A 57,671-nucleotide genomic window follows, 5' to 3' on the forward strand; every position below is an offset into this window, starting at 1 on the left:
TCCTGCCGATCCTGGCCAAACGTCTGCATATGACCCATCTGCTGCTTGGTCTCTTGATGGCGATGGTATGCGGCAAGGTGGCAGGGTCATTGTTCGACTGGTTTGTCTATCAACAGTAAAGGGGGCTAGGGAGTGAAGTATATTCACAGCGGTGATCGGGTAGAGACGGATAAAAAGAAAGACCGGTCTGCGCAGCAGAAATCGCCGGAGAAAAAGGCGCCGGAGCAAGCAGAGCAACCGGCTGCGTCCCAGAGCGGCAAGGGTCAGGAGCTGGAGGCGTCGGCGGAGCTGGGGGCGGTGACGGGGCAGAAGCCGCCGGAGCAGGAAGAGCAACCGGCTGCATCCCAGTGCGACAGAGGACAGGAGCTGGAGGCGTCAGCGGAGCTGGGCGCGGTGAAGCGCCCGATTGAAGGCGGGCAGGAGAGCCCGTCGGGCCTGGATGCTCCGCCAGATAGTGGCGGAGACGGGAATGAAGCGGCCCGGGCGGCGAGTCATGGAGAAGCTGGCGGCGGTCAGAGTGCTGCGGCTGGAGAAGGTGAGGATAGCAGCGGTAAGAACGCTGCATCTGGAGATGGCGGGGCTGTCGGTGGGAAAGATGCTGCGGCTACAGATGATGAGGCCAGTCCCGGGGATGATCCCGCATCCGAGAACGGAGACAGTCAGGAATCGTCCGGCGGAGGAATCAAAGGGTTTTTCAGCAGTCTGTTCGGCGACGATGCCGGGCCGGAGGAATCATCTGCGGAATCCGGTACGAGAGACCAGGCAGCAGACGATTCGCAGCAGGGAACACAATGTGCAGAAGAATCTGCCTCCGCCGGTTTTGCAGGCCCGGAATCAGCAGATTCCGAAGGTGCGGGTACACCCGGGCTGACCGGAGCTGCGCAGGCAGGGACAGATCATTCAGGAACGGATCATTCAGCTGCGGATTCCGGAGCGGGACAGGGAACCCATGAAGACGGCAGAGGCCAGTCACAGGATATGGAAACCTCGGACGAGTTGGGGGCTCAGACGCAGGATAAGAGCCATAAAGGCTTTTTTGCCAGATTATTTGGAGATGATGAAGAGCCTGAGGATCAGGAGGACGGTCAGGAAGCTGGTCAGCCCCAGCAGCCGAAGCAGTCTGCCCCCAAGCAGTCCGCCCCTAAGAAGTCCAAAGCCGGTCAGGGAGCGGATTCTGCAAGCAAGTCCAATGACCCTCTGCAGCAAAAACGTGACAATGAACGCTCTGACTCTCTGGAGCAGTCGATTACGTATTGGCAAGGCAACGACAAGATCCCGCAATCCCTGGCGGATGCGAAGAATACACTGACCGAGGTACTTGGGCTGGGCTCCTCCTTCGATATTGTGTTCAGGGAAATGTCCTTCGGCGGGAAAAGTGCGGCGCTGCTCTGCATCAGCGGCTTCGCCAAGGATACGATTATCGATGAAATTCTGAAGCGCCTGACGTATCTGACCCCCGAAAATGTATCGACAGATGTCCTCGCCAGCTTCATGAGTGAATATATTCCCCATGTTCAGGTGGAGAAAGGCGAGCTGTTCAGCGAGAGCATCAACAAAGTGTTAGCCGGCATGAGCGCGTTCTTCATTGAAGGGGAATCGCAGGTTATCATCATGGATACCCGTTCGTATCCTTCCCGCAGCCCGGATGAGCCGTCGATTGAGCGGGTGGTCCGCGGATCGCGGGACGGCTTCACAGAGACGCTGCTAAGCAACGTGGCTCTGGTTAGAAGACGTATCCGCGACCCTGGGCTGAAGCTGGAGATGCATCAGATTGGACGGCGGACCCGGACAGATGTCTGCTTAGCTTACATCGATGATATCGTGGATAAGACCCAGGTGCAGGCCGTTACGGACAAGCTGAAAAGCGTCAATCTCGACGGCATTCCCCTGGCGGACAAGCAGCTGGAGGAAGCGATTGTCGGCGGCGGCTGGAACCCCTATCCGCTGGTCCGTTATTCGGAACGGCCGGATATTGTCGCTTCCCATCTGCTGGAGGGCCGGGTGGTTGTGTTTGTCGATACTTCCCCGAGTGTCATGGTGCTGCCGACGACGTTTTTTGATCTGTGCCAGCATGCGGAAGAGAACCGCCAGACGCCTTTTATGGGAACCTATCTCCGCTGGGTCCGCTTCATCGGGATCTTTGCATCGATGTTCCTGCTTCCGCTGTGGATGCTGATGGTTCTCCATCCGGAGCTGAAGCCCGGCATGCTTGATTTCATCGGTCCACAAAAATCAGCCAATCTCCCGCTCATTGCCCAGTTCCTGATCGTTGAGCTGGGGGTAGACCTGCTGCGGATGGCTGCGGTGCATACACCGACGCCGCTCGGCTCCGCGATGGGGCTGATCGCTGCCATTCTGGTGGGTGATATCGCCGTACAGACCGGGCTGTTTGTCAATGAAGTGGTGCTCTATATGGCGGTGGCCTCTATCGGGATGTTTGCAACGCCGAGCTACGAGCTGGGACTGGCCAACCGGATTGTCCGGCTTGCGCTGCTGCTGGCGGTGGCTGCTTACGGCATCCCCGGCTTCATGATCGGGACGACGCTGCTGGTGGTGCTGCTGACCACGCACCGTTCGTATAACTCTCCTTACATGTGGCCGTTTATACCATTTAATGCAAAAGCCATGGCGGAGATCCTCCTGCGTCAGCCGGTGCTCAGCTCCAAAACAAGGCCATCCTTCAACAAAACAAGAGATAGCACCCGGATGCCTGAGCATAAGGATGCCCCGCGCAAGTCGTAGGAAAATACAAATCAACTGCAAAAAAGTCCATTCAATGGTGTTCCCTCTGTCTGTTATACTGAATATACTGAACAGCCCCGCAATAAGCCGTATCTGTATTCTGAGCATCTGTTTCAGGAACGCATCGGGGCCCCAAATCATATACTAGACAGGGTGGAACGGATAATTCCACAGAAATTGGAGGACTGCGCAATGTTTTTACACGGGACGAGCCGAATCAATGATGCAGGGCATTTGGAGATCGGCGGATGTGATGTAACCGAATTGAAGGCGGAGTATGGGACACCGCTATATATAGTGGACGAGCAATTGGTCCGCCGCCGCTGCCGCGAGTATATGGAGGCGTTCACAGCTTCCGGCCTCGGGTTCCAGGTGGCTTATGCCAGCAAGGCATTCTCGACAATGGCGATGTGCCGGCTTGCGGATGAGGAAGGTCTGTCGCTGGATGTGGTCTCCGATGGAGAGCTGTATACTGCGCTGCAAGCCGGTTTCCCGGCGGAACGCATTCATTTCCACGGCAATAATAAGACACCGGATGAGATTGAGATGGCGATCGATGCAGGGATTGGCTGCTTTGTCGCCGATAATCTGGTGGAGCTCCGTCTGCTTCAGTCCATTGCCGCCCGCAGAGAAGTGACGGTTAATATTCTGCTGCGCGTTACGCCTGGAGTGGAAGCCCATGCCCATCATGCCTACGCATCGACAGGACAGACCGACTCCAAATTCGGCTTTGATATCGGCAACGGCTCGGCCCGTGAAGCGGTCAGTCTGGCTGACAGCCTGGCTAATCTGAACCTGCTCGGCGTGCATTCGCATATCGGGTCGCAGATTTTTGAGACCGAGGGCTTCCAGCTTGCCGTTGAACGTATTGCCGATTTCACCCGTACCGTCAAGGAAGAGCTGGGAATCTCCTTCCCTGTAGTCAACCTGGGTGGAGGCTTTGGAATCCGTTATGTGGACGGCGATACGCCGCTGCAGGTGTCCGAATATGTCGCAGCCATCACAGATGCAGTGAAGACCCACTTCGCCGGCATTAACGATTCGCTGCCGCAGATCTGGGTAGAGCCGGGCCGCAGTATCGTAGGGGATGCCGGAACGACTCTGTACACGGTTGGAACCAGCAAGGAAATTCCGGGAGTGCGCAAATATGTAGCTGTTGACGGCGGCATGACAGATAATCCGCGTCCGGCTCTGTATGAATCCAAGTACGAAGCGCTGCTGGCAAGCCGTGCGACTGAGCCTAACGTGGAGAAGGTATCCATCGCCGGCAAATGCTGCGAGAGCGGCGATATGCTGATCTGGGACGTTGAGCTGCCTAAGGTGGAGAGCGGTGATTTGCTGGCTGTGGCCTGCACAGGTGCCTACAATTACTCCATGGCCAGCAACTACAACCGTATCCGCCGTCCGGCGGTGGTGTTCGTGTATAACGGGCAGAGCGATCTGGTTGTACGCCGCGAGTCCCATCAGGACATTGTTGCCAATGATATTGTGCCTGCACGGATTGCCAAACAAGCCGTTACGAAATAAGAAGACTATAGGGTTGTGCTATAGCGGCAGGCGGGAAGACTTCCCGCTTGCTTTGCTTTGTGCTCCGTTTCATAGTAAACTAATAAACGTGTTCTACATCTGTCATTTCGAAAGGGGTCATTTACATATGGCTAAGCAAGCGAAAATTACACTCGAAAACGGCGGCGTCGTGCTGATCGACTTGTTCGATCAGGATGCGCCTAATACAGTAGCAAACTTTGAGAAGCTGGCAAAAGACGGCTTCTACAACGGACTGTTGTTCCACCGCGTGATTCCAGGCTTCGTAGCACAAGGCGGCTGCCCGAACGGAACAGGCACCGGCGGTCCTGGCTACACCATCAACTGCGAGATCAACCCGAACAAGCACGAGCGCGGCTCCCTGGCTATGGCCCATGCCGGCAAGAACACAGGCGGAAGCCAGTTCTATATCGCTTACGCTCCACAGCCGCACCTTGACGGAGTACACACAGTATTCGGTAAAGTGGTTGAAGGCATGGATCTGGTTGACGCTTTCAAAGGCCGCGACAAGATGACGACCGTTGAAATTGTAGAAGCTTAATACAAGTACTCCATTGACGCTATAGGGGGAGGTTCTCCTCTTCCTAAGGCATCGCCGAAGCACCCGGCTGGGTATCCAGCCGGGTGCTTTTTGCCGTACGGAGAATTGTACGAATAGCAGTTGGATTTCCTCCACTTGCTCAGGAGCTGAGGAAGGCTTGTCAGGAAACAGTTGGAAAAATAGCACTTAAAATGCTGCAAATCGAACAGAGTGGAGTGAATACACAAAATTAAATAACGTTTATCCAATTAATTTCCTCGAAAGCTCCAAATCATCCGAAACAAGATACGTTATTCCAACTAATATGCTCCTGAATTCGCCGAAAGTCGGCACGAGGCCGGAATGAGGAGCACAAGTGCCCCTGAATCCGCAAAAAGTTGGCGCGAGGCAGGAATGAGGAGCACTAATGCTCCTGAATCCGCCGAAAGTCGGCACGAGGCGGGAATGAGGAGCACAAGTGCCCCTGAATTCATCCCCTCCGTTTACCTGCCAAGTTTCCCGCGGGCTGCGGCACGGCGGGCGGTGTACAGCTCCGGCAGCTTGAAGAAAATCAGGAACATCAGGAGGAAGATGACGAAGGCGAAGCCTTCTTCAACCAGCAGATAATAAGGATAAGGGCCGAAATAGTCCAGTACCGAGAACGTGCTGGGCTTGCGCATCAGGAACATATAGTTGGAATCCAGCAGCTTATTGGCGGCGTAGACGCACGCGGCGACAAGGTTCAGGCAGAGCATGGTGAAGAACAGTGAGCGCCAGGTGGGCTTATATCCTTCGACCCAGGTCATGTACAGGGATGCAAGTATGATCGACCCGTGGGCGATGAAGAAGAGCAGGAAGCGGAAATGCGGAAACGGATAGACCAGATTAGGTGTAAGCAGGGCGATGAATGCACCGCCGATCCCGGCAAAATAAAGAAAGCTGTACAGCAGCCTGCTGCGCGTGAGCAGCATCACGATTGACAGAAGCAGGGTAATTCCGCATAGTTCCAGCGGCAGGGAGGAGCTGCGGCTCCAGCTGTCATGGGACAGATACCAGACATGCAGGCCTCCCTCAGAAGCAGCCAGCAACAGGATCAGCAGCAGGCGTACGCCTAATCGCAGGCCGGACCGGCTGCGCAGGGCGAAGCGGGCCCCAAAGAGCGCCAGGCAGCACAGGGCGATGACGGACAGGGCAACGAGATGGGAGGCGGAGAGCATGACGAAATCGCTGTCACGGGCACGCTCCCAGAATAAAGTTCGGTTCACTTGAAATCTCTCCTTGAATCCTGAATTAAGGGTTGCATAATAATTTCTTTAATTTTAACCATTTCTGATTCTAAAGTTCTACTCTTAGGTGATATAAGTATATATCGTCTGTAGTGGGCAGAAAAGTCAGGTTTACTAGTTTATTTACATAAGATGGACTCTTAGCCCGTATACATAACGAAACTTCAGGTGGAGTGTGTCCTTACCGGTGCGTTCAGCAGCCATCTTTTTAGCAGGTATGCTTCAAATCATTCAATCGAAAGAACGGGGGCTTATGGGAAATGGTGAAAAAAAGAACAAGCCTGGCAGTAGTCCTGGTCATGTTATTTGTGCAATTGGTCTCAGGGCTGGGCTTCACCCAGCAAGCTACAGCGGCGGCCATTGAACAGGACCAGGACATTATTACCAGTGTATCCATGGCGGTATATGGTCCGGATGGACAGACGGTGACAGGCAGTGTGTATGATGTGGATTCCACCGTGAGGCTGGACTATACCTGGTCGCTTCCTAACGGCCACGGCTACAGCCAGGGAGACACCTTTGCTTTCCAGCTTCCCGAGCAGTTCCAGCTCTTCAATGACATTCAGGGCGGACTGGAATCGGACGAAGGGACGGTAGGCACATTCACGGTCAGCCAGGCTACCCATCAGGTAGTGATGACATTCAACGATTACATCGAGAGCCATGCCAATGTGCAGGGGACCTTACGTATTAATACCCAATTTGACAAAAAAGTGATCAGCGGCAGCACCGTCCAGCAGATTCTGTTCCCGGTGAACGGCGGGGTCCAGACGATTACAGTATCATTCAAGCCTACTGTAGGCTCGACGATTACCAAGAAGGGAATCTCCAGCGGCTTCAACGCGGATCATATTGACTGGACCGTCGATGTGAACAAAAGACTGGAGCCGGTAAGCGGCGCTGCTGTGACCGACCCGATTCCTGCCGGGCTGGCACTGGACAGCACGGTTACACTTGCCGTTTACCAGCTGAATGTTCAGCTTGACGGCACAGTTACGCAAGGACAGCTGGTAGACAGCAGCAAATATACTGCCGGCGTCTCCGGCGGGACGCTGAAGCTTCAGTTCACGGACCCTGTGATCACAGGGGCATACCGTATCACTTATACCACGCAGGTAGTAAGCGACAACTTGTCCAGCTTCACCAACACGGCAACCTTTACAGGGGACGGCCGTGACCCGGTAAGTACTTCGGATACAGTAGTCATTGAACGAGGCGGCAGCCTTAACAAAAAAGTCGTCCGTTATGACTGGGGCACTCAGACCATTAACTGGGCTATCGAATATAACTACAATAACCGGACGATCTCCCCGGAGAACGCGGTGTTGACGGATGTGTTCAACAGCTCCCAGGTGCTCCTGGAGAACTCAGTGCGGATCTATCCGGTTACGCTGAATGCAGCTGGAGAAGCTGCTAAGGGCACGGCTCTGAATGCAGGCAGTGATTACACAGTCACGCCAGTTAGCGGCGAATCCGGCAACGGATTCAGACTGGAGTTCAAGAATACAGTGAAATCAGCTTATCTGATCGAATATACGACCAAAGCCGCAGATCGTGTGTTCAACGATACGAAGATCATCAACACTGTCTCTGACAGCACCTATAGCAGCAACGCTACTCAACTGATCCGGCCTATTATTATCTATAAGAATCTGTCCGGCGTGAATTACAACAAACACACCACCGATTGGAAAATCACATTCAACGGCGACAATTACCCAATGAACGAAGTGGTGGTTACAGACAGCTTCCCGCAGGGAGGACAGAAGTACATCTCAGGTTCACTGGTGGTCCGTACTCTTTCCGGCACAGTGATCCCTCCATCGGCGTATACCCTGAGTGTGAATTCACCAGCTCAGCCGAATGAAGGCTTCAAGGTGAAGTTTAACGCACCGGTTACAGGGACTTATACCATTAGTTATCAGACGGAATTCAGCAATGACTGGCTTACCGGCAATACGAGTGATTTCATCAATGTGGCCCGGATTGACTGGAAGGACAGCCAGAACAAGCCACAGTGGACCGAAGCCAGCGGGAAGTTCATTCCTAACTCCGAGGTGAAGAACAACGGGTTCAAATCAGGGGCGTATGATGCTTCTGCCAAAGAGCTGACCTGGACGGTAGGCGTCAATTACAACAGCAAATCCATTGCCGATCCTGTAGTGACGGATGTACTGGGTGACGGACAGTCTCTGGTACCTGGCTCACTTAAAGTATATAAGATGAATATTGCCAAGGATGGAACGCATAGCCCAGGCGCTGAGGTGGACGGCAATGAGTTCAGCTATAGCGTGGGAAGCGGCAATGAGCTGAAGGTTGATTTTGACACAGCCATTAATTCGCCTTATTACATCGTATTCAAGACCAGCCTGGCCGGACAGCTAATCGGAACCAAGGTAGCCAATACAGCGAACCTGCTGGACGGCATGAAGAAGGTCTCCAAGGATTTGAAGGCCACGGTAGATATCCCGTACGGGGATGAATATGTGTTCAAAGACGGCACGCAGAATGGAGATAAGCTGAACTGGACCATTGCGATCAACCGCACCCAGTCCCATGTAAAAGATGCCGTGATCACCGATGTGCCAAGCACGAATCAGATCCTGCTGCCGGACAGCTTCCAGCTGTACCGTACGGTTACGGCCGTGAACGGAGAGGTCACGAAGAGCGGCCCTCCGCTGGTGAAGGATACCGATTACAGCTTGACGATCAGCGCCGATGCACAGGGCAGACAGTCCTTCGTCTTAAGCTTCCCTGGTGACATCCATTCCGCTTATGTGCTGGAATATCAGTCGCTGATCGTTGCGAACACTGGCGATAAGCTGGTTAACTCCGTGAGCTTCAGCGGCAATAACGTTAAGCTTATCACCAAGGAGACGACCAAGGAGATCATCGTAGGAGTGTCCAGCGGCTCGGGAACAGGCAGCGGCGTCAGAGGGACGCTTAATGTCTTCAAGCTGGAAGCAGGCAATGTTGCAAAACCGCTGGCGGGAGCTACCTATGAGCTATACCGCCTGAACGGAAATGACCGGGTGCTGGTGAATACCCGTACCACTGATACAGAAGGCATCGCGGCATTCAACAATCTGTGGCTGGGCAGTTATGTCCTGATTGAAACAATAGCACCGCAGGGCTATGTGCTTGATTCCACCGAGCATCCGGTGACGATCGGCTCATCGGCCGTGCTGAATCTTACCTTGTATAATAAGTTGGCGGAGCAGCCAACGCCGACAGTAACACCAATGCCGACTGTGACTCCTGTGCCGACTGAGACACCTGTAGAGACCACAGTTCCGACCACAGTTCCATCGCCGGTGCCTACAGATTCTACGGGGCCAGAGGCTACACCTGTTCCGACATCGCCTGCCGGAGGTCCGGTATTTACTCCGGTACCAACACCAGCCGGTACGTTCGAACCGGGAGTCATTATCGATGAGTCACAGATTCCTGCAGGACCAGGCTTGCCGGGAACGGCGCAGCCATCTGCACCGGCACCAACTGTTACTCCGGTACCGGCAGCACCTGAAGTGGTAACGCCAATCGACGATAATATCCCGCTGGGCAATCCGGAAGTAGATGTTGAAGACGATCCGGTTCCGCAAGGGGCGGTCTCGGGTACGAATGACGGCAGCGGCAGACTGCCGCAGACCGGAGAGAGCAGCCCGCTGCCGATCTACCTGACGGGTGCAGGCCTGATTCTGGGTGGCTTCATCCTCAGCCGGGTATTCCGCAGAACACGCAAGCAGGATTAGGCAGAATTAGAGCAGCAGGATAGGGTTCCTAAAGCTTAACATGTAAAAAAGGAGCGATTCTCCGTTATTGGAGACTCGCTCCTTTGCGTTTTTTAGAAAATTAGGTATTTCGCATCCCGCTTAAACAGCGGAGCGTCCATCCAAGTGCATACGTTAATCCTACTCCACTTATACATTTTTCAACTTGCATCTTGCTATATGTGTTGCTATAAATGATATAATAATTTCAAATTCAAAGTTTCGGAGGGATGGTTCGTCATGTGGAAGGAATTCAAAAGCTTCGCCATGAAAGGTAATGTACTTGATCTGGCGGTTGCCGTAATCATTGGAGCGGCATTCGGCAAAATTGTTACCTCGCTGGTGGGAGACATTATTATGCCGCTTATCGGTCTGATCAGCGGAGGTATTGACCTGAAGGAACTTAGCTTTGGTATTGGTGAAGCGGAAGTGAAGTACGGCTTATTCCTCCAGACCGTAGTCGATTTCTTCATTATCTCCTTCTCTATCTTCATGGTGGTGAAGCTGAGCAGCCGGTTCAGACGCAAGGAGACTGTTAAGGTTGAAGTCGTTGAGACACCTGCCCCGGCACCGGATATCCTCCTGCTGACGGAAATCCGCGATCTGCTGAGAGCGGACAAGCAGCGTGAGACGGGTGTATAAGGGAATTAAGTTACATAAATATAGTAAATTTCCGAAGCACACTTGCATTTCATCCGGCGAAGTGATAATTTTGTTGTAGGCTTAACTTGGTATTCAACTGAATAGATCAATCCTTCAGGGCAGGGTGTGATTCCCTACCGGCGGTGATGCTGTTGGAGCTGGCTTAATAATTGCCGCTTCTGATGCTCAGTCCGCTACCCGCTTCGTAAGATATTGCTACGGACGGTGGACCCGGTGTAATTCCGGGACCGACAGTATAGTCTGGATGGAAGAAGGAGAGATTCACGCGCCGCGCTTGCAACAGGCGGCCGAGCAGCAGTGTTTTCGGAACTTATGTGCGAACTTTCACAATGCCGGAGGTCCGGCGTTTATTTACGCATATATTCTTTGCTGCGATCACCTCTCGTATATCCCGTCTTGAACTCCTCCTGGAGATTGAGACGGGTTTTTCTGTTTAGGGTTTGGTACACATGAAGACTACAGCCTTGGGATAGGAGGCAAGACATGGATAAGATGAACGATGAGTTTTACATGTCCCTTGCGCTGGATATGGCGGAGCGGGCACAGGGCCAGACGGGAATTAATCCTGTGGTCGGCTGCGTAGTCGTGAAGGACGGCGCCATGATCGGGATTGGAACCCATCTGCAGCGCGGAACCGGACACGCCGAGGTGCATGCGCTCAATATGGCAGCCGGTAAAGCGCAAGGCAGTACAGCCTATGTTACGCTGGAGCCTTGCAGTCATTACGGCATTACGCCTCCTTGCAGCCAGCGTCTGATCGATGAAGGCGTGGCTAGGGTGGTTGTCGCCTGTGAGGACCCCAACCCTCAGGTGGCAGGCCGGGGAATTGCGATGCTGCGCGAGCAGGGGATTGATGTTGAAGTAGGTCTGTTGCGGGGCCGGGCGCTGCGGCTGAACGAGAAGTTCATCAAGTATATTTTGACGAAGCAGCCGTTTGTAACCTTGAAGAGCGCCAGCACACTGGACGGCAAAATCGCCACACGGACCGGAGACAGCAAGTGGATCTCGAATGCAGAGGCACGGGAGATTGTACATACCCTGCGTCACCGCCATCAGGGGATTATGGTCGGGGTGAATACGGTGATTGCCGATAACCCTTCGCTGACAACTAGACTGAATGTACCCGGACGGAATCCGGTGCGGATTATCATTGACTCCTCGCTGCGCCTTCCGCTGGACAGCGCTGTGGTCAAGGACGGACTCGCGCCTACGGTGGTTGTGACGACAGAGGCAGCCGATCCTGACCGCAGAGCAGCGCTGCTGGCTGCAGGGTTAGAGGTGATTGCTGCGGGCAGCGGTCCGCGTGTGGATCTGCAGGCGGCTATGGCTGCGCTCGGTGCAATGGAGATTGGGTCCATTCTGCTGGAAGGCGGCGGAACGCTGAATGGGGCGATGCTTGAGCAGGGGCTGATTGACCGGGTGGTCCTCTTCTTCGCTCCGAAGATTGTCGGCGGCGGCGCGCAAGCAGCGGGTACCTTCGACTTCGGGGGTGTGGAGCTGATGCGTGATGCCATCCAGCTTGAAGGATTGGAAGTGGAAGTGCTCGGGGATAATGTGTGTATCAGCGGCACCCCGGTTCCTCTGCAGTAACCGAATATTCAGGATGGAGGGATGGTATGTTTACCGGCTTAATTGAAGAGGTGGGAGTTCTGCGCAGCGTCACTAGCGGCGGGGAGATGATGGTGCTGAATATCGGCGCTTCCCTCATTATGGGAGATCTGAAGATCGGCGATAGTGTGGCGGTCAATGGAGTCTGTCTCACGGCAACCTCACTCGGGGACCATCATTTCACCGTTGACGTCATGCCCGAGACTTACCGCAACAGTACGCTCAAGGAGCTGCGCACCGGGTCCAAAATGAATCTGGAACGCGCCATGGCTGCCGGCGGACGCTTCGGAGGGCATATTGTCCAGGGGCATGTGGATGGAACCGGTGAGATCCGCAGCGTCAGGCGCGATCAGAATGCAGTGGTGTTCGAGATTGCCCCGGACCGCAAATCCCTGTTCAAATTCATCATTCCCAAAGGCTCCATTACGATAGACGGCATCAGCCTTACGGTTGTGAGGACGGAAGCCGCAACCTTCACCGTGTCGATTATCCCGCACACGCTGGGAGAGACAGTGCTGGCCCACAAGCGGGCGGGAGACCGGGTGAATATTGAATGTGATGTGCTCGGTAAATATGTGGACCATCTGCTCCATTACGGTTCGCGTGCGGGCAATGAAGATGATGGGGGAAGCTCGAAGATCAGCCATGATTTTTTGGCGGCCAACGGGTTCGTATAATCTATAGATCAGGCATACGGCAAGCCGTCAGGCGAGCGTATAGCCATTAGGAGGACAGTAGTATGAGCCAGCAAGCTGATAAGGACAGTATTCTAGACCCGATTGAAGATGCGATCTACGACTTAATGCGCGGTAAGGTCGTTATCGTTGTAGATGATGAAGACCGTGAGAATGAAGGAGACTTCGTCGCTCTGGCAGAACGGGCTACCCCGGAAGTGATTAACTTCATGATTACCGAAGGACGCGGCCTGGTCTGCGTACCGATCACAGCAGAGCGTGCAGAGGAGCTGGACCTGCATCCGATGGTGTCCCAGAATACCGATAATCATGGTACGGCGTTCACGGTATCTATTGACCACGCGGATACGACGACCGGCATCTCAGCCGGTGAACGCTCCCAGACGATTAAGGCCATGCTGGACCCGAAGGCGAAGCCGGCCGACTTCCGCAGACCGGGGCATATGTTCCCGCTGATCGCCAAAAAAGGCGGAGTCCTGCGGCGTTCCGGACACACGGAGGCTGCGGTTGATCTGGCCCGCATGTGCGGGGCTTATCCGGCAGGTGTCATCTGTGAAGTGGTGAAGGTGGACGGTACGATGGCCCGCCTGCCTGACCTGATTGAGATCGCTAAGAAGCATGACCTTAAGCTGATCAGCATCAAGGACCTCATTCACTACCGTAACGAGAAGGAGCATCTGGTTACCCGTGAGGTAGCAGTGAATCTGCCGACGGATTTCGGTGATTTCCAGACCATTGCCTATACGAATGAGGTGGACGACAAGGAGCACGTTGCCCTGGTTAAAGGCGATATCTCAGGGGATGAGCCGGTACTCGTACGTGTGCATTCCGAGTGCCTGACCGGCGATGTGTTCCATTCGCACCGCTGCGACTGCGGCCCGCAGTTCGAAGCGGCGCTGCGCCAGATTGAAGAAGCCGGCAGGGGTGTACTCCTCTATATGCGCCAGGAGGGCCGGGGCATTGGCCTGATCAACAAGCTGCGCGCCTACAAGCTGCAGGAAGAAGGGCTGGATACTGTGGATGCCAACCTGAAGCTGGGCTTCGCGGCGGATCTGCGGGATTATGGCATCGGGGCACAGATTCTTAAGGATCTCGGGATCCGCCAGATCCGGCTGCTGACCAACAATCCGCGCAAGATCAAGGGGCTGGAAGGCTACGGCCTTGAGGTGGTGGAGCGCGTAGCGATCCAGATGCCGGAGAATAAGGACAATACCAATTATCTGCATACGAAGCAGGCGAAGCTTGGGCATCTGCTGAATTTTGACAAGATCGAACAGAATGAGAATACCAAAATTTAATCATAGATTTCCTATCCTATACACGAAGGGTTGATGAGTAGCATGCCGAATTATTTTGAGGGACATTTAGTATCTGAGGGCTTGAAATATGGGGTTGTCGTAGGACGTTTCAATGAGTTCATTACCAGCAAGCTGCTCTCCGGGGCCCTCGATGCCTTCAAGCGCCATGGCGCCGCCGATGATGAAGTGGATGTGGCCTGGGTACCGGGCGTATTCGAAATTCCGCTGATCGCCCAAAAAATGGCCGAAAGCGGCAAATATGACGCCGTTATCACGCTGGGCACCGTCATTCGCGGATCTACAACACACTATGATTATGTGTGCAACGAGGTTGCCAAGGGCGTAGCGGCGATTAATCTTAAGACGGGTGTTCCGACTATTTTCGGTGTGGTTACGACGGAGAATATCGAACAGGCCATTGAGCGCTCGGGGACCAAAGCCGGCAATAAAGGCTGGGATGCAGCGACTGCCGCCATCGAAATGGCTAACCTGAATAAGCTGTTCAAATAATACACCTCTTGACGAAAGAGCGTAAATCGTGCTTATTTATAAGTATGAGAAGAAAGCATGAATATAGATCTTTCTACTTGTGTAGCGTCCTTGCGGCGCTGCACTTTACTTTTTTTGGGCTGGAGGAAACCGCGTGACTGTATTGTACAAGCTGGAGACGTTCGAAGGTCCGCTCGATCTGCTCTTGCATCTGATTGACAAGGCGGAAATCGACATCCAGGACATTCCGGTCAGCGAGATCACCGAGCAGTATATGGAATTCCTACAGGGAATGAAGGAGCTGGAGCTGGATATCACGAGTGAATTTCTGGTGATGGCTGCCACTCTCCTGTCGATTAAGAGCAAAATGCTGCTGCCGAAGCCGCCCGTCATTGAAATCGAGGATTTCGATTATTATGAGGATGACGGCTATGATCCGCGTGCGGAGCTGGTGCAGCGACTGATTGAATACCGTAAGTTCAAGAGCATCGCGGTGCAGCTGCTGGATATGGAGAGCGAGCGCAGCCTGATTTTTACGAAGGAGCCTGAGGATCTGGGCCCCTTCGTCCCTGCGCAGACGGACAATACACTGAAGGGTCTGCATACCGCCGATCTGATCGCTGCGTTCCGCAAGGCGCTAAGCAAGGCTGCCCGGCGCACCTCGTATCAGCGGATTACCCGGGATGAGATCTCGGTAAAAGATCGTATCCGTGATGTATCCGAAGCGCTCCAGCGCAAAGGGATCGGCGGCAGAATGCGCTTCTCTGCCCTGCTGCATGAGGAGATGGACCGGCATGAGATTGTGACCACCTTCCTGGCCATCCTGGAGCTGATGAAGATGAAGGCCATTTACTGCTACCAGGAGAAATTATTTGAGGATATTGTGATGGAGTGGAGAGGAGGAGAGGATGTCAGTGGACTACAACACGCTGAAATCAATTATTGAAGGCCTGCTGTTTCTCTCAGGGGATGAAGGCCTGTCGGTCCGGCAGATTGCCGAGATTACCGAGCAGCGGCCTGATCTGGCTACAAGAGCGCTGGATGACTTAAGAGAGGATTACCACTCGCAGAGCCGTGGCCTTCAGGTGGTCCAGATTGCTGGGAATTACCGGCTGGCGACACTCCCGGAGCATGCGCAGTATTTCGAACGTCTGGCGTATTCGCCCTCCAGGTCGTCCCTGTCCCAGGCAGCGCTGGAGACACTTGCCATTGTGGCTTACCGCCAGCCTATCACGAGAGTGGAGATTGAGGAGATCCGGGGCGTCAAATCCGAACGGGCCATCCACACGCTGGGCAACAAGGATCTGATCCACGAGGTGGGCCGGGCGGAGGCTGTCGGGCGTCCGATTCTGTATGGCACGACCAAGTCCTTCCTGGACAGCTTCGGGCTGGCCAGCCTGAAGGAGCTGCCGGAGCCGTCGAGCTTCGATACCTCCGAGGGCCTGGAAGAGGAGACCCAGCTGCTGTTCAGCAAGCTGGACAGCCAGATGACTTTTGATGAGCCGGAATAACCGCAGCGGACTGCCGCTGTGACAGAGATGCCGTTGACCCTTCGGGGGCAGCGGCATTTTTTCAAAATATAAGACTTTATATGTTGCACACGATAAAGTATCCTTCTATTTCTCGCTGAAGCGGTCCCGTCCTTTAAAAGGACGGCAAATCCGCTTCCACTTGTGAAAAATGGAGAAGTTTGCGAAATCACCGAATGTTATCCAGCCGTAATTGCCATACTAATCCAGAGGCTCCATGTTTATTATTCTAAAGTCTGCTTGGAGGTTAACCGTGTGACGTTATGGCTGGCAATACCCTTAATTCTGCTGCTGCTCGTTGTTCTGCTGTTCCTGCTGGCTCTAGCGTCATCGATTCATTTTCACTTTCGTGTCCGCAGGCTGGGTAAGGATGACCGCATCGAATTCGATATCAAAGCTGTATATGGCCTCGTTAAATTTCATTATGAGGTGCCTGCGCTGGTCTTCCAGGGCCTTGAACAGGGAATTAAGCTCAAGGTGGAGAAAAGCGGAATCGCACCGGTGAAGCTGGATAGCGAGAAGGAAGGGCAGGTCGATAAGGAATCTGTGACGCAATGGTTAAAGAATGTACGCACTGCGTTACATGCCACCCGCGGTCTGAAAAAATGGCTTAAGGACACTCTTTCACATATTCAGATCACCAAGCTGGACTGGTCCACAGACTTCTCTCTGGGGGAGGCTGCAACGACCGCCACGGCGGTGGGGGCCTTATGGGGACTGAAGTGGACGATGATCGGCGTGCTCTCCCGTATGGTCAGACTGGTGCATAAGCCGGGGATATTCGTGACACCTGTCTTCCGGGATCAGCCGTCTTTTGCAACGGAAGCCGTCTGCAGTGGCAAGCTGTCCGCCGGATATGCGCTCTATGCGGGGCTTCTCCTGCTGCGGCGTGTGTCGAGAGTGGAAGGCGGTCTGGGCCGGTGGAAGAAATTGCTCAGCCGTGAACGTTCCTAAATAATCTACATACTCCAATCTATAGTGGGCAAGATAAATACTGCAGGTACATTTATATACACACGAGGAGGAGACAAACAATGTCAGATCATCCGATTCAAGGTCTCATGCAGACCGCAATGGAGAATATTAAAGGCATGGTTGATGTAAATACAATTGTAGGAGATCCGGTTGAAACGCCTGATGGCACGGTCATTCTGCCGATTAGCAAGGTGACATTCGGCTTCGCAGCAGGCGGTAGTGATTTCAGGGTGGAGGATGATGGTCCGGGCGTGAACAGCAGCGGGTCCGGTGTCAAAATGCTACCCTTCGGGGGCGGCAGCGGGGGCGGCGTGTCTATTCGTCCAATCGCTTTTCTGGTCGTTGGCAGGGAAGGGGTACATATTGTGCCGCTGGATAATCAGACCCATCTGTTCGAGAAAATTATTGATGCCACGCCTAACCTGCTCGACAAAATCCAGAATATGTTCCAGCCCGGCATGGTTCCCGAAGCTTCAGATATTCCCGGCTCCAAGGTAACCAAAACCGTTGTGGAGACCGGGTCCGGCTCGTCTGACCATTCGTCAACACATTAGGATTGAGCGAATTAAGCAAAGCATGAATTGTCAGGGATATCACCTAAGAGGGTGGTATCCCTTTTTTGCCGGATGATGGAGGATAGGACATACCTGCCCCATGCCCCGCATACACTTGTACAACCAGGCAAGACTGATGAACCGTTGCGTAAGGAACGGATAAGAAGCCGGAGGATGAACATGAAGACATTAACCCGAAAATCTATGCTGTCCTTACTGTTGTGTGTGCTGCTGCTTGCGCTGGTGCCGGTGTCTGCCGTTAGTGCAGAGAACCGTTCGATCTCTACCCATGCCAGGGCGGCGGCGCTGATTGATGTGACATCCGGAAGAATTCTGTACAGCAGCCGCGGGGATGAACCGATGCTGATTGCCAGTCTGACCAAAATTATGACCGCCCTTGTGGCGATAGAGAACAGTGATATTACGTCGAAGGTCAAGGTTGGTAAAAATGCTTTTGCCAAGGAGGGCTCCTCCCTGTACCTGAAGCTGGGCGAGGAAATGACGCTGAAGGATATGCTGTACGGGCTGATGCTGCGCTCCGGCAACGATGCGGCAACTGCAATTGCCGAGCATGTCGGCGGTTCGGAGCAGGGGTTCGTCTACCTGATGAACGCCAAGGCGCAGGAGCTGAATTTGAAAAATACGCATTTTGCGAATCCGCATGGATTAGATGCAGAAGGCCACTTTTCCAGCGCGAATGATCTGGCCGTATTGACCGCATATGCGATGCATAACCCGGTATTCAAGGAGATCGTAGCCACCAAAGAGAAGACGGCGGACAATCCCTATGAGAAATGGGACTATAAATGGAGCAATAAGAATAAGATGCTGCGCCTCTACGAAGGGGCGGACGGGGTGAAGACGGGGTATACCAAAAAAGCGCTGCGCTGCCTGGTCAGCTCCGCTACAAGGGACGGGCAGCAGCTCGTGGCGGTTACGCTGAACGACGGTAATGACTGGAACGACCATTCCTCGCTGCTGGACTTCGGCTTCAACCATTATCCGCTGAAGACGCTGGTCGAGCGGGGCGAGGCCGTCAAAGGCTACAGTCTGGTGACCGGCAAGGCCTTCGCGTATCCGCTTGGTCAGGGGGAGGAAGCCAGGCTCGTCAACAAGCTGGTGCTTAATGCGGATACGCAGGCTGCTGCGGGTGGTAATGCTGCGGGTACGGGGAGTGCAGGTGCGGGCTCCGGTGTAAGTGCAGGTGCGGGCAGGGCAGGTATGAATGCCAGCGGGAGTGAGGGCGGAAGCAGTACAGAAGCGGGTGCCAGCGGGAGTGAGGGCGATGTTAACTTCGGTTTCAGGGGTGTGATTATTCTGCAGCTGGGAGATCAGGAGATCGGGCGGGTTCCGGTGTATACGCCTGGCCAGCTCCCGCCGGAGACCTCACCATATGTGGAAAAATACAACGCTGCGAGCGCCTCCGCCTATCCGGCGGGGACTTGGCTGCAGGCCTTCGGCAGTGCACTGCGGGCGCTGTTCCACACGGGGGAATAGTGAAGCTGTTCAGTTAGTCAGAGTATAAAGAATGAACCGGGGGAGGGGATACCGATGTTAAATGGAATCTGGCTCGGAATGATCCTGATCGGATTTGGCTTTGCGGCAGTTAACGGACGGATGAACGAGTTCACCGCCGCCGTATTCGATGGCGCGAAGAGCGGGGTGACCGTCAGCTTCGGGCTGATCAGTGTGCTGGTGTTCTGGCTGGGCATTATGCGGATTGCGGAGGATGCCGACCTGCTGAAGAAAATCTCCAAAGTGCTGGGTCCCGTAGTCTCCTTTCTGTTCCCGGATGTGCCCAAAGGGCATCCCGCGATCGGCTACATTCTCTCTAATATGAGCGCCAACCTGCTGGGGCTGGGGAATGCAGCCACTCCGATGGGCATTAAGGCGATGCAGGAGCTGCAGACGCTGAACCCGGATAAGGAGACCGCAACGCCGGCCATGTGTACCCTGCTTGCGCTGAACACTGCCAGCATCACTCTAATTCCGGCGACTCTGATTGCGATCCGGCTGAATTACGGATCGGCGGACCCGGCGGCCATCGTCGGGACCACCCTGGCGGCGACGGCCGTGGCTACCCTGGCGGCGATTGCTGCGGACAGGCTGTTCCGCCGCCTGACCCTGCTCCGCAGGCCGCCCGGACCGCCGCCAGTCCTGAAGGCCGGGACCGGCCCGGCAAATGGGAGCGGGCCGCTCCCACATTCTTCGGTGAAAGGGTGACCGTCCGTGTTACAACTGATCAGTCTGATCTCTGCCTGGGCGATTCCGGTAATGGTTACCTTTATTCCACTGTATGCCTTCACGCGCAAGGTTCCGGTCTATGAATCTTTCGTGGAGGGGGCGAAGGATGGCTTCGGTACCGCGATCGCGATTATCCCCCATCTGGTCGGCATGCTGGTGGCGATCAGTGTGTTCCGCGCGTCCGGTGCGCTGGACTTCCTGATGGGCTTTGTAAGCCCTCTGATGGAGGGACTGGGTATTCCGTCAGAGGTGCTTCCACTCGGTCTCCTGCGCCCGCTGACGGGCACTGGATCACTCGCCTATACTACAGACCTGATCCGCGTCCACGGCCCGGACTCTCTCATCGGTATGATTGCTTCTACTATACAGGGCAGCACAGACACCACCCTGTATGTGCTGACTGTCTATTTCGGCGCCGTAGGCATCCGCAACGGCCGCTATGCCTTGAAGGTGGGCCTGTTCTCGGACGTCGTCGGCTTTATTGCTGCCATTGCCGTTTGTCTGCTGGTATTCGGGTAGGGAGTAGGTTATAGAAGGTAGGTTAATAGATGGATTTCCTCCACTTGTTGCTAGACGAATGAACATGGGTAGAGACAATAGTTGGAAAAACGCCACTTAATTATACGTATTCTCGCCAAAGTCGTGAAATCAAACAAATTAAATGCCCTATTTCCACTTGCTTCAGCTAACTTCCCCGAAACTCATAAATTACGATACATTTATCCAATTGTTTGCTGTCAGGAGAGTGGAAATTAAGGGTATTAATGCACCTGATTTCAGGAAAAGTCGGCTGGATGAGCGAATGAAGGGTATTAATGCACCTGATTTCAGGAAAAGTCGGCTGGATGAGCGAATGAAGGGTATTAATGCACCTGATTTCAGGAAAAGCCGGCTAGATGAGCGAATGAAGGGTATTAATGCACCTGATTTCAGGAAAAGTCGGCACTTCCCTGGCAACCTGCCGCCAGTGGTTGTGGTCCCCAAGCGCTGCCCCGCAGCCGCTTGCCGCTTCCCTACAGTCCTCACCCCCTTCCGGGAGGTGAGGACTGTTTGTTATTAGGTTTGCCCGTGCGTAGACGGAGTAACGGAGAGGAATTTTGGAACTGTAGGAGCGCCAGCGTCCGCCTTTAAAGTTGGATTTCTACTGCCGCAGGGCAGTCAAATCAAGAAAATCCAACTTTAACAGCGGCCGGAAGTCCAAACATTCCCCGGAGTTACGATTAGTCAACGCCTTTATTCTCTTTGGCCCCGCTCCAAAACATTTTAACAAACAGTCCTCACCGCCCGCCCCCCCACTTCATATGCTATTTCAGCAATACGGAGGGAGGACGACAAAGGGTGGACTACAAAGGCTTTATTCTGCATCATTCCCGCTGTCCGTCTATTAACGGCAAAGGCTTCGACTTCTGGGTCGGGCTGAACGGCTCGGTCTATGCGGCGCCGCTGCTGACAGACCCGGAGCATATTCATATTTGCCTCGAAGGCAACTACGGGGAGGCGGAGCAGCTGCCCCAGCTTCCGGAGCGCCAGCAGCAGCTGTTTGCGGCGGGGAAGCTTATACTGGAGCTGTCCGGGCGCTATCAAATGTCGCCGCTTACGGTGGAGCCGCATAGTGAAACTTGCCCCGGCGCATTTTTTCCGTGGAATGATCTTGTGATTTATGCCTCTGATGGTTATCATTAACCTGAGGTGAGTAGTCGAAAATGGAAAGATTACAGAAAATATTGGCGCAAGCAGGTGTTGCGTCCAGACGCAAATGTGAAGAAATGATTTTGGCCGGTAAAGTGGAAGTCAACGGGGAACTCGTAACTACGCTTGGCACGAAGGCGGACCCCGCAACCGATATTATTAAAGTCTCGGGCAGACTGATCCGGGGCGAGAATAAAATCTATATTATGTTCAACAAACCCAAAGGTGTAATTACAAGCGCCTCGGATGATAAGGGCCGCAAGGTAGTAACGGATTACCTGAAAGGAATCACGGAGCGCGTATACCCTGTAGGCCGCTTGGACTACGATACGGAAGGGCTGCTGCTGCTGACGAATGACGGTGAGTTTGCCAACCTGCTCACGCATCCAAAGCATCATGTGCCGAAGACATATCTGGCCACGGTCAAGGGTGTGCCGCACGGCACAGCGCTGGACAAGCTGAAGGCCGGCATTAAGCTGGAAGACGGCATGACCGCTCCGGCAGAAGTCGAATATAAGGATATCGATGAAGCCAATAAGGAAGCGGTAATCAGCATCACGATCCATGAAGGCCGTAACCGTCAGGTCCGGCGGATGTTCGAGGCGGTGTCGCATCCGGTTATCCGTCTGAAGCGGATTTCCTTCGGGGATATCCTGCTCCAGAATCTCAAGCGCGGCTCTTACCGCCATTTGACTAAGGATGAGATCAATCATCTGCAGCAAATTGCCAAAGCGGGAATGCTTCGGGATAATCAGACACGCAAAGACACATAAAGTTCACAATTTCCCCTCCTAAAACTGTGACAATATTCGTTATAATGTTCATAGGATGTTCACACCTTACAACTAAAGTAATGAGTTGCGTCACAGAAGGGGGTACCCCTGTATGGGCAAAGCCAGGAAGCCAATCCAAATCGTGATACTATTTCTAATCGTTCTGATTGGGGGTTATGCCATCAGCTCCTCTGTGTTCGGGGGAGACGGCAAGCCTCAAGAAGGCGGGAAAGCGCCAAATTTTGAATTGCTTGGGCTGGACGGTGCGACCCATACGCTGGAGGAATTTAGAGGGAAGTCGGTTGTCCTGAACTTCTGGGGCTCCTGGTGCGCACCATGCGTGAAGGAAATGCCTGCCCTCCAGGCACAGTGGGAGAAATGGAAGGACCAGGGTGTCGTGGTCTTGGGCGTGAATGTGGGCGAGGATCAGATGACGGTGGACAATTTCGTGAAGCTCGTGGATATTGATTTTCCGGTTGTGATGGATAAGGGACGCGACGCGGTCCGCAGCTACGGGGTCTCCCCGCTGCCCACTACCTTCTTCATTAATACGAAGGGCAGGGTGGACAGCATTCATATCGGCCAGTTGGATCTGAACTCGCTTGACGAGCAAATCGGGAAGCTGGTGGGACCATGAGTAAGCATGAGCCGCTGATCAGCAACACCAAATGCGAATGCGGTCACCAGAATCCTGTAGGAACGGTTCTCTGTGAAGCCTGCGGCAAGCCGCTGGATGAGAAGGAAGAGAACGCTTCGGGGAACCTGGAGATGCGCTACGATGGGGTGGCCCGCCGTTCACAGCGGGTAAGCCCGGGAGTGATCGACAAGGTCTGGAACTTTTTTTCCTCCGTCAAAATAGCCATCTACCTGATTGTGCTGACGCTGCTGGGTGCGATGCTCGGTACGATATTTCCGCAAGAGAGCACCTTTCTGAATATTGACGCTTCAACCTATTATGAACAAACGTATGGAACAGCCGGGAATATATATTATAGACTCGGCCTTTCGCATACCTATGAATCCTGGTGGTTCGTGACACTGCTGGTTATGATCGGAGCTTCTCTGGTCATCTGCAGCCTGGACCGCGTGCTTCCGCTCTACAAGGCACTAACCCGGCAGAAGATCCGCAAGCACCGCCAGTTCCTTACCCGTCAAAAGCTTACGCTGAATACAGAGGTGGAGGGGGAGCCGGAGGAATGGGTGGCACGGATCGTTCAGCCGCTTAAGAAGAAAGGATACCGCGTGCGGACGGAGGGTGGCGCTTTACTGGCAGAGAAACACCGTTTCAGCCGCTGGGGACCTTATGTAATACATATCGGCCTGATTATATTTTTGCTTGCTGTGCTTGCCAGGGGATTGCCGGGTCTGAATATGGATCAGCATCTTGCCTTTCCGCAGGGAGAGACAGTAAAGATACCGGACACCAGCATGTACCTGAAGAACGAGAAATTCACGGTAGAATTCTATAGTGAAGAAGAGATGCCCGAGGAATTCCGGGGCAAGAAGGTTCTCCCTAAGCTCTATGAGACGAAGGCGGTTCTATATGAATGTACGGCAGACTGCAGCGATCCCTCCAAGGAGCCTCAGCTTGCGGAAGTGGCCAGACACGACATTCAGGTGAATTCTCCGCTAAGCTACCAAGGAATGAAAGCGTATCAGTTTGACTATGACCTTACGCCTGTGCTGCGTTCCGTGCAGCCTGATCTGGTCAATGCTTCAACCGGCGAGAGCTACGGCAAGTTCAGACTGGATATGAAGAATCCGCAGCGCAGCTTCAAGGCCGGACCGTACACGCTTGAACTGAAGGAGAAGTATATGGATTTCGGATTGAATGAGGAAGGCCGTCCGGTCTCCACCTCCCCTTATCCGAACGCTCCGGCGTTTCTCTTCCTGATCCGTGGTCCGGATCTGCCGGCAGAGGGGCAGCAATATTTCTATTTCCCGAAGCAGGTGGACAAGGAGCGCTTCCAGCAGGAGGCCATCAACGACAAGCTTGGAGGCGGCACACGGTTTCTGGAGCTTGAGGTGGGCAGTATGACGGATGTGGATTTCTCGGAATCCACCACCTATCTCAATATACGTGTGGACCGGGCCATGCCGTTCGTCTGGATTGGTGCGGGTATTGTCATGCTGGGGCTGATTCTCGGCTTCTACTGGCAGCACAGACGCATCTGGCTGATCGTTGAGGATGGACAGCTGGTGCTTGGAGGCCACACGAACAAGAACTGGTTCGGCTTCCGCCGTGAACTCGTTTCTATTCTGGAGCAGATAGACATGACAGTCGATGACAAATCATTGGACAACGGAGGAGGCATGGCATGAACTTGCTCGATTTCAGCAGTGACGTCTTTATAGCCGCATTTTTCTTATACAGCGGTGCCTTCATGTTGTTCACCATTGCTATTATGGGCCGCAAATGGTCGGGCAGGAAGCCGGAGGAGCATACTGCACGGTGGGGCCGGATTGCTTTTATCACCTCCTCACTCGGGCTGCTCTGCCATCTGGCTTACTTCATTACCCGCTGGATGGGGGCCGGTCATATTCCGGTAAGCAACATGTACGAGTTCATGACCTTCCTATCGATGATGGTGATGGTTGCCTTTACAGTCATCTTCGCCATCTACCGCAAGATGATTCTCGGGGTATTCGCGGTTCCGATCTCCATTGTTGTAATGGCTTATGCAGCGGTATTTCCGCAGGAAGTGCAGCCGCTTATCCCTTCGCTGAAGTCGATCTATCTGAATATTCATGTCACGCTCGCTGCGCTCGGGGAGTCCTTCTTCGCGGTGGGCTTTGCCGCAGGGCTGATGTACCTGCTGCGGACAGTGAAGTTTGACAGCAAGGAACGCAGTGACCGCAAGCAGCAGCGGCTGGTCGAATTTACTCTGTTCTCGATCATTGTTATAATTGGGTTTCTTGGATCTGTATTTGCCTTCCGCGGCGCGGGCTATGAATCTGTTTTTGTCCGTTCGAACGTTACGATTGACAGCCCCGGGCAGGAAGATAGTACAATAGAGAAAGTGAGTTATAAAATGCCGCCGATTGTGGCACCGTACCATAGCGAAATTGAGAGCTTCCAGCCGTTTCTTGGGCTTCAGAAGCCTTTGTTTCAAGCACCATCGTGGATGAATGGCGTCAATGCAGGGCGCAAGTTCAACACTGTGATCTGGTCACTGCTGTCCGGACTGCTCCTGTACGGGCTTCTTCGGCTGGCTGTGCGTAAGCCGCTTGGGAAGGCCCTTCATCCGGTACTTGATGGAATTGATGAGAATGACCTGGATGAGATTACCTACAGGGCAATCGCCATCGGGTTCCCGATTTTCACACTGGGGGCTTTGATTTTTGCAATGATATGGGCCGAGGTGGCTTGGGGCAGATTTTGGGGATGGGACCCCAAGGAAGTCTGGGCTCTCGTCACCTGGCTGTTCTACAGTGCGTATCTCCATTTGCGGCTGGCCCGCGGCTGGCAGGGACGCAAATCCGCTTGGCTCGCTGTACTCGGCTTTCTAATCGTAATGTTTACCCTGGTTGGCGTTAACCTGGTTATCGCCGGACTTCATTCATATGCGGGAACGGACTGATAAGCTCAGGCTTCTTTCGGGCATGCGTATGATCCAGGGTGACGTTCTACTGTAATTGATGAAGGGGTTGTTGTGTAAATGGCTGAGCACTTGAATAGAATTCTGGTGGTGGATGACGAAGAACGTATCCGCCGCCTGCTCAAAATGTATCTTGAAAAAGAAGGCTACGAGATTGATGAGGCAGAGGACGGGGAAATTGCCCTGCGCAAAGCAACCGCGAATGACTACGGTCTGATTCTGCTGGATGTGATGCTGCCTGGTATTGACGGGATTGAAGTGCTGACTCGGCTAAGAGGGGTGAAGTCCACACCGGTCCTGATGCTTACCGCTAAGGGTGAGGAGATTAACCGGGTGCAGGGCTTTGAGATGGGGGCAGACGATTATGTCGTCAAGCCATTCAGTCCGCGCGAGGTGATCTACCGGGTCAAGGCGATCATGCGCCGTTCTTCCGCAACGGCATTTTTGTCCAAAGAGAGTAATTCAAGCAACAATATCGTGTTCCCGTTCCTGATTATTGAGCATGATGCACACCGCGTAAGCGCAGGGGGTCAAGAGGTAAGTCTGACGCCCAAGGAATACGAGCTGCTGCATTATCTGGCCATCTCACCGGACAAGGTATTCTCGCGTGAGGAGCTGCTGAAGGATGTATGGAATTATGAGTTCTTCGGTGATCTGCGTACCGTGGATACTCATGTCAAGCGTCTGCGTGAAAAACTGAATAAGGTATCCCCGGAATCGGCAGCGATGATTACAACGGTATGGGGAGTAGGCTATAAGCTAGAGGTGCCTAAATAAGTGAACTTCTGGAGAAGCCTTGTCGGGAAGCTGTGGATCACGATCATCTTCCTGGTTGCTGTCGTGCTCATTACACTCGGGCTGTTCCTGCTGCCTTACATCGACAGTAATTTCACCAATTCCGGGGCAATCAAGCGCTTGTTCATGTATACATGCATGATCGGGTTCTCTCTGACCACCTTCTTTGCCCTGTTCCTGTTCACGAAGATCACCCAGCCGATGCAGCAGGTTATTGAGGCAGCGAATGACATCCGCCGCGGCGAGTATGGAACAAGACTGACCCTGGTTACAAGCGATGAGATCGGCCAGCTTGCTACCTCATTTAACCATATGGCGGAAGAGCTGGAAGAGAATATACGCAGTCTGAATAATGAAAAAGGGCATTTATCCAGTGTCCTGCGCAGCATGAGTGATGCGGTAATCACCTTCGATATCGAAGGCCGGATCATCCTCACCAATCCGCATGGACAGACCCTCCTCGAAACCTGGAGTGATCTTGCCTGGGAGGAGGAAGAGGATACCGGACTCGTTCCGAAGGTCTCCGCTTCCAGTGAGGTGCCGCCGCCGCTGCGTCCGCTGTTCTTCAGCACCCTTGAGGGCGGGGGCGATCAACGCTCCAATGTCCATGTCCGGCAGGGGGTATGGTCGGTGCACATGGCACCGCTCTATTCCGAAGATCATCTGCGCGGAGCTGTTGCCGTTCTGCGGGATGTGACGGAAGAGGTACGTCTGGAGAAGATGCGGCGTGATTTCGTGGCCAATGTATCCCATGAGATCCGCACCCCGCTATCCATGATGCAGGGCTACAGTGAAGCACTATTAGACGGAATGGCTTCCTCCCCGGAGGAGAGCAGTGAGCTGGTTCAGGTCATTCACGATGAATCCTTGCGTATGGGCCGTCTGGTGAAGGATCTGCTGGACCTGGCGCGCATGGAAGCAGGACATACGGATATGCTGAAGTCCAGGGTGGATGTGGGAGAATTGCTGGAGCGGGTATACCGCAAGTTCTCCGTCAGAGCCAAGGAGCGGGATATCATGCTGGAGCTTAAGAAGCCTGAACAGGAACTGCTGCTGGCGGCAGCCGATGAAGACAAGCTGGAGCAGGTGCTGACCAATCTACTGGATAATGCCTTCCGGCACACTCCGGCGGACCGGAGAATCTCTATTCTGGCAGGCACAGTAGTGCTGGAGGGCAGGAGTCTGGTGGAGATCGCGATCAGAGACCAGGGGGCCGGCATTAACCCCGAGGATCTGCCGTTTATCTTCGAACGCTTCTACAAAGCGGATAAAGCCCGCCTGCGCGGGGAGACGGGCGGTACCGGGCTTGGTCTTGCTATTGTGAAGAATATCGTCGAATCGCATCACGGCAGCATTTATGCCTCCAGCAAGCTGGGAGAAGGCACCACATTTACCCTGCGGCTTCCTGTCGAAAAACAGTAAACCAAGACCATGCATGACAGCGCCTCTGAGAGCAGAGGTGCTTTTTGTTGAAATCACCACATTAATATTGTTCATCGTGAAACATATATTTCAAGCTAAGGCTTGCAGGAGGCTGGGCATTATGATCTTATCCTTGGACCAAGGTACTACCAGCTCACGGGCAATTCTCTTTGATACAGAGGCGGAAGTGATTTCGCAGGGGCAATATGAGATCAAGCAATCCTTTCCCCGCCCAGGCTGGGTTGAGCATGACCCGGAGCAGATCTGGGAGAGCCAGCTTGCCGCAGCCAGAGATGCCATTGCAGCAAGCTCTGTACCGGCTAATCACATCACGGCAATCGGGATTACCAACCAGCGGGAGACTGCACTTATCTGGGATAAAATTACAGGCGAACCGATCTATCCGGCAATTGTCTGGCAGGACCGGCGGACAGCAGAGCAATGTGAGGAGCTGAAATCGCAGGGGATGGCCGGAGTCATTGCGGACAAGACGGGGCTTGTCATCGACGCGTATTTCTCGGCGACCAAGCTGGCATGGATTCTGGACCATGTACCGGGAGCAAGAGAGCGTGCGGGCAAGGGAGAGCTCCTGGCGGGAACGGTAGATACCTGGCTGATCTGGAAGCTGACCGGGGGTGCGGTACACGCTACAGACGTTACTAATGCTTCAAGAACGATGATGTATAACCTGCATGAGCGTCAGTGGGATGAAGAGCTGATGGACACGCTGCGTATTCCGCCGTCCATTCTGCCGGAGGTGAGGATGTCGGGCGGAGATTTCGGTGTCTGTGACCAGCAGTGGTTCGGTCTGGAGATTCCTATCCGGTCGGTGCTGGGGGATCAGCAGGCAGCGCTCTTTGGTCATACCTGCCTGGAGGCAGGCAGTGCCAAAAACACCTATGGGACAGGCTGCTTCATTCTCATGAATACAGGCACTGAAGCTGTGGCATCCAGTCATGGCCTATTGACCACGGTAGCCTGGGGCATGGGCGATGAGCTCTATTATGCACTGGAAGGCAGTGTCTTCGTGGCTGGAGCGGCTGTGCAGTGGCTGCAGGAGGGGCTGGGGCTAATTGTCGCGCCCGCCGACTCGGAAGAGAAGGCCAGCGAGGTGGACGAGAGTGAGGGGGTTGTGGTGGTGCCAGCCTTTACCGGCCTGGGTGCGCCTTACTGGGATATGTATGCGCGGGGCGCCATATTCGGCTTGACGCGGGGCACCACCTCCGCACATCTGGTACGGGCCACACTGGAATCACTGGCCTTCCAGTCCCGTGATGTCATCGACGCAATGCAGAAGGATGCCGGCATGCCGCTCACTGGCCTGAGGGTAGACGGCGGTGCGGTGCGCAACAATCTGCTGATGCAGTTCCAGGCCGATATTCTGGGCAGCGAAGTGACACGTACAACCTACGCGGAGACTACAGCACTTGGCGCTGCGCTGCTAGCCGGACTTACCTCCGGGGTATGGACCCGTGAGCAGCTGGAGAGCTTCAATACGGCCGAGAAGGTCTTCTCGCCGCAGATGGAGCCGGAGGAGCGGGAGCGCAGATACGGTGCCTGGCAGGATGCTGTGTCGCGCACGATGGGCTGGGAGAAGCATGAGGGCAAGCACGAAGGCAGACTTTAGAGCGGAGTAGAGGCATTGAGAACAGAAACGGCCCGCAGGCAGAAACTCTGCTGCGGGCCGTTTTTTACTCTGGAACAGAATGAACAGTAAGATTAGTACTCCATTACAAATGCGACATTCTGCCATCCGGCGCCCACGGTCCAGAACAGAACTTTGTCTCCGCGTTCAAGCTGCCCGGTAGTGACGGCTCTGTGAAGGGCAATGAACGGGCTGCTGGTCGAGGTATAGCCGAACTCATCGCCTATGTAGACTGCGGCCTCAGGGTTAATGCCGGTTTTGCCGGAGACGGCCTGGATGTTCGGAAGAGACAGCTGTGAGAAGCAGGCAGCCTTGACCGATTCAGGGGCAATCCCGTTGTTGCTCAGCAGAGTGTTGATTGATTCGGAAGCAGCATCCACACAGATGGAATCATCGAATGGAATGAACTTCACATTGAACTCTCCTGCGGCAACACCGGTGCGTCCGAGCTTAGCCAGGCCTTCTGCCGGGAACAGAGAGTTGCCGTACACACAGGTGTCTGTCTGGTAGATAGAGTCAATGAAGCCGACCGAATGCTCATCGCGCTCCAGAATAACAGCGGCAGCGGCATCACCGAAGTTCGCGTAATACACTGGATCATTTTTGTCCGCATGCGGTGCCACGTAATCGGAGCCGATGACCAGGGCGCGGCGGATTCTCGGGTTCGCCATCATCTGGCGGCTGACCTGCTCAACCGAGGCGGTCATTCCGGCACAGTTGGCATTGCTGTCAATACAGATGGTATGCGAAGCCCCGTTAATCAGGCGGTGAATCATCAATGAGTTCGTAGGAAATATATATTCAGGGGTCTGGCTTGCATAAGCGATCAGGTCAATGTCAGGGCCGGTAAGACCGGTCTTCTCCAGAACATTACTTGCGGCTTCAAAAGCCATTGTCAGGGAATTCTCATCCGGGCTGTCGATGCTGTAGCGGTTTTCACGGCCTAGAGTAGCCAGCAGTCCACGGATATCAATACCTTTGTCGTCAAAATGCTGTATGAAAAAGTCATTGCCGATTCTTTTGTCTGGATGGTAGATATCAATGTCCTTAATGCGAATCCCCGCCATAGTACAGACCTCCTAAAGTTTTGTTAGCTATACTTCTCACGAATCTGCTTCTTACAAAACTCTCTTCCGGCATTAGCAGCCGGTTTAATGAATGAACCTGTGCGTTTCAAGCGGCTGATTTAGGTTTAAATTGTATTTATTAAGCTTGTACGGTTGAAGTGATCTCCAGATTCTCAAGTCCTGCTTTGCGGCCCAGGCGTGCCAGCTGCATTTTGAGGATCGGGTTATTTTCCAGGGTAAGACTCACTTTCTGGAAGCCGTCAGCCTTGAACATGATGAAGCAGCCTTCAAGCAGCGGTACAACATCAGGAGCTGTTACATTCAGCTTGCGGCAGTCGATCTCTAGTGCATATTCAGCAGGGCTGATCGGGTTAATGGTCTGCTGGTAAGCCTGTATAGATTTGAGCCCGTCCTCGTTAGAGAAGGTTCCCTCCAGCTCAATATTGATTACTTTCTTCGCAGTATCTGTCTTCAAAATAAATTGTCCCATGTTGATCTCTCCCTAAGTGTAATTTCCAATACCTCCAAAACGTTATTCCTGCGACTCTATTCGACAAAATCGCAATTGAATTTGGGATATTTTGCCTTCATTATAACCAGATCATCCTGAAATGTGCAATCGAAAAGTCGAAATTTGTAGAATTATGAAGATTTTTCTTTGATCTCCTCCAGGGTATCCAGCAGCACATTAAAGGCCGAAATCACCCGGGGGGCACCGACGCAAGGGGTCAGATGCAGCAGCACACCCTTGATCTGCTCGACGGTCATGCCAACGCGGAGCGCCATTACATAATGAACCCCCAGCTGTTCATATTGTCCCATCGTAATCAGCGACGAGATCACCGCGATCTCCTTCCAGTCAGAGCCAATCGTGGTCCGCTGAAAAATATCGCCATAGGCATTGCCCATGATATATTCGGCTAATTCCGGAAAATGCTCTTTGATCGGAGCCAGGGCCTTGGCCCCATAATCTCCTGAGAGATCAGTGAAATGATCGAGTCCGCTGTTCTTGTTCACGATATGTCCTCCTGATAGTAGGTTAGAAAAGGTGTGCGGATACGGCTTCCTTACGTAAGATCCAGCGTGCGGTGGGCCGTAGGAGGCATTTCATCACGGTCAGTCAGCAGCTCAATGACAGCTGCCTTGTTAAGTGCCACAGCTTCGCGGATTGCGGCAGCGAACTCCTCCTGCGTCTCGCAGCGGAAGCCGGCTGCACCCAGCGATTCGGCGAATTTCACGGCATCCATCGGAACCTCGAAGATCGTACCGTCAATCCGGCCGGTCGTTTTCTCCATACCCTTAAGCGCCATATCCAGCTGCTTATTGTTCACCACAATGAAAATCACCGGAATGTCCTTGCAAACGGCTGTGTTTATTTCAGTTCCGAGCATCATAAAACAGCCGTCACCGGTAATGCAGAAGACTGTCTCTCCGGGAGAAGCCGTCTTGGCGCCGATCGCCATGCCAATTGAATTGCCCATGCAAGCAAAGTAGGCATCGAATATGAAGCTGCCGGGCCTGCGGACATTGAACCATTTCACAGCATTGAACCCGTGGCTGCCGTCATCTACAAAAACGCTGCTGTTGTAAGGAATCAAGTCGCTCATCGTGCTCATTACCGAAGCTAGAGAGAGTCCCGCCAGCACGGGCAGCTCGTCATTGTAAGCATTGGAGATTGTGATTTCATGCTTGGTGACCGTAGAGGGGTCCAGCTTCTGAAGATACAGTGCCAGGTTGTCCCTTAAGTCCCCGCCGACAGCGATGGTGGATGAGGACAGTATTTTGCCGACAAAGGTTGGATCTACATCGAACTGGATCAGCTGCTGCGGATGATTCTCCGGCTTCAGGTTGCAGATGGTCATGTCGCTCAGACGAGAGCCCAGAACAATGAACAGGTCGCTGTTGTTCAGCAATTCATCGCCGTGCGAGGAGCCGCCAACGCCGACAGGACCGTGGTAGAGCGGGTGATCATAAGCTATTGCACCTTTGCCGCCTGGAGAGGTGACTACAGGAATGTTAAAGGTTTCGGCCAGCTGAACCAGTTCCTGATGGGCACCTGAGCGGTTGACGCCTTTACCGGCAATGATCAGCGGCCTAGCGGATTGATTAATCGCCGAGATGACCCGGTCATAGTTCTGATAACTGACTAGTCCCTCGCGTTCCGGCAGAACAATCCGGCATTCCGCGAGCCGCTCTGTCTGCACATCAAACGGAATGCAGAGATGGACTGGGCCTTTTTGGTCACCGAGGGCGATGGATAGGGCATGGTTGAAAATCGTGCTGAAGTGATCGCCGCGTTCAACGAGCTTGCTGAAGAGGGTGGCCGGCCGGAACATATCCGCCAAATCAGCCAGGTAGGAAGTGGAATCCTGACATTGAGGAATGCCCAGCTCCTTGATGGACTGATGTCCGGTGATGAAGAGGACGGGAAGATTATTGGCCTTGGCATGCGCTGCTGCGGTGAGCAGATTCGTTCCCCCCGGACCGGAGGTGCCGAAGGCTACCCCGAGACTGCCGGTCTTCAGAGCATAACCGCCGGCGGCGAAGCCGGAGCTGGATTCGTGCCGGCCGGGGATGAACTCTATACCGTAGTCAACCATTTTCAAAGCGATGGGGCAAATAGACTTGCCTATGATTCCAAAAGAATGAGTGACTCCCAGATTGCGTAATGCTTCCGCCATATAATCTGCAACTGTCTTCAGAACATCCACCCCGCAAGTTGTTATTTGTATACGTCAGCAATAGAAAACCTGTACTCAACATTGGAGCACAGGTCTGTTGCACGAATCACCATAATCAAACGCGAAACCTAAGGCGTTCACAGTTTTTCAGCAACCTGGCTGTCATGATCCCACTTCAGAAATGAGACTGTAGATCCATGGCTTTGCGTCATTCCCTTTCGGTGAATTTTGCCGGTATGCGGTTATAAATGAATTTGTGGAGAATTTTCCTTTACAATATATTCCTTGCTCCTCTTTTGTCAATAACCCCTGTGAGAAGAAACTCGGAATTTGACGAATATTCAGGAGTGAAAATGGCTAAATATTTGGATTTTCAAACTTTTGAAAATGGTTGTCCCTGGAAGACTAAAGTCTTAAAATGCAAATGGCTATTTAGGTTGGTTAATGTGGGAAGTGAGCACAAAGACTCATTACATTCCTGATTTACTGCAAAACATTAAGAATTCACTAGATATACAGCATTACAAATTTCGGTGATAGGACTTAAGTAATAGTGATGTGAGATGTTAGCTTATAGACAAGCTATGACAATAGAACGACTATAGTAAAGAAGTGCAAAGCACGGTTTTTACCCTTATGCACAATTTCAACAATTTGTGAATATTACATAACAATCTTTGTTTTGCCCAAAAAAAGAGACACCTCCCGCAGAAAATTCCGCAGGCGTGTCTCTTTGTGCTGAGGTTAAAATTTGAAAATATGAATCGTTTTTTGCAGGTTGAAGACCGCGGAGGTCATCTTCTCTGTCTCCTCAGCTACGGATTGAAGAGCATGAATCTGTTCGTTCATCGCTGCGGATACCTCTTCCGTCCCTGCGGCGGTCTCCTGGGTGATGGCTGAGATATTCTCGATCGCCCCGGAGATCTTGAGCGCGCTCTCCAGCATAAGGTCACTCTCTGCGGAAAAGGAGGCAATCTGCTCGGTTATGTATTGGACACTATGCACAATTTGAGCAAAAATGTTGGCTGTCTCCGTAATCATCTCATTCTGCACCTGGACTACCTCTTCATTGATGGCGATGTTATCGATAGCCTGCTTGATATCCGCTTCGATGCTGCGTACCAGACCGAACACCTCTTTGGTTGAAGCGGTGGATTCCTCGGCCAGCTTGCGGACCTCCTGGGCAACAACGGCGAACCCGCGGCCATGCTCGCCTGCACGGGCGGCTTCAATAGAAGCATTGAGCGACAGCAGATTGGTCTGTTCAGCAATTTCGGTAATCGTCTTGGTAATCATCGTAATGCCTCGTGCGTTATGCGATAGGGCTTCGATAGTATCCGCCACCTTCTGGGTAGCCTGGATGTTCTTGCGCATGCCTTCGGCTTGGGTATCCACCGATTGCCGTCCCTGTTCTACCAATTCCAGCGTATGTACAGACCTTTTATTCATTTCCTTGGTGGAATTCGTATAATTGGAGACTTTGATTTCGATATCCTTGATCGATTCAGTCATATCAGCGATATCCACCGAGATTTCGTTAGCACCGAGGGCCAGTTCATTGGAGGAGGAGGCCACCTGCGCCATGACAAACTTCAGGTTCTGATTCTTGTCTTCAATCCCGCGGCTGGCGTCCATAACCTGACGGGTAATCTGTGAAGCATCGGTGAGGATTTTTTTGAGCTTGTCAATCATGGTGTTGAAGGAGCGGCTGATGTCGCCCATGGAGCCATTCTCGTCGGCACGGCTGGTGAAGTCGCCTTTGGCAATCGTATGCGTCACATTGGAGATATCCTCAAATGAAGATGTAAGCGTTCTCTCAATGAAGCGCGCAAGCGGGTAAGTCAGCGCTGCCAGGACGGCGACAAGAATAATGCCGATGAGCAGCCTGTCCATGAGGATTAGCGTGATTAAGACAGGGACAGCGAATAAAGCGGCAACCAGGTAACATCCGGTGACGATTTTTTGTTTCAACGGCAGCTTGTTCATCCAGTCCATAATGTAAAGTCCCCCTATAAATAATAATGTGTATTGTAATATTATAGGGGATACTAGTGCATTTGGTCTATTATTAAAAATCGTATAATGCTGCCGCTTCACGCAGAGCCGCAGCAACCGTATCCGCAAGCTCAGGCGGTGCTGTCACCTTGATGCCCTGACCCAGGGACAGGACGATCCGGCACGCAGACTCCGGCGTGTTGAACTCGGCCTCGGCCCTGATCCAGCCCGGGGCCTCAGAAGGCTCCTGGTGCAACAGGGCGACGTATCGCTCCTTCTGCAGCTCCTTCATCGTTTGCTCTCTTACAAGAAGGCTGGAGGGGTACCTGGGCAAGGCAGACTTGAATGCGGCGGTGGAGGTCTCCCAGTACTCAGACAGGTGGAAATCCTCCGGCTGCTCAAAAGACTCATCTGTGACTTTGGCCTCAGTGATTCTGGAGACCCTGTAGGTCCGCAGCTCGCTGTCATGCCCTGCGACCAAGTACCAGACTCCGCGCTTGACTACCAGCCCCAGCGGTGCAACCAGCCGCTCGGCAGTGTCCTCCCCGCGCAGATAGGTGATGCTCACCTTGCGGTTCTCCCATAAGGCTCTCTGCAAAGCGGATAGGGAGGGATAGGTCTCCCCGGAGGGATGCCACCCGGCTCCGTCGATGTGAATCCGCTGGCTGAGGAAGCTGAAGGGGGTGACGGGCTGTCTGGTAGCGACGGCTTGCAGCTTGCGGGCCGCCGAGGAGAACTCCTCCTGAATGCCCAAAGCGTGCAGAATCGCCGGATCAGCGGGCACCAGCAGCGCGGCAATCTCCTTGGTGTTCATTCCGGTCAGGGAATTCCTGTAGCCTTCGGCCAGCTTCCAGCCGCCTTCCCGGCCGCGCTCCGCCAGCACGGGGATGCCGGAGAAGCTTAGTGCCTCCATATCCCGGAAGATTGTACGTTCGGATACCTCCAGCGTTTGCGCCAGCTCTTTGGAGCTGATTTTCCCGCGGCTCTGTAAGAGTTGAACGATAGTGATCAGGCGATCCGCTCTCATTCTGCAACCTCCCTTGAACGTATTATTTATATATGTCAATGGTTGTCATGTATAAGGTATATATTAGACGAGAGTACGGATTAGCGCAAATGATCATCTAATCCGGGCATGATAGATGAAAGGGAGCGGATCAAATGACAAATCTGCAAGGGAAAGTGGCATTGGTAACAGGCGGGAGCAGGGGAGCGGGCAGAGGCATTGCACTGGAGCTGGCGAAGGCTGGTGCCTATGTATACATTACGGGCAGGAATGCCGGTATGCCGCAGGAGGGACAGGCAAGAACGCTTGAAGGGGTTCTGGCTGAGATCCGCCGCTCAGGCGGGGACGGAGCCGTGATCCGCTGTGATCATACCAATGACAGCGAGACAGAGGCTGTAATCCGGCAGATTAGCGCAGAGCAGGGCAGATTGGATATTCTGGTCAATAACGTCTGGGGCGGCAATACTCTCCCTATCGGGAATGAACCGTTCTGGGAGCAGCCGGTGCAGCATTGGGATCATATGTTCACTGCGGGTGTGAGGGCGCAGCTAATGACTAATTATTATGCTGTACCCCTGATGCGCAGGGAAGGAGCGGGGGCGGGTAAATTAATCGTCCATACAACCTTCTGGGACGAGTACAAGTACACGGGGAACTTCTATTATGATCTGTCCAAAAATGCACTGGTGCGCATGGCCTACGGATTATCCCTAGAGGTGGCTGCGGATGGCATCGCGGTGATTCCCGTCTCTCCCGGCTGGATGCGGACCGAGCTGGTCCTGGACAGCTTCGGCACAGATGAGGAGCACTGGCAGGAGGAGGAGGGGCTTCAGACCACTGAATCAACCGCTTATATCGGACGGGCAGTTGCAGCGCTTGCTGCTGATCCTGAAGTGATATCCATGACTGGTACTCCCCAGAAGGTAGGGGACCTGGCACGGAAATATGGCTTTACGGACACCGATGGCCGGCAGGTGCCAGCTTACCGGATTTCATAGTATAACGCAAAAACACTCTTTGGAAGTGCGCGGCCTGGGGCCTGCACTCCCGAAGAGTGTTTTATTGAAATATAAGAATTTATATGTTGCACACGATAACTTATCCTTCTATTTCTCGCTGAAACGGTACCGTCCTTAAAAAGGACGGCAAAGCCGTTTCCACTTGTGAAGAAATAAGAATTAGAGCAGAATGATCTCCTCAGCGGTGTTGATCTCCGGCAGTCCGGCCAGCTTCACCAGGACCTCCTTCGGCACACCCTTATCAACGGTCAGGAGCATAATGGCAGCTCCGCCGATGATCGTACGGCCAACCTGCATGGATGCGATATTGACGCCGTTCTCGCCAAGCAGGGTGCCGACGAGTCCGATGATACCCGGTTTGTCATTATGCGAGATCACAACCTGATGGCCTTCTGGAGCAATATCGACCGGGAACTTGTTGACCTTAACAATCCGTTCGCCATAGCCCTGCAGCAGGGTACCGGCGACCAGACGCTCTTCATCATGCTCAGCCTTGAGTGTTACCGTGATGAGGTTGGTGAAGCCTTTGGTTTTGGAAGCCTTGGTCACCACTACATTCACATCACGGGTCTTCGCCAGATGCATCGAGTTGACGATGTTCACATCTCCGGCAAAGTGGCGGGTGAGCACACCTTTGACGACATAGCGGGTGAGCGGCTGGGTATCCACATCCGAGAGATCACCGGCATATTCCACATGGATCTCGCGGATCGCTCCGTCCGTAATCTGCGTAGCGAAGCTGCCCAGCTTCTCGCCGAGGGTGAAGTACGGCTGCAGCTTGTTCATCACGCTAGGTGCAACCGGCGGAATGTTTACCGCGTTGATGAACGGTTCGTTGCGCAGGATATGGAGGACCTGCTCGGATACATCGATGGCTACGTTCTCCTGGGCTTCAATCGTCGAAGCACCCAGATGCGGAGTCACGATAATCTTCGGATGTGTAAGGAACGGGTGGTCTGCTTCAGGCGGCTCCTTCTCGAAGACGTCGAACGCAGCACCGGCTACAATACCGCTGTCAATCGCTTCTACCAGCGCCATTTCATCGATGACACCGCCGCGGGCACAGTTGATGATGCGCATGCCTTTTTTCATCACTTCGAATTGCGGACGGGAGATCATGTGGCGGGTCTCCGGGGTGAGCGGTGTGTGAACGGTGATGAAGTCTGCACCGCGCACAATGTCGTCTACCGAAGCCAGCTTCACTTCCATTTTCTCTGCACGGTCAGCTGTCAGGAACGGGTCATAGGCCAGGATGCTCATGCCGAAGGCTTTGGCGCGCTTGGCCACCTCGCTGCCGATCCGGCCCATGCCGAGTACGCCCAGTGTCTTGCCGCGCAGCTCTACGCCGAGGAAGGTTTTTCTGTCCCATACGCCGGAAATCGTCTTCGCGTAGGCTTGAGGAATATGACGGGCCAAGGCCATCATCATGGCAAAAGCATGTTCACAGGTCGTAATGGTATTGCCGTCCGGAGCATTGATAACGACTACACCGCGCTGCGTGGCTGACTCCAGCTTGATGTTGTCCACGCCGACTCCGGCCCGGCCGATAACCTTGAGATTAGTACCGGCGGCGATAATTTTGTCCGTCACGGTAGTCTGGCTGCGAACGAGTAAGCCGTCATATTCGCCAATGATTGCAACTAGCTCATCTTCACTTAGTCCTGTTTTCTTGTCTACAGTCACATCGCTTGCGTCCATCAATTGCTGAATGCCCAAATCGCTGATCGGGTCCGATACTAATACTTTAAACATGGTCTCTTGTCCTCCTTCAAATGGGAAAGCTATTGTATATGCCAAGGATCACCGGGTAAGGCAATCCGCAGTACCAGAACTTACAAGAGCGTAATAAGCAGCTTGACATCGGGGTAACGCGCTGTCGCACAAAAGAAACAGCATGCAGCGGTACCGGATTCATAGGAATATGGCAATAAAAAAACTCCCAACCCCATACTACTGCCGTAGTAAGGGACGAGAGTTGTCGTGGTACCACCCTAATTCACTGCGACGGTTAAGAAGCAGCCTCATTGGCCTGCAAAGGCCACACTGGTAACGGAGTGATCCGATTGTATCTACTCTTGTGTTCAATACAATATCTCAGGAGCGCTAAAGATTAATGTCCGCCACCGGTTCTCACCACCCACCGGCTCTCTGAAGACTGCAAGTAATCTTTGTTCCATCATCGGTTTTGCTTGATTAATTTGTCATAATGTAACATGGTGATGCCAAGTGTGTCAATAGGATTCTTTTGCGCGGGTCCGCCTTGAAGTGGACCGTAAATTTCGTTATGATGCAATAACTGGTCCTACTCGTAGAAGAAAGGGAGCTGCGGCATGATCTCTTTGCCGTAATATTGTTCCCGCCACTTGATGAAGTCCTGCTCCTGCACCGCACCGGTGGAGATGAGCAGGGTGACGGAGGACTGGATATCATTCAGCTTCAGCGAGCTGGCGGTCCCGGAGTAGATCATGTCATCAATCTTGGCAGTGATATCCTGCGGATCATATCCGGCGTAGATGCCACGGTTGAGCATGATATTGGCGATGGAAGCATTCTTGAGCAAGAGCGGCATTTTTTTCCACTGAATGAAAGAGAGTGTCTTCAGTTCACCGGACTGCTGCGGAATGGACGGGTGGGTCTTCGACCCCCATTTCAGCATGGAATCATAGAAGTTCTTCTGGGCGAGCAGCCCGAATCTCACGGCACTGGTTGTGAAGTTGTCGCTTCTCAGCACTTTAGCGGCTTCGGCGCCGGAAGCTCCCGCAGTCACCTTACTGGAGGCTTGGGAGAAGAGTGTGAGACTCTTAAGAATATTGAGCTGAGATTCATAGAGCATCGGCGAATTGGTGAAGAGCGAATCCTGGGTTACCTTATCATACTGCTTGTCCGCGAGAATACTCAGATTCTTCAATGTTGCCGCATTCTGGCGTGCATCCGTGCTGCGGGCAAGAACGCCCACCTGTTCGTTCCAATTGCGCTTGAATTCCCGGTAAGGCAAAAATACGTTATGATAAAAGGTGACAAGATCCTGCTGCTGATAGGAGCCGGAGAATTCCTGGGCGCTTGGGTGGTCCTTCAGCTGTGAATACTTGGCCTCTGTCTTGTCAGCTCCAACCTTGACTCCCGTGAAAAATGAAGCGAATGCGGATATTAGAAAAAACAAAAAACCTAGTGTGTACATCATTTGAGTGCGGGAGGTACGGCTGTTCATGATTAAGTGCTCCTTCGTATAGGTAAATTAACTTATGTAAAAACATTTATAGAACAGGCAGGTTATAATGAAAAAATTCAAATTGGGTGACATCAAAATTAAAAAGGCCGATCCACAGCAGTTAACAGACAAGCTGTTACTTATTAATCTGTACATTACTCAGGGCCTTACCTTATTTATCGGTTTGATATGGATATTATTACAGAAAAGAAATCCTATTCACATATTAAATTTTCCGGATAGTGTACATTTCGTGTATTGGGGCCTTGGCCTTGCCGTTATTATGCTTGCTGTTGACTTCCTGCTGACCCATATTGTTCCTGAAGACAGCATGGATGACGGGGGGATTAATGAGCTACTGTTCGGCAAACGGCCGCTGTGGCATATTGTGGTCATTTCGGCGGTGGTTGCGGTGTGTGAGGAGCTGCTCTTCCGCGGAGCGATCCAGCATTCTCTCGGGCCTTACTGGACGAGTATACTGTTTGCCGTTATTCATGTCCGTTATCTGCGGCACTGGATTCCAACGGGCTGGGTCTTCCTCAGCAGCTATGGTCTTGGACTTATCTACATCCATTCGGGCAGTCTGTGGGCACCGATATTGTGCCATTTCCTTATAGATTTGTTCTCCGGTATGGTTATTCGTTACAGGAGGGTATCATGACAGAACAATTAAGCCGGGTAAGGTCCCGCCAGAAACAGCAGAAGAGAGAACAACAGCCTCCGGCCAGAGCGGGCAAGCGTCAGCCGGCTTCCGGGGCAGCAGAAGAGCGTGCGGGAAGTCCGGTACCGGTGGCAGGGACCCTGTCCAGAAAGGAGCGCTTATCCGGGCGCAGGGCCTCCGGGAAGCCGGAGCGTGAGGCGGCACAGCAGGAAGGGGAGCAGACTCCTTCGCGTGCGGAGAGCTATCCGTCAGAGAGAATCCGGTTCAGCAAAATGTTCATCAATTCGCTGATTGTTGTATTTCTGATGCTGCTGGGCTTCCTCCTGTGGTGGGGAATTAACGGGGCGCCGGATCTGGGCAGCCTATGGAGTTGACTGGGGTGCTCCTGATTCTATTAGGTGTGAGTCTTGGGGGAGCAGGGGGCATGGGTCTCCTTATGGTTGCTGCTGCCTTCAAAAAACGGTTGAATCATCTGGATATTGTACTGGACCGGCTTCCTGCCGCGTTCGACGGCTACCGGATACTGCTCATTACGGATATTCACCGCCGCCGTCTGCCGGAGGAGATGCTGACCCCGCTGCGGGGGAAGGTGGACGCTGTCTTCCTGGGCGGTGATATGACGGAGAAGGGCGCTCCCATAGAACGCCTGTTGAACAATATGACTCTGGCCGCTTCGGTTGCGCCTGTATATGCCGTACATGGGAATCATGATTACAGGGCGAACATCAATCTGGTGGATAACATCATCCGGGGAAGCGGAGCCAGGCTGCTGGTGGATGAGAACTGCGTCATTGAGCGGGACGGCGCACAGTTTATTCTGACCGGGGTGGATTTCCCGCGGCAAGGTGGCAAGAAGGCCTACGGGCCTCTGCCAGCTGTTGCGGATGCGGAAGTCTTCCGGATCATCCTCGTGCATGATCCGCTCTGGCTGTCCCGGCAGCAGGAGATTCCGGCTGACCTGATTCTGGCCGGGCACACCCATGGAGGCCAGGTTGTACTGCCCCTGATCGGGAACCGGCATACCGATGAGTTCTACCGCCGATATAATGCGGGGATGTATGAGATCCCCCGGAGCTATAATGCGGGTCTCCCGCCGCTGAAGATGCTGATCAGCCGGGGGTTCGGTACGGCGCATCTGCCGCTGCGCTGGCGCAGTCCGGCCGAGATGCATGTGCTGACCCTGTGCTGCGGACAGCAGCATTCCGGATCTCAGAGATTCAATGTGATGAACCCATAAGCATGACAAAAAAACGGCTGCCCTCCCAACGGGGCAGCCGTTTTTGCTTGTTCATTCTGCGCTTAGCGCATCTTCAGCTCAATGCTGCGCGGATCTACAAAGCTGTAGCCCTTGCCTTCAAGCGTAGTCAGCAGAGTGTCAAGCGCCTCTACCGTCCAAGGCAGCTCATGCATCAGAATATTGCTGCCGGAATGCAGCTGATCGGTTACATTCTTGATCAGCTTCTCCGTTTTGCCCGCATCCTTGGCCTTCATCTCCCAGTCGAGGGAGCCATTGGACCAGGTCATATAGAGCATGCCGTTTGCAGCGGCGATTTTTTTGCCTACGTCACCGCCGGCACCATGCGGCGGACGGAAGAAGTGAGGGGTCTCACCGGTGATTTCCTTGACGATATTCTGCACATCCTCAATCTGCTTCTTCACTTCGGCTTCCGGCTTATCCTTCAGTACGATGTGATCCCAGCTATGGTTGCCGAGTACGCCGCCCCGCTTGTGGATCAGCTCCAGCAGCTCGGGATGCTCCTTCACCCGGTACCCGTTGACGAAGAAGATCGCTTTGGCCTTGTGCTTGTCCAGTGTATCCATCAGCGGATTGATTAATTCCGCTTCCTTCGGCCCGTCGTCGAAGGTCAGCAGGACTACCTTCTTATTCGTGGCCGGATCATTCGGGACAATGTCATAATTCTTGTTCATATGATACAGCAGCGGCACCTGCGCATCGCTGGCTGCCGCAGGAGTGGCCTCCGGTGATGCAGTTGCCTCAGGTGCAGCTGATGCTGTTACCTCAGGTGCAGGAGATGCGGCTGTCTCCGCCGCCTCTGTTGCTGCCGCAGGCAGTGGCGTCTTCTCCGCCGCCTGGCTGCCTGTATTTCCACTGTTGCTGCAAGCTGACAGCAGACAAGCCGCCAAAAGCAGCGTTATTGTTGCTTTACCCACTTTTTTCATCTCGCTTTCTTGTTGTTTGGCTGTATGAGCGGCTACCTTTCCGCGAACACTAAGCATGATTTTACCATACAAGGAGGTTGGAGATATGAATACTTCGTCATTTCTGTGCGGGGTGCTGATTGGTGCAGCCGCCAGTATGATTATGTCCAAAAAACGCAGTGCCATGATGTCTGCCTTACTTCACTCGAATGGTTCTTCCTATAATGCGGGTGACAAGGCCAAGGACAAAATTATGGGAATGGCCATGACCGGCTTCGGCAGCACGGCAGCGGGCAGCAGCCATGAACACTCCGGCTCACATGTATCCGGCGGTGGCGATCATAAAGAGGATTCCCCGTTAAAGTCCAAAGAATCAAATCTGAACATGCTGAAGGATTTCATCCGCAGCAACCCTGATGTGAAGCATGAAGTCGAGCAGATTCTCAAAGATACTCATACCGCCATACCCGGTTTGTAACCGGATTTAACCGCTGCAGAATCATTTTGGCGATGCCGGCATCGCTGAAGTGATTCTTTTTTAATATGGCTTTACATATAATGGGCAGCAAATTGGGCTGAATCTATATTTATTTACGTGCATTTGTAGCTTCAAAATGATAACATACATACATAGTAACCATTTTTGGCTCATTACTCGGGACTCATCATACATTAATATTAAATGAGCTTGCAAAAGGAGGATCCTGTCATGAGAATAGAGCGATTAAGTCAAGATAAGATACGGATTTTCCTCACTTTTGACGACCTGAGCGAGCGGGGCATCCAGAAGGAAGACATGTGGCAGGAGGTTCCCAAGGTGCACGACCTCTTTACGGAAATGATGGATCAGGCGTACAGCGAGCTTGGTTTTGACGCTACGGGTCCGCTTGCCGTGGAAGTGTTCGCATTGCCCGCGCAAGGCATGGTCGTTATTGTGACCCGGGGGAAATATGATCACCATCAGTACGGTGGGGCCGGGGAAGATGAATTGCCTGAAGAGATTTATGAAATGGAAGTTACTCTTGAACAAAGCGACTCCATTGTATATGCATTCCGCGATTTCGAGGTTCTGGTGGAAGCGGCTCATGTGCTCATCGGCAATATTACTTCTCAAGGACAACTGTATTCTTATAATGATAAATGGTACCTCTACTTCGATCCGAAGGAATTTGAAGAGGCTGCACTGTCAGGGCTGGTAGGCGTGCTCGCTGAATTCGGAGATTCCTCTCCGGTAACTCAGGCTGTTCTGGCCGAATACGGCAAGACGGTTATGGCGGAGAATGCGATTCAGACGCTGTGCAATCATTTCAAACGCCAGGAATAAGAGATAGTGGGAAGGTACCAGTCCGGCCATAACGGCTTCAGCAGAGATTAGGTATTAGCGCAAGGGAGGCTATTCGGTGCTTTTGTTATCGGTCATTTCGTCAGCAGTTGCACCGGGACTTGCGCTGCTGACTTTTTTCTATCTGAAAGACAAGTATGATCAGGAACCGCTCCATATGGTGCTTAAGGTGTTCCTGCTTGGCCTGATGATTGTGCTGCCGGTGATGATTATCCAGAGGGGACTTGTGCTGGGGCTGGACGGCGGTCCTTATGTGGATTCCTTTCTGATCTCAGCCGGGGTGGAAGAGGCCCTGAAGTGGTTTGTGCTGTACCATATGATTTACAATCATACCGAATTTGACGAGCCCTATGATGGAATACTATACGCCGTAGCGATTTCGCTCGGCTTCGCAACAATAGAGAATGTAATGTATGCGTGGTACAGCAATGCTTCAATCGGCACCATGATTCTAAGGGCGCTGCTTCCAGTCTCCGGACATGCCATGTTCGGGGTAATTATGGGCTACCATATGGGCAGAGCCAAGTTCTCCGGCGGGGTCAAGACCCGTAAGATTCTGCTGATTTCATTGCTTCTGCCCTGGCTGTGGCATGGAATCTATGATTTTCTGCTCGCGACGACAGCTAATTACTGGATCTGGTTTATCGTGCCCCTGATGGCAGTTTTATGGTACAGAGGCATGGGGAAGGTAGCGCGGGCCAACAGCCGTTCCCCGTTTCGCTTTTTGAAGCGTGAGGAAGAGGTTAACCTATAATCGAGATGGACACACTTAATCCTACAGGGCAGTTCCTTAAGGCGAGGAATTCCAGAAAGGAGAGAGAGGTGTCTTTTTTTGCGAGTAAAAGTTCGGATTGTCTGCAAGCAGTGCGGCGAAACCTACATATTAAGAGGGAACAAGGAGCAGGGTGTTGTCCAGACCGGCTTCAAGCAATGTCTGTGCAGCTGTGTAAGCGGCTTTGAGATTGAGGAACGGGCCTGAAGACCGGATTCTTGAAAAAGTGCATAAGACTTCTCAGTTATTGTCAAACTAACGGCAATAAGCTACTGAAAGGAGCTATGCGGACCTATGTACAAAAGATTAAGTGCCATAATGTTCCCGCTTACTGCACTCTTGCTGCTTGGAGCGCTCGTCTGGGGGTATCAGGAGAATCAGGAGAAGAATTCGATTCTGATCAAAGCGGAGAACCAGTATCAGCGCGCGTTCCATGATCTCTCCTTCCATGTGGAGCGGCTTCACGGCGAGCTGGGCAATACGCTTGCGGTGAACACTACCTCTAATGGAATGCACCGCAAGGGATTGGTCAATGTATGGCGGATTACCAGCGAGGCGCAGAACGAGATCAATCAGCTGCCGCTGACGCTGCTGCCGTTCAGTGAGACGGAGGAGTTCCTCTCTAAGATCTCTAATTTCTCCTACAAGGCTGCGGTGCGTGACTTCACGAAGAAGCCGCTGACAGAGGGGGAAATGGCGAATCTGAAGACGCTCTACCAGAATTCGGCTGAAATCTCCAAGGACCTGCAGAAGGTTCAGGACAAGGTCATCGGCAAAAAGCTGCGCTGGATGGATGTAGAGACTGCACTGGCTACAGAGCAGAAGGCCGAAGACAACACGATCATCGACGGATTCAAAACCGTGGATAAACGCGTGGCGGCATACCCGGAGCTGGACTACGGCCCTTCGGTTGCAAGTATCTATGATAAGCGGTCGGTGAAAAAGCTGGGCGGCAAGCCGGTTACCGCTGACCAGATCAAGGGCAAGGCGATGAAGTTCGCCGAGCTGGGCGGGAAGGCACAGGTGAAGATTCAGGAGAATGGGAAGGGAACGGAGTGGGCTTCTTATACAGCCACTGTGACTTCCAGTGACCATAAGGAGCCGGTCTCGATGGACTTCACGGCGGAAGGCGGACTGCTGATCTCTTACAACGACAACCGCGAGGTAGGGCCGGCCAAAGTATCCATGAAGCAGGCTGTGGAGAAGGCGGGTAAGTTCCTGGAGAAGAAGGGCTATCCCGGCATGACCGCAGTCAGTGCGGACCGGTACGATAATCTGGGCAATCTGACCTTTGTCAGCAGCCAGGACGGCGTTCTTATCTATCCCGAGAAAATGACGGTTCGTGTCGGGCTGGATACGGGGGAAGCCATAGGGTTTCAGGCAAGCGACTATGTGAATGAGCATAAGGAGAAGCGTGTGCTGCCGAAGCCGAAGCTGTCCCTGGCGGAAGCCAGAGCGATGCTTAACCCGGAGTTCAAGGAGCTCTATAACCGGCTGGCCTGGATCGAGAATGAAGATGCGGTGGAGCTGCTGACGTATGAATTCGGCGGCAAAATCAACGGCTCACAGTTCAGGATTTATCTGAACGCCGATGACGGCAATGAGGAAGCGGTGGAGCAGGTGCGCACCTCTTCGGGGGCACAGGATAAATAGCCGGACTTTCCATGGGGACAGCTAAAACCGGCTCTATAAAGAAGGCGCATTTCCGGAAACGGAGGGCGTCTTTTTTTTGATGCTGAAAATATAGGTTGCACGCCGGTTGCGGCTGTTGGTGTTCAATGCCTAATAATATTTCTGACCTGCCTCAAGAGGGCATGCTATAATCGGTTTAGCATTTATTACTAACTCAAGCGGCGGTGACAGGTTTGTATCCCAAAATCAATGAATATCTATACCTCCAGGTCGCATCCAGCGATGCGGCAGAGTCTGAGATCCAGTACCGGGCAAGGATTGCTGATATGGAGGACGAGAGCATCCTGATAGAAATCCCCATGCAGGAGAGTAACGGCCGGCTTAAGAAGCTGTTTATCGGTGACGAGCTGTCGGTCTATTTTCTCACAGAGGGCGGCATCAAAAATTACTTCAATACTCATGTACTCGGCTTCAAGGAAGATGTCATCCGGATGGTCCGGCTGCGCAAGCCTGCGGCGGAGTCCATCTTCAAAATTCAGCGCCGCAGCTTCTTCCGCGTCAATGCCGAGCTGGAGCTGGCCGTGAAGGATGCCCTGGGCAGCCGGTTTCTGGTGCGCACCGAGGATATCGGCGGCGGCGGGACATCATTCTTAAGCGATGCCAAAATTACATTAGAGGTGGCCGACAAGCTGGCCTGCTGGCTGCTCGTCTCCTACCGCAACGGAAGCACGGAGCATGTTAATTTCGAAGGCGAGATTGTACGGATCAAACCGCTGGAGACCGGACGGAATCTGGTCATGGTTAAATTCTCGGCCATTTCCGATTCGGAGCGGCAAAAAATTATCCGGTACTGCTTTGAACGCCAATTCGATTTCCGCAACCGCTGATTCCCTGCGCAGGAATCTTCAAGAGGGCCCTGAATCAGCTTTTTTCTCCCTAAAAAACCTCAATGTCATTTTGCACTGGGGTTCAAACTGTGGTATAATTTTATAAGTCGCAGGCAATGCCTGCTTTTTTCTTGAGAATATCAGCAAGTTCCAAGAGAGATATGTCGATATGCGTATTTCTGCGGAAGAGTGTTTGAGGAGGAATGCCCCGTTGGACAGGCAGGATACACATACTAACGACCGAATTAACGTCGCCATCGACGGACCTGCCGGGGCAGGCAAGAGCACTGTAGCCCGATTGGTAGCACGGGAGCTGTCTTACATTTATGTAGACACGGGTGCCATGTACCGGGCAATCACCTGGTATATGCTTCGTGAAGGCATAGCTGCAGAGGAGCATGAGCTGGTGGACCGGAAGGTCCAGAATATGGCGATTGAGCTTCTGCCTGAGAAAGATGTGCAGAAAGTGCTGATTAATGGGGAAGACATGACCCCGCATATCCGCAGTCTTCAGGTCAGCGGCCAGGTGTCGCAGTATTCGAAGATTGAGGGTGTTAGATCCAGACTGAGTCACTTGCAGCGTCAGATGGCGCTCCGCAAGGGAGTCGTGATGGATGGCCGGGATATCGGTACAACCGTACTGCCGGATGCCGAAGTGAAGATTTTCATGACGGCAAGTGTGGAGGAGCGTGCTCTCCGTCGTTACAAGGAACTGAAGGATACGGAAACAGTGACTCTCCAGCAGCTTGAACATGATATTGCAGCGCGGGACCGGCTTGATGAAGGCCGGGAGATTTCACCGCTGTGCCGTGCCGAGGATGCTATTCTTCTGGATACGACGCATATGGATATCCTTCAGGCCGTGGAAGCCATCGTCTCCCACTGCAGAACCTATGTTAACGGGGAGAGAAATCATCTATGATTTATGCATTTTGCGTGGCCTTGCTTCGTATGATTTATGCCATACTGTTCCCGCTCAAGATTGTGGGAAGAGAGAATGTGCCGAAGGAGGGTGGAGTCCTGCTCTGCGCGAATCACATCAGCCTGCTTGATCCCATGACGATCGGCATTAAGCTGAAGCGACAGGTAAGATATATGGCCAAGGCGGAATTGTTCAATGTTCCGGTGCTGGGCTGGCTCATTAAGCAATTGGGCGCATTTCCTGTCAAGCGTGGCGGCGTAAGCAAAGAATCCATTAAGACGTCCCTCAATACGCTTCGCAGCGGACATGTGATGGGCATCTTCCCGGAAGGAACGCGGAACTCCGATTCAGGTTCAGCCAAGAAGGGTGCGGCAAGCTTCGCGCTCCGCAGCGGCGCAGCCGTTGTACCGGCAGCCATTATCGGGTCCTACAAGCCGTTCCGCCGGATGACTGTTGTATATGGGGCGCCCATAGACCTCAGCGCATTTGAAGGTGCGGGAAGTGATTCTCTGGACGCTGTAACCGATGTTATTATGGGACGCATCCATGAAATGATCAGTACCGGCAAGCCCAGTTCGCGGTAAGTCCGGGAGGCAATCTTCTGTTTCTGTGAATAGCTTATAAATTACAGCATAACCGCTATTTTTTGGAACATACTAATCAACAAAATGAAATGGTTTAACGAAGCAATGATTGTTTTGAACCCTGCTCTACGCGGGTTTAAATAAATGGGGTTTTGAATCGAGGAGGGTAATCACATGTCTGAAGAAATCAAGAATCAAGAAGCTGCGGATAACGTTGAGAATAACGAGACCGTAGATAAGGCAGAAACTGTAGAATCCGCTGTTACCGAATCTGCAGAAGTTGTTGCCAGCAATGAAGAAGAAGTGACAAGCCAGGAAGGTCTGGAAATCATTTCTCTGAAAAAAGGCGATACCGTGAAAGGAACAATCGTCAAAATTGAAGATAACCAAGCTTATGTAAGCATTGGATATAAATACGACGGCGTTATTCCTATTCGCGAATTGTCTTCCGTTCAGCTGGACAATGCCGCAGCAGCGGTAGAAGTCGGCCAGGAAGTGGAATGCAAGGTTGTCAGCATCAACGACAACAAGGAGAGCCTGGTGCTTTCCAAGCGTGCCATCGACAGCGAGAAATCATGGGAAGATCTGGAGAAGTATTTCGCTTCCCAGGAATCCTTCGAAGTTACTGTAGCTGATGTTGTCAAAGGCGGCCTTGTGGCTGACGTTGGCGCACGCGGCTTCATCCCGGCTTCCATGGTTGAGCGTCACTTCGTTGAAGATTTCAGCGACTACAAGGGCCGCACACTGCGTGTCAAAGTGAAAGAGCTTGACCGTGAGAACAGCAAGGTAATTCTCTCCGCCAAAGAAGTTCTGGAGGAAGAATTCGAAGCTAACAAGCAGAAGATTATGGCTGAGCTGTCTGAAGGCCAAATCATCGAAGGTACGGTTCAACGCCTGACTCAATTCGGCGCATTCGTTGATGTTGGCGGTGTAGACGGACTGGTTCACGTATCCGAGATTGCTTGGAACCACGTAGAGAAGCCATCCGATGTTGTATCCGAAGGCGACAAGGTTCGCGTGAAAGTACTTAAGGTTGATCCTGAAAAGGGCAAAATCAGCCTCAGCATCAAAGCAGCTGCTCCGGGTCCTTGGGATTCCGCAGCAGGCAAGATCAACATCGGCGATGTAGTTACAGGCGAAGTTAAGCGCCTTGTGAACTTCGGCGCATTCGTTGAACTGCTGCCAGGCGTTGAAGGCCTTGTGCATATCTCCCAGATCTCCCACAAGCACATTGGCACTCCGCATGAAGTGCTCAAGGAAGGACAGGAAGTACAAGTGAAAGTGCTTGACTTCAACCCATCCGAGAAGCGCGTCAGCCTGAGCATCAAGGAAACTGAAGAAGCTCCGGCTCCTTCGGCCAGACCAGAACGCAGCAACAGCAGAGATAGAGCGCCTAAGGAAGTGCTGAACAATCCTAACGTATCGCTCAGCAACGAAGGCCTCAGCTTCACACTGGCTGAACGTTTCGGCGACAAGCTGGACAAATTCAAGGGTAACAACTAATCCCTTTGTTATCTCATCATAACGGGTAAAGTAATCGGCGAGCCCTCGATCAGAGGGTTCGCCGATTGTCTGTTCCAGGGCATACAGGATAGCGGCAATACATGGGTAAGACGGTTAGCCAATTGGAATGTTTTTTGCTATGATGAGTAACGTAAGGAAGACAGGAGGAATGAATATGGCAAGACCCGTAGTGGCCATTGTCGGCAGGCCTAACGTCGGAAAGTCGACGATCTTTAACCGGCTGATTGGCGATAGACTGGCCATCGTAGAAGATAAACCGGGGATTACACGTGACCGGATATATGGAGTCTCCGACTGGAACGGCAAATCCTTCAGTGTCATTGATACTGGCGGGATTGAGATTGACGGAGAAGACGCTATTCTGAAATCCATCCGCGTTCAGGCGGAGCTGGCGATTGAGGAAGCGGATGTGATCGTCTTCATGTGCGAGGCGAAGAGCGGACTCACGAGTTCGGATGAGGAAGTGGCGCAGATTCTGTTCCGTTCCGGCAAGCCGATCGTTCTGGCTATCAACAAAGTGGATAACATGAAGCGCACCGAAGATATTTATGAATTTTACACCCTTGGAATCGGTGATCCGATCGGCATTTCAGGAAGTCACGGAACCGGAATCGGCGATCTGCTGGACGCGGTTGTTGAACGTCTTCCGGATAAAGTGGATGAGGAATATGATGAAGATGTCATCCGTGTAGCCTTGATCGGACGTCCGAATGTGGGTAAATCCTCACTGGTTAATGCAATTCTGGGCGAAGAACGCGTTATTGTCAGTGATATTGCGGGGACTACACGCGATGCGATTGATACGCCGTTCGAACGGGATGGCCAGCGTTATGTGCTGATCGATACAGCGGGCATGCGCAAACGCGGCAAGGTCTATGAGAACACGGAAAAATACAGTGTAATGAGAGCCATGAAGGCGATTGAGCGTGCTGATGTTGTACTCGTTGTAATCAACGGGGAAGAAGGCATCATCGACCAGGACAAGCATATTGCCGGGTATGCCCATGATGCGGGCAAGGCTTCGGTCTTTGTTGTCAACAAATGGGATGCCATTGAGAAAGACGACAAGACGATGCAGAACTTCGAACGCAACATCCGCGATCACTTCCTGTTCATGAGCTATGCGCCGGTGGTATTTCTGTCTGCGCTTACGAAACAGCGTCTGCAGAAGCTGCTGCCTGTCGTGCAGCATGTCGCCCAACAGCACGCCCTGCGGATTACCACCCATCTGGTGAATGATGTGGTATCGGATGCCGTGGCGATTAATCCTCCGCCTACGGACAAAGGCCGCCGTCTGCGCATTAACTATGTCACCCAGGTGGCAACGAAGCCGCCGACCATCGTGGTATTCGTCAATGATCCTTCGCTGATGCACTTCTCCTACGAACGTTACCTGGAGAACAAGCTGCGTGCAGCGTTCAATTTCGAGGGTACACCGATCCGCCTCTTTACACGGCGCAAATCCGAGAACGAAGGTTAGGGGAGAAGAGTAGTGGCGTTTGAACTTCTGGTTATCGTTATAAGCTATCTGCTTGGCTCCATCAGCTTCAGTGTACTGCTCGCCCGGCTGCTTAAGGGGATTGATATCCGCCAATATGGAAGCGGCAATGCGGGAGCGACCAATACACTGCGTGTGATGGGGAAGGGACCGGCCATACTGGTGCTGTTTCTGGACGTACTGAAGGGAATTGCCGCAGTCTGGCTTGGCACATGGGCCGGGGGATGGGGGAGCTGGGTCGCAGTGGTCTGCGGACTGGCTGCCATCATCGGGCATAACTGGCCGGTCTATTTTCACTTTCGCGGGGGAAAAGGGATTGCAACGACGATTGGAGTGATGGCTACACTGGTATTCTGGCCTGCACTGATTGCCGGGGCGATTGCCATTCTCGCTATTATACTTACACGGTATGTCTCGCTGGGCTCGCTGATCTTTGTGGCTCTGACTCCAGTGTGTCTGCTGTTCACGGAGCATACGACCCCGGAGCTATGGGGAAGCCTGGTCATCGTAGTGTTCGCCTTCTGGCGTCACCGCAGCAACATCGTGAAGATCTCACAGGGCCGTGAGAACAAAATCGGCTCCAAAGCCAAGGAGGGGAATCGCGTTGTCTGATAAAGTAACCGTGCTGGTCGCGGGCAGTTGGGGAACTGCGCTGGCTACTGTGCTGGCGGCTAACCACTCGGAGGTTTATCTGTGGACGCGAAAGCCTGAGCAGGCTGCCGAGATTAACGAAGCACATACGAATCATCATTTCCTGCCGGGGATTGAGCTCCCTGGAAATATTATTGCCACCACGGACATGGAGACTGCCGTCTCCGGTTCGAAGGCGGTAGTCATTGTGGCGCCTTCTTCCGGAATGCGCCAGGTGGCGCATAGCCTTAAGCCGTTCTGGAAGGAAGATATGCTCTGCATTCACGCCACCAAGGGCTTCGAGACCGAGACCATGAAGCGGATGTCCACAGTGATCTCGGAAGAGCTGGGCTGCAGCGAAGGCGATATTGTGGTGCTCTCCGGGCCGAGCCATGCTGAAGAAGTGGTACGGCTCTGTCCGACCACGGTCGTCGTGGCTTCGCCGGATGAGAGCCGTGCCAAGGCGGCGCAGGGGCTGTTCATTAACAACGACTTCCGTGTGTATACCAACAGGGATCAGCTAGGTGTAGAGCTGGCTGGTGCACTGAAGAATATTATCGCGCTGGGTGCGGGTCTGTCCGACGGGCTGGGGTTCGGGGATAATGCGAAGGCGGCACTGCTTACCCGCGGCCTGGCTGAGATCTCCCGGGTCGGGGTAGAGATGGGTGCGAATCCCTTAACCTTCTCCGGCCTTGCCGGACTTGGTGACCTGGTCGTAACGGCAACAAGCCAGCACAGCCGCAACTGGCGCGCCGGCTCCATGCTGGGCCAGGGCCAGCCGCTGAATGAGGTGCTGGACTCGATGGGGATGGTTGTCGAAGGCATCCGGACGACGGAGGTGGCTTATGCGATCTCGCTGAAGCTGGGCGTACAGATGCCCATCACCGACCAGATTTATCATGTGCTGTTCAAGGGCAGAACACCGCGTAATGCGGTGGAAGCCCTGATGGGCCGTGACCGTAAGACGGAGATGGAGGCCATCTCCCAGGAGACCTGGGAGCAGTGGCATTCCTGATCACGTTCACCTTTTGCCGGAATATCTCATATGTTGTTAATGGGGATTGACGGAGGAGGGATGAACAGTGAGCAGAGATTTTTCCAAGGATGCTTTGAACGCCATCAACAAGAAGACGGGCAAAAACATTTCGGAAGGTGCCATCAAAAAGCTGGCCGGTACGGTTAAGCCGGGCACCACACAGAATGAAGCCCAGCTCCGCCAGTTAATTAAACAGGTATCAGCTATGGCTAAAGTGCCGGTCAGCGAGGCTACAGTGCAGGAGATCGTCAATGCTGTTAAAAAAGGCGGCGCCGGTTCCGGTACGATGGAGTCTTTAATGAAAATGATGCTGAAAAAATAGCATATCCGTGAAGTAAGCCATTCCTGCCGGGATGGCTCTTTTTCAGACTGGGCATAACTCCGGAAGGTAAGCTGATTCCGTGGTTGATGTCCTTTTTTCCATCGGCAGGGGCTAATCTGTAAATTAATACTTAAAAAATGACGGATTTCACGCTATAATAGTCGCAATCCGGGAAAAGTGAAATGGAGGCGCATGACCTATGGACCCGATGACAAAAATGTGGCTGTCTCTGATTGCGGTACTGATTATGGGCTTATCCGTTTTTTTGATTACTTTTGCACGCAGCAAAACGAAGGGACTGCTAAGAGCTGTTTTATCGGTCATTGCTTTTGTCATCCTGCTGATCGGAGTTCTGGGCGGGGCCGCTTCAATTATGTAAGCATTTACATTATACTCAGGCAGACGTGTTTCTGACAGAATCGTTAGTTGATTTTACAGGAATGGGGCGTGTGTAGTTTGATGGCCGGTTCAGGAATTCCTTATGTGCTGGAGACGGCACTGGGCAGCATAGCGCGGGAGCTGGATGTGATCGGGCCGGGTAAGCCGCCGGTGTGGCTGCTGGGGGGAAGCTGCGGTCTGCTGCTGCACGGGGTTCAGCTGAGTGCTGCTCCGCGCGATATTGACCTCTATTGTGATTTGGAGGATACCGCGCAGCTTCATCGGGCACTGCTGAGATACACCGTCTGCGCACCGGAGGAGGATTATAGCGGAGGCTGTTACTCTCTGCGCGGGCTCTACTTCATCGGAGAGGTGAAGGTTGAGCTGGTGGGCGGATTCAGGATCGGCAGCGGCTCCGGGCAATATGCAGTGGATATCAGCAAGCTGCAGCCCTATGCCCCGAAATGTATGTTCGAAGGGAGCGGCCGCCTGGCCCTGATGCCGCTTGTCCATGAGCTGATCTTCAATCTGCTGCGCGGCAGGGAAGAACGCTGCCGGGCTATTGCGGAGCTGATGAAGCGGGATGTAGCCGGTCATCTGCCGCTTCTGGAGCAGCTCATTGAGGAGAATCATCTGGAAGCCGCCGGCCTGCAGTCTAGGCTGGACGAGCTGCTGGGGATATCCGAATCTATACGTATATAACCTGATTCCAAGGAAGGAGGCTGTAAGATGAATGCGAAATCGCAAATAACGGTCACTTTCCTTCCGGAACAACGCACAGCTTCTGTCAAGCATGGGGTTACGTTGCTGGAGGCTGTGCGCAAAGCCGGAATCGTCCTGCCTACCCGCTGCGGGGGCAAGGCGGGATGCATGATGTGCAAAGTGTCCGTAGAGCGTACGGATGCCGTGGGACTCAGACCTCCTGCGGAGGCGGAGAAGCGCAAGCTTGGCAGCCTGCTGAATGAAGGCGTCCGCCTGGCCTGTCAGGCCGCTGTATGGGGCGACGTCCAAGTGCATATTCCCGAGGACCCGCTGAAGGCGGCTGTACGCCGCAGACTGGAAGCGGCGCGCCGTGGCGAATCGGAGGACTTATGGTGATGGTTACTCCTGGCGCAAATGCAACCCAGAGAGGAGCCCTGCGAGTGGACTCCATGCATCTGGTGAAGCTCCGGCAGAGCCGGAATAGGTCTGCGATACTGCTGCCGCTGCTTGTCCTGCTGATCTTGTCTCTAACCGGCTGCATGTATCCCCGGGAGCAGCAGCAGTCCGGCAGCAGTTACCGCGAGAGTGTGAAGCGCGTGCAGGCGGCGGTAGATGATTATCAGGAGCAGAAGGGGCTGCTGCCGATCTTGACCAGCGATCAGGACACGCCCAGATACGAGAAATTCGTGATTGACCTGAATAAGCTGCAGCAGGAAGGGTACCTGGACGAGATCCCGGCAGCAGCGTTCGAGAAGGGCGGGAGCGCCCATTTTCTGGTGCTGGATGAGGAGACGGACCCACAGGTCAAATTAATGGACCTGGTGACCGTGCAGAAGGTTAACGATATCCAGCGCAAGGTGAACCTCTATAAGTCTGCGCACGGCGGGAAGCTTCCGGCAGGGGAGGAGCTATATCCGGGCCTTGTATCTATCGATGCCAAACGGGCAGGGACAGGGACAATCAAGCTAAGCAGCGTATATTCGGGCCAGACGCTCGGGCTCCTGATGGATCGCAGCGGGGCAGTCTATGTTGATTACGGTGCGGATATCTCCTCAGCCATTGATAAGAACGGCAGCAGCCCGGAGGCAGACCGTGACCTGCGTCTGGAGCTTACGCAGGCCTCCTATTATGTCCCTGTCAAGTCTCTCCCTTATCTGTGGGTGGATGGCCGTCCCGTCCCGCAGGCTCCGCAGGAATAGCAATATACTATTATAAATTAAGGCAGCAGTTCTCCGAGAGCGGGGGATTGCTGCTTTTTTGTATGGGGAATCTCAGAATGGATAGTAGTTCTAGGCCGCGAGCCGCCCTCATAGACTTGATGAGAAGACTTCCGGGTGTCTTGACGCAGTGGCGAGCTAGAGCGGGTATACGAAATTTCAGATGCAAAAATGCGCGGACGCTGGTCATAAATCCGTTACGGATACATATGATGATACTAGTCCAAATGCATGTCCGAGCATTCGGAGTTTAGCGCGGGGCAACCTTGCTTCGCCTCAGGCAAGTAAGCTAGGCTTCGGGCGGGCAAAGCTTAGTCCGGTGGTTGTCCTGCAAGGGTCAGTTTGCCGGCGGAACGCGAAGTCGATGCTCTTCAGGCATTTTTTCTTCGGAGTAATATGAGGAGGGGATCTCTTTTGGAAAAAGTGGATATTTTCAAGGACATTGCCGAGCGTACCGGCGGAGACATTTATCTTGGCGTCGTCGGCGCGGTTCGCACGGGGAAATCGACATTCATCAAGCGCTTCATGGAAACGATTGTTCTGCCGAACATCACGAGTGAAGCAGACCGGGTAAGAGCGGTCGATGA

At 53.2% G+C, this 57,671-nt stretch carries 57 protein-coding genes, 2 riboswitches and 1 other annotated feature (2 of these 60 cut by a window edge); of the genes, 47 read left to right on the forward strand and 10 right to left on the reverse strand.

Annotated features, from left to right (window positions below; all coding sequences use genetic code 11):
* The 4 genes from MHH78_RS13830 to MHH78_RS13845 all read left to right on the forward strand — a co-directional run.
* Nucleotides 1-119, forward strand: partial view of a stage V sporulation protein AB gene (locus tag MHH78_RS13830; protein ID WP_339249408.1) — the 3' end only. 307 nt of this gene lie to the left of the window's left edge; the window shows 119 of its 426 coding nt (coding positions 308-426); the start codon falls outside the window, past its left edge; the stop codon is at nt 117-119.
* 859 nt (nt 120-978) lie between these two features.
* The gene (locus tag MHH78_RS13835) at nt 979-2,742 is read left to right on the forward strand and encodes a spore germination protein (protein WP_445668094.1); all 1,764 of its coding nucleotides are present in this window, start codon (nt 979-981) and stop codon (nt 2,740-2,742) included.
* A gap of 192 nt (nt 2,743-2,934) precedes the next feature.
* Entirely contained in the window at nt 2,935-4,269 is a 1,335-nt protein-coding gene (gene lysA, locus MHH78_RS13840) for a diaminopimelate decarboxylase (RefSeq protein ID WP_341167745.1), read from the forward strand.
* Nucleotides 4,270-4,396: 127 nt separating this feature from the next.
* Nucleotides 4,397-4,828 carry a peptidylprolyl isomerase gene (locus MHH78_RS13845; protein WP_036727386.1) on the forward strand — a complete coding sequence of 144 codons (432 nt, stop codon included), beginning with the start codon at nt 4,397-4,399 and terminating at the stop codon, nt 4,826-4,828.
* 482 nt (nt 4,829-5,310) lie between these two features.
* Here the strand turns inward: MHH78_RS13845 and MHH78_RS13850 are convergent, their stop codons facing one another.
* Entirely contained in the window at nt 5,311-6,072 is a 762-nt protein-coding gene (locus tag MHH78_RS13850; protein WP_341167746.1) for a YwaF family protein, read from the reverse strand.
* A gap of 281 nt (nt 6,073-6,353) precedes the next feature.
* Here MHH78_RS13850 and MHH78_RS13855 point away from each other — a divergent pair, with 281 nt between their 5' ends.
* The 21 genes from MHH78_RS13855 to glpK all read left to right on the forward strand — a co-directional run bounded on the left by MHH78_RS13855 (nt 6,354) and on the right by glpK (nt 29,823).
* Entirely contained in the window at nt 6,354-9,845 is a 3,492-nt protein-coding gene (locus MHH78_RS13855) for a collagen binding domain-containing protein (protein ID WP_341167747.1), read from the forward strand.
* Between the two features lie 258 nt (nt 9,846-10,103).
* Complete coding sequence (gene mscL, locus MHH78_RS13860) at nt 10,104-10,505, forward strand: large-conductance mechanosensitive channel protein MscL (protein WP_341167748.1); 402 nt, start codon at nt 10,104-10,106, stop codon at nt 10,503-10,505.
* Nucleotides 10,506-10,611: 106 nt separating this feature from the next.
* Nucleotides 10,612-10,786: riboswitch (FMN riboswitch) on the forward strand.
* Nucleotides 10,787-11,009: 223 nt separating this feature from the next.
* Complete coding sequence (gene ribD, locus MHH78_RS13865; RefSeq protein ID WP_341167749.1) at nt 11,010-12,116, forward strand: bifunctional diaminohydroxyphosphoribosylaminopyrimidine deaminase/5-amino-6-(5-phosphoribosylamino)uracil reductase RibD; 1,107 nt, start codon at nt 11,010-11,012, stop codon at nt 12,114-12,116.
* Between the two features lie 26 nt (nt 12,117-12,142).
* Nucleotides 12,143-12,811, forward strand: a complete 669-nt coding sequence (gene ribE / locus MHH78_RS13870) for a riboflavin synthase (RefSeq protein ID WP_036727380.1) — start codon at nt 12,143-12,145, stop codon at nt 12,809-12,811.
* 62 nt (nt 12,812-12,873) lie between these two features.
* The gene (locus MHH78_RS13875; protein WP_340939600.1) at nt 12,874-14,127 is read left to right on the forward strand and encodes a bifunctional 3,4-dihydroxy-2-butanone-4-phosphate synthase/GTP cyclohydrolase II; all 1,254 of its coding nucleotides are present in this window, start codon (nt 12,874-12,876) and stop codon (nt 14,125-14,127) included.
* 42 nt (nt 14,128-14,169) lie between these two features.
* On the forward strand, nt 14,170-14,637 hold the full coding sequence (gene ribH, locus MHH78_RS13880; protein ID WP_036698212.1) for a 6,7-dimethyl-8-ribityllumazine synthase: 468 nt from the start codon (nt 14,170-14,172) through the stop codon (nt 14,635-14,637).
* Between the two features lie 133 nt (nt 14,638-14,770).
* A complete protein-coding gene (locus MHH78_RS13885; RefSeq protein ID WP_340993510.1) occupies nt 14,771-15,562 on the forward strand; it encodes a segregation and condensation protein A in 792 nt (263 codons plus the stop codon).
* Nucleotides 15,531-16,127: an SMC-Scp complex subunit ScpB gene (gene scpB, locus MHH78_RS13890; protein WP_340995653.1), complete on the forward strand. Its 597-nt coding sequence runs from the start codon at nt 15,531-15,533 to the stop codon at nt 16,125-16,127. The genes MHH78_RS13885 and scpB overlap by 32 nt, the downstream gene beginning before the upstream one ends.
* Nucleotides 16,128-16,400: 273 nt before the next feature.
* On the forward strand, nt 16,401-17,099 hold the full coding sequence (locus tag MHH78_RS13895) for a DUF2953 domain-containing protein (protein WP_341167750.1): 699 nt from the start codon (nt 16,401-16,403) through the stop codon (nt 17,097-17,099).
* Between the two features lie 80 nt (nt 17,100-17,179).
* Nucleotides 17,180-17,674, forward strand: coding sequence for a GerW family sporulation protein (ytfJ, locus tag MHH78_RS13900; protein ID WP_076079149.1), 495 nt, complete (start codon nt 17,180-17,182; stop codon nt 17,672-17,674).
* A 174-nt stretch (nt 17,675-17,848) separates the two neighbouring features.
* On the forward strand, nt 17,849-19,171 hold the full coding sequence (locus MHH78_RS13905) for a D-alanyl-D-alanine carboxypeptidase family protein (protein WP_341167751.1): 1,323 nt from the start codon (nt 17,849-17,851) through the stop codon (nt 19,169-19,171).
* A 54-nt stretch (nt 19,172-19,225) separates the two neighbouring features.
* The gene (locus MHH78_RS13910) at nt 19,226-19,897 is read left to right on the forward strand and encodes a nucleoside recognition domain-containing protein (protein ID WP_341167752.1); all 672 of its coding nucleotides are present in this window, start codon (nt 19,226-19,228) and stop codon (nt 19,895-19,897) included.
* 6 nt (nt 19,898-19,903) lie between these two features.
* Nucleotides 19,904-20,437, forward strand: a complete 534-nt coding sequence (locus MHH78_RS13915) for a spore maturation protein (protein ID WP_036727371.1) — start codon at nt 19,904-19,906, stop codon at nt 20,435-20,437.
* A gap of 819 nt (nt 20,438-21,256) precedes the next feature.
* Nucleotides 21,257-21,601 (forward strand): N-acetylmuramoyl-L-alanine amidase, encoded by a 345-nt coding sequence (locus MHH78_RS13920; protein ID WP_076079153.1) that lies wholly within the window; start codon nt 21,257-21,259, stop codon nt 21,599-21,601.
* Nucleotides 21,602-21,621: 20 nt separating this feature from the next.
* On the forward strand, nt 21,622-22,380 hold the full coding sequence (locus MHH78_RS13925) for a pseudouridine synthase (protein WP_036727368.1): 759 nt from the start codon (nt 21,622-21,624) through the stop codon (nt 22,378-22,380).
* Nucleotides 22,381-22,492: 112 nt separating this feature from the next.
* Nucleotides 22,493-23,017 carry a thiol-disulfide oxidoreductase ResA gene (resA, locus tag MHH78_RS13930; RefSeq protein WP_341167753.1) on the forward strand — a complete coding sequence of 175 codons (525 nt, stop codon included), beginning with the start codon at nt 22,493-22,495 and terminating at the stop codon, nt 23,015-23,017.
* Nucleotides 23,014-24,702, forward strand: coding sequence for a cytochrome c biogenesis protein ResB (resB, locus tag MHH78_RS13935; RefSeq protein WP_036727364.1), 1,689 nt, complete (start codon nt 23,014-23,016; stop codon nt 24,700-24,702). Before resA ends, resB begins: the two co-directional genes overlap by 4 nt.
* On the forward strand, nt 24,699-25,961 hold the full coding sequence (ccsA, locus tag MHH78_RS13940) for a cytochrome c biogenesis protein CcsA (RefSeq protein WP_036727362.1): 1,263 nt from the start codon (nt 24,699-24,701) through the stop codon (nt 25,959-25,961). The genes resB and ccsA overlap by 4 nt, the downstream gene beginning before the upstream one ends.
* Nucleotides 25,962-26,039: 78 nt before the next feature.
* Nucleotides 26,040-26,756: a response regulator transcription factor gene (locus MHH78_RS13945; protein WP_036727360.1), complete on the forward strand. Its 717-nt coding sequence runs from the start codon at nt 26,040-26,042 to the stop codon at nt 26,754-26,756.
* The gene (locus MHH78_RS13950; protein WP_341167754.1) at nt 26,757-28,196 is read left to right on the forward strand and encodes a HAMP domain-containing sensor histidine kinase; all 1,440 of its coding nucleotides are present in this window, start codon (nt 26,757-26,759) and stop codon (nt 28,194-28,196) included.
* 121 nt (nt 28,197-28,317) lie between these two features.
* On the forward strand, nt 28,318-29,823 hold the full coding sequence (gene glpK / locus MHH78_RS13955; RefSeq protein ID WP_341167755.1) for a glycerol kinase GlpK: 1,506 nt from the start codon (nt 28,318-28,320) through the stop codon (nt 29,821-29,823).
* 92 nt (nt 29,824-29,915) lie between these two features.
* Here glpK and MHH78_RS13960 read toward each other — a convergent pair whose 3' ends face one another.
* From MHH78_RS13960 to MHH78_RS13985, 6 genes are all read right to left on the reverse strand, one after another.
* Complete coding sequence (locus MHH78_RS13960; RefSeq protein ID WP_036727354.1) at nt 29,916-30,908, reverse strand: 3-oxoacyl-[acyl-carrier-protein] synthase III C-terminal domain-containing protein; 993 nt, start codon at nt 30,906-30,908, stop codon at nt 29,916-29,918.
* 139 nt (nt 30,909-31,047) lie between these two features.
* Nucleotides 31,048-31,398: a hypothetical protein gene (locus MHH78_RS13965; protein WP_036727352.1), complete on the reverse strand. Its 351-nt coding sequence runs from the start codon at nt 31,396-31,398 to the stop codon at nt 31,048-31,050.
* A 152-nt stretch (nt 31,399-31,550) separates the two neighbouring features.
* Complete coding sequence (locus tag MHH78_RS13970) at nt 31,551-31,925, reverse strand: carboxymuconolactone decarboxylase family protein (protein WP_341167756.1); 375 nt, start codon at nt 31,923-31,925, stop codon at nt 31,551-31,553.
* Between the two features lie 50 nt (nt 31,926-31,975).
* Complete coding sequence (locus MHH78_RS13975; RefSeq protein ID WP_445668046.1) at nt 31,976-33,589, reverse strand: thiamine pyrophosphate-binding protein; 1,614 nt, start codon at nt 33,587-33,589, stop codon at nt 31,976-31,978.
* Between the two features lie 146 nt (nt 33,590-33,735).
* Nucleotides 33,736-33,832, reverse strand: a riboswitch (cyclic di-GMP riboswitch).
* A gap of 501 nt (nt 33,833-34,333) precedes the next feature.
* Nucleotides 34,334-35,584, reverse strand: a complete 1,251-nt coding sequence (locus MHH78_RS13980) for a methyl-accepting chemotaxis protein (RefSeq protein WP_036727350.1) — start codon at nt 35,582-35,584, stop codon at nt 34,334-34,336.
* A gap of 73 nt (nt 35,585-35,657) precedes the next feature.
* Nucleotides 35,658-36,611 carry a helix-turn-helix transcriptional regulator gene (locus MHH78_RS13985; RefSeq protein ID WP_341167758.1) on the reverse strand — a complete coding sequence of 318 codons (954 nt, stop codon included), beginning with the start codon at nt 36,609-36,611 and terminating at the stop codon, nt 35,658-35,660.
* 134 nt (nt 36,612-36,745) lie between these two features.
* On the opposite strand from MHH78_RS13985, the gene MHH78_RS13990 reads away from it, so the two are divergent.
* Nucleotides 36,746-37,588 carry an SDR family NAD(P)-dependent oxidoreductase gene (locus MHH78_RS13990; RefSeq protein ID WP_076079159.1) on the forward strand — a complete coding sequence of 281 codons (843 nt, stop codon included), beginning with the start codon at nt 36,746-36,748 and terminating at the stop codon, nt 37,586-37,588.
* A gap of 180 nt (nt 37,589-37,768) precedes the next feature.
* Here the strand turns inward: MHH78_RS13990 and serA are convergent, their stop codons facing one another.
* Complete coding sequence (gene serA, locus MHH78_RS13995) at nt 37,769-39,361, reverse strand: phosphoglycerate dehydrogenase (RefSeq protein ID WP_036727344.1); 1,593 nt, start codon at nt 39,359-39,361, stop codon at nt 37,769-37,771.
* 209 nt (nt 39,362-39,570) lie between these two features.
* Nucleotides 39,571-39,798, reverse strand: a binding site (T-box leader).
* A 113-nt stretch (nt 39,799-39,911) separates the two neighbouring features.
* The gene (locus MHH78_RS14000) at nt 39,912-40,817 is read right to left on the reverse strand and encodes a hypothetical protein (protein WP_036727342.1); all 906 of its coding nucleotides are present in this window, start codon (nt 40,815-40,817) and stop codon (nt 39,912-39,914) included.
* Between the two features lie 67 nt (nt 40,818-40,884).
* Between MHH78_RS14000 and MHH78_RS14005 the strand changes: the two genes are divergently transcribed.
* Genes MHH78_RS14005 through MHH78_RS14015 form a run of 3 tightly spaced genes read left to right on the forward strand, consistent with a single transcriptional unit; the run spans nt 40,885 to nt 42,715 of the window.
* Nucleotides 40,885-41,478 (forward strand): CPBP family intramembrane glutamic endopeptidase, encoded by a 594-nt coding sequence (locus MHH78_RS14005; protein WP_036698166.1) that lies wholly within the window; start codon nt 40,885-40,887, stop codon nt 41,476-41,478.
* Nucleotides 41,475-41,852, forward strand: a complete 378-nt coding sequence (locus tag MHH78_RS14010) for a hypothetical protein (RefSeq protein ID WP_076079161.1) — start codon at nt 41,475-41,477, stop codon at nt 41,850-41,852. The genes MHH78_RS14005 and MHH78_RS14010 overlap by 4 nt, the downstream gene beginning before the upstream one ends.
* Nucleotides 41,853-41,902: 50 nt before the next feature.
* Nucleotides 41,903-42,715, forward strand: coding sequence for a metallophosphoesterase (locus tag MHH78_RS14015; RefSeq protein WP_340827344.1), 813 nt, complete (start codon nt 41,903-41,905; stop codon nt 42,713-42,715).
* 62 nt (nt 42,716-42,777) lie between these two features.
* Here MHH78_RS14015 and MHH78_RS14020 read toward each other — a convergent pair whose 3' ends face one another.
* The gene (locus MHH78_RS14020) at nt 42,778-43,650 is read right to left on the reverse strand and encodes a polysaccharide deacetylase family protein (protein WP_076079253.1); all 873 of its coding nucleotides are present in this window, start codon (nt 43,648-43,650) and stop codon (nt 42,778-42,780) included.
* A 94-nt stretch (nt 43,651-43,744) separates the two neighbouring features.
* Between MHH78_RS14020 and MHH78_RS14025 the strand changes: the two genes are divergently transcribed.
* From MHH78_RS14025 to spoIVA, 18 genes are all read left to right on the forward strand, one after another.
* On the forward strand, nt 43,745-44,116 hold the full coding sequence (locus tag MHH78_RS14025; RefSeq protein ID WP_076079163.1) for a hypothetical protein: 372 nt from the start codon (nt 43,745-43,747) through the stop codon (nt 44,114-44,116).
* 231 nt (nt 44,117-44,347) lie between these two features.
* The gene (locus tag MHH78_RS14030; RefSeq protein WP_036698160.1) at nt 44,348-44,962 is read left to right on the forward strand and encodes a genetic competence negative regulator; all 615 of its coding nucleotides are present in this window, start codon (nt 44,348-44,350) and stop codon (nt 44,960-44,962) included.
* A gap of 76 nt (nt 44,963-45,038) precedes the next feature.
* Nucleotides 45,039-45,734 (forward strand): glutamic-type intramembrane protease PrsW, encoded by a 696-nt coding sequence (gene prsW / locus MHH78_RS14035; protein ID WP_036727336.1) that lies wholly within the window; start codon nt 45,039-45,041, stop codon nt 45,732-45,734.
* Nucleotides 45,735-45,812: 78 nt separating this feature from the next.
* Nucleotides 45,813-45,959 (forward strand): hypothetical protein, encoded by a 147-nt coding sequence (locus tag MHH78_RS14040; protein WP_179090427.1) that lies wholly within the window; start codon nt 45,813-45,815, stop codon nt 45,957-45,959.
* 87 nt (nt 45,960-46,046) lie between these two features.
* Nucleotides 46,047-47,405 carry a germination protein YpeB gene (gene ypeB, locus MHH78_RS14045; RefSeq protein WP_076079164.1) on the forward strand — a complete coding sequence of 453 codons (1,359 nt, stop codon included), beginning with the start codon at nt 46,047-46,049 and terminating at the stop codon, nt 47,403-47,405.
* A 212-nt stretch (nt 47,406-47,617) separates the two neighbouring features.
* Nucleotides 47,618-48,271 (forward strand): flagellar brake protein, encoded by a 654-nt coding sequence (locus MHH78_RS14050; RefSeq protein WP_209870023.1) that lies wholly within the window; start codon nt 47,618-47,620, stop codon nt 48,269-48,271.
* A gap of 211 nt (nt 48,272-48,482) precedes the next feature.
* Nucleotides 48,483-49,193: a (d)CMP kinase gene (gene cmk / locus MHH78_RS14055; RefSeq protein ID WP_340993496.1), complete on the forward strand. Its 711-nt coding sequence runs from the start codon at nt 48,483-48,485 to the stop codon at nt 49,191-49,193.
* Nucleotides 49,190-49,777, forward strand: a complete 588-nt coding sequence (locus MHH78_RS14060) for a lysophospholipid acyltransferase family protein (protein ID WP_036727329.1) — start codon at nt 49,190-49,192, stop codon at nt 49,775-49,777. The genes cmk and MHH78_RS14060 overlap by 4 nt, the downstream gene beginning before the upstream one ends.
* Before the next feature lie 174 nt (nt 49,778-49,951).
* Nucleotides 49,952-51,280: a 30S ribosomal protein S1 gene (gene rpsA, locus MHH78_RS14065; protein ID WP_076079166.1), complete on the forward strand. Its 1,329-nt coding sequence runs from the start codon at nt 49,952-49,954 to the stop codon at nt 51,278-51,280.
* Between the two features lie 175 nt (nt 51,281-51,455).
* Complete coding sequence (gene der, locus MHH78_RS14070) at nt 51,456-52,781, forward strand: ribosome biogenesis GTPase Der (protein ID WP_036727327.1); 1,326 nt, start codon at nt 51,456-51,458, stop codon at nt 52,779-52,781.
* A 12-nt stretch (nt 52,782-52,793) separates the two neighbouring features.
* The gene (gene plsY, locus MHH78_RS14075) at nt 52,794-53,411 is read left to right on the forward strand and encodes a glycerol-3-phosphate 1-O-acyltransferase PlsY (RefSeq protein WP_036727324.1); all 618 of its coding nucleotides are present in this window, start codon (nt 52,794-52,796) and stop codon (nt 53,409-53,411) included.
* Nucleotides 53,404-54,444 carry an NAD(P)H-dependent glycerol-3-phosphate dehydrogenase gene (locus MHH78_RS14080; RefSeq protein WP_076079168.1) on the forward strand — a complete coding sequence of 347 codons (1,041 nt, stop codon included), beginning with the start codon at nt 53,404-53,406 and terminating at the stop codon, nt 54,442-54,444. The genes plsY and MHH78_RS14080 overlap by 8 nt, the downstream gene beginning before the upstream one ends.
* 67 nt (nt 54,445-54,511) lie before the next feature.
* Entirely contained in the window at nt 54,512-54,787 is a 276-nt protein-coding gene (locus MHH78_RS14085; protein ID WP_036698146.1) for a stage VI sporulation protein F, read from the forward strand.
* Nucleotides 54,788-54,986: 199 nt separating this feature from the next.
* Nucleotides 54,987-55,166: a DUF2768 family protein gene (locus MHH78_RS14090; protein ID WP_036698144.1), complete on the forward strand. Its 180-nt coding sequence runs from the start codon at nt 54,987-54,989 to the stop codon at nt 55,164-55,166.
* 80 nt (nt 55,167-55,246) lie between these two features.
* Nucleotides 55,247-55,867, forward strand: a complete 621-nt coding sequence (locus tag MHH78_RS14095; RefSeq protein WP_341167759.1) for a hypothetical protein — start codon at nt 55,247-55,249, stop codon at nt 55,865-55,867.
* Between the two features lie 27 nt (nt 55,868-55,894).
* Nucleotides 55,895-56,263 carry a 2Fe-2S iron-sulfur cluster-binding protein gene (locus MHH78_RS14100; RefSeq protein ID WP_341167760.1) on the forward strand — a complete coding sequence of 123 codons (369 nt, stop codon included), beginning with the start codon at nt 55,895-55,897 and terminating at the stop codon, nt 56,261-56,263.
* Nucleotides 56,264-56,316: 53 nt separating this feature from the next.
* Complete coding sequence (locus MHH78_RS14105; protein WP_341170332.1) at nt 56,317-57,066, forward strand: DUF3939 domain-containing protein; 750 nt, start codon at nt 56,317-56,319, stop codon at nt 57,064-57,066.
* A gap of 432 nt (nt 57,067-57,498) precedes the next feature.
* Nucleotides 57,499-57,671 carry the start of a stage IV sporulation protein A gene (spoIVA, locus tag MHH78_RS14110; protein WP_036727319.1) on the forward strand. Its footprint extends 1,306 nt past the window's final position, so 173 of the gene's 1,479 nt are visible here — the first part of the coding sequence; the start codon lies at nt 57,499-57,501; the stop codon falls past the right edge of the window.

It is taken from the genome of Paenibacillus sp. FSL H3-0333 (assembly GCF_038002805.1).
Lineage (GTDB): Bacteria > Bacillota > Bacilli > Paenibacillales > Paenibacillaceae > Paenibacillus_AQ > Paenibacillus_AQ silagei.

Excerpts from the sequence above, each read along its gene's own strand:
- MHH78_RS13835 (WP_445668094.1), top strand. The coding sequence starts at position 979 with ATGGAAACCTCGGACGAGTTGGGGGCTCAGACGCAGGATAAGAGCCAT.
- lysA (WP_341167745.1), top strand. The coding sequence starts at position 2,935 with ATGTTTTTACACGGGACGAGCCGAATCAATGATGCAGGGCATTTGGAG.
- MHH78_RS13845 (WP_036727386.1), top strand. The coding sequence starts at position 4,397 with ATGGCTAAGCAAGCGAAAATTACACTCGAAAACGGCGGCGTCGTGCTG.
- MHH78_RS13855 (WP_341167747.1), top strand. The coding sequence starts at position 6,354 with ATGGTGAAAAAAAGAACAAGCCTGGCAGTAGTCCTGGTCATGTTATTT.
- mscL (WP_341167748.1), top strand. The coding sequence starts at position 10,104 with ATGTGGAAGGAATTCAAAAGCTTCGCCATGAAAGGTAATGTACTTGAT.
- ribD (WP_341167749.1), top strand. The coding sequence starts at position 11,010 with ATGGATAAGATGAACGATGAGTTTTACATGTCCCTTGCGCTGGATATG.
- ribE (WP_036727380.1), top strand. The coding sequence starts at position 12,143 with ATGTTTACCGGCTTAATTGAAGAGGTGGGAGTTCTGCGCAGCGTCACT.
- MHH78_RS13875 (WP_340939600.1), top strand. The coding sequence starts at position 12,874 with ATGAGCCAGCAAGCTGATAAGGACAGTATTCTAGACCCGATTGAAGAT.
- ribH (WP_036698212.1), top strand. The coding sequence starts at position 14,170 with ATGCCGAATTATTTTGAGGGACATTTAGTATCTGAGGGCTTGAAATAT.
- ytfJ (WP_076079149.1), top strand. The coding sequence starts at position 17,180 with ATGTCAGATCATCCGATTCAAGGTCTCATGCAGACCGCAATGGAGAAT.
- MHH78_RS13905 (WP_341167751.1), top strand. The coding sequence starts at position 17,849 with ATGAACATGAAGACATTAACCCGAAAATCTATGCTGTCCTTACTGTTG.
- MHH78_RS13910 (WP_341167752.1), top strand. The coding sequence starts at position 19,226 with ATGTTAAATGGAATCTGGCTCGGAATGATCCTGATCGGATTTGGCTTT.
- MHH78_RS13925 (WP_036727368.1), top strand. The coding sequence starts at position 21,622 with ATGGAAAGATTACAGAAAATATTGGCGCAAGCAGGTGTTGCGTCCAGA.
- resA (WP_341167753.1), top strand. The coding sequence starts at position 22,493 with ATGGGCAAAGCCAGGAAGCCAATCCAAATCGTGATACTATTTCTAATC.
- resB (WP_036727364.1), top strand. The coding sequence starts at position 23,014 with ATGAGTAAGCATGAGCCGCTGATCAGCAACACCAAATGCGAATGCGGT.
- ccsA (WP_036727362.1), top strand. The coding sequence starts at position 24,699 with ATGAACTTGCTCGATTTCAGCAGTGACGTCTTTATAGCCGCATTTTTC.
- MHH78_RS13945 (WP_036727360.1), top strand. The coding sequence starts at position 26,040 with ATGGCTGAGCACTTGAATAGAATTCTGGTGGTGGATGACGAAGAACGT.
- glpK (WP_341167755.1), top strand. The coding sequence starts at position 28,318 with ATGATCTTATCCTTGGACCAAGGTACTACCAGCTCACGGGCAATTCTC.
- MHH78_RS13960 (WP_036727354.1), bottom strand. The coding sequence starts at position 30,908 with ATGGCGGGGATTCGCATTAAGGACATTGATATCTACCATCCAGACAAA.
- MHH78_RS13965 (WP_036727352.1), bottom strand. The coding sequence starts at position 31,398 with ATGGGACAATTTATTTTGAAGACAGATACTGCGAAGAAAGTAATCAAT.
- MHH78_RS13975 (WP_445668046.1), bottom strand. The coding sequence starts at position 33,589 with ATGGCGGAAGCATTACGCAATCTGGGAGTCACTCATTCTTTTGGAATC.
- MHH78_RS13980 (WP_036727350.1), bottom strand. The coding sequence starts at position 35,584 with ATGGACTGGATGAACAAGCTGCCGTTGAAACAAAAAATCGTCACCGGA.
- MHH78_RS13985 (WP_341167758.1), bottom strand. The coding sequence starts at position 36,611 with ATGAGAGCGGATCGCCTGATCACTATCGTTCAACTCTTACAGAGCCGC.
- MHH78_RS13990 (WP_076079159.1), top strand. The coding sequence starts at position 36,746 with ATGACAAATCTGCAAGGGAAAGTGGCATTGGTAACAGGCGGGAGCAGG.
- serA (WP_036727344.1), bottom strand. The coding sequence starts at position 39,361 with ATGTTTAAAGTATTAGTATCGGACCCGATCAGCGATTTGGGCATTCAG.
- MHH78_RS14000 (WP_036727342.1), bottom strand. The coding sequence starts at position 40,817 with ATGAACAGCCGTACCTCCCGCACTCAAATGATGTACACACTAGGTTTT.
- MHH78_RS14005 (WP_036698166.1), top strand. The coding sequence starts at position 40,885 with ATGAAAAAATTCAAATTGGGTGACATCAAAATTAAAAAGGCCGATCCA.
- MHH78_RS14010 (WP_076079161.1), top strand. The coding sequence starts at position 41,475 with ATGACAGAACAATTAAGCCGGGTAAGGTCCCGCCAGAAACAGCAGAAG.
- MHH78_RS14015 (WP_340827344.1), top strand. The coding sequence starts at position 41,903 with ATGGGTCTCCTTATGGTTGCTGCTGCCTTCAAAAAACGGTTGAATCAT.
- MHH78_RS14025 (WP_076079163.1), top strand. The coding sequence starts at position 43,745 with ATGAATACTTCGTCATTTCTGTGCGGGGTGCTGATTGGTGCAGCCGCC.
- MHH78_RS14030 (WP_036698160.1), top strand. The coding sequence starts at position 44,348 with ATGAGAATAGAGCGATTAAGTCAAGATAAGATACGGATTTTCCTCACT.
- ypeB (WP_076079164.1), top strand. The coding sequence starts at position 46,047 with ATGTACAAAAGATTAAGTGCCATAATGTTCCCGCTTACTGCACTCTTG.
- MHH78_RS14060 (WP_036727329.1), top strand. The coding sequence starts at position 49,190 with ATGATTTATGCATTTTGCGTGGCCTTGCTTCGTATGATTTATGCCATA.
- rpsA (WP_076079166.1), top strand. The coding sequence starts at position 49,952 with ATGTCTGAAGAAATCAAGAATCAAGAAGCTGCGGATAACGTTGAGAAT.
- der (WP_036727327.1), top strand. The coding sequence starts at position 51,456 with ATGGCAAGACCCGTAGTGGCCATTGTCGGCAGGCCTAACGTCGGAAAG.
- MHH78_RS14090 (WP_036698144.1), top strand. The coding sequence starts at position 54,987 with ATGGACCCGATGACAAAAATGTGGCTGTCTCTGATTGCGGTACTGATT.
- MHH78_RS14095 (WP_341167759.1), top strand. The coding sequence starts at position 55,247 with ATGGCCGGTTCAGGAATTCCTTATGTGCTGGAGACGGCACTGGGCAGC.
- MHH78_RS14100 (WP_341167760.1), top strand. The coding sequence starts at position 55,895 with ATGAATGCGAAATCGCAAATAACGGTCACTTTCCTTCCGGAACAACGC.
- MHH78_RS14105 (WP_341170332.1), top strand. The coding sequence starts at position 56,317 with ATGCATCTGGTGAAGCTCCGGCAGAGCCGGAATAGGTCTGCGATACTG.